Source organism: Dyella acidisoli (assembly GCF_030160295.1).
GTDB lineage: Bacteria > Pseudomonadota > Gammaproteobacteria > Xanthomonadales > Rhodanobacteraceae > Dyella_B > Dyella_B acidisoli.
This window is the reverse complement of the sequence record NZ_BSOB01000017.1, coordinates 115,344-173,014: the sequence shown is the minus strand read 5'-3', so window position 1 is coordinate 173,014 and position 57,671 is coordinate 115,344. Positions and strand designations below refer to the sequence as shown.

Below are 57,671 nucleotides of genomic sequence, written 5' to 3'. Positions count from 1 at the left end.
GCTGCGGTGCATTTCCCGGGGTTGCCGTGGCGATGGCCAGCTTTCCTTCGATCAGCGTTACGTTTGTCGCATCCGCGTCGATGCGCACCTGAAACCACGTGCCCACGGCAGTGACTGTTCCGTTCTGGACGTGCACGACAAATGGCCACGCATGGTTGCCATGTACCTTGAATTGGGCTTGGCCGCGCAGCAGATCCACGCGACGCGCTTGTTCGTCATAGCGCACCACTACGGCGGAGTTCGTATCCAGAACGATCGATGATCCATCGCTTAGAGATAAGGTTTGTAACTGGCCGGCGTGCGTGGCATAGGTCGTGCCAGCCGGCTCTGTCGAGCGAGTCAGCCACCTTGGCGTCCAGACCAGCACAACCAGCAAGGCACATGCGCATGCGGCTGCCCCTGCCCAGAACCCACCTCGCTGAAACCAGGGCCTGGGCTTTGGGCGAAGCAATGCCCGATTGGCGGCTTCCACCCATTTGGGCTCCCGTAGGGCCTCCGAGCTGACGCGCCACGCCTGCTCCAGCCTGCGGTACTCAGCCAGATGCGAAGGATCGGCGGCGAGCCAACGCTCGAACGCGGCACGCTCATCATTCGTGCAGTCCGCTTCGAGCAGTAGCACAAACCAGCGCTCCGCCTCTCCAGGAGATGCAGTGCTAGCGTTATCGGTTGATGAAGTATTCGTCCCCATGTTCATTACAACGTATCCGTCGAAGAATTGCCTACCATGCTTTTCAGCCGGGCAAGCGCGGTAGCCAGGTGCTTTTCGACCATTTTCACCGAAATGCCGCAACGTTCGGCGATCTCCACGCGGCTCAAGCCATAGACGCGTTTGAGTATGTACACACGCTGGCACTTGGGGGGTAGCGATTCAATGGCAATACTGATGCGCATCACCTCTTGATCGAATATTGCACCCTGTTCCGGTGAATGCTCGGGCGCGACGATATCTAGCTCCTCGATCGCCACATGATCAAAGCTGTGACGTATGACTGCGTTGCGGTATTGATCGTGGGCGGTGTTCAGCGCTATTCGGTAAAGCAGTTGCTTCCATGCCGAAGCAGGCTCCGTATCGCGATAGCGAAGCAGCTTGGTCAGGCTTTCCTGAGCCGCGTCTTCGGCGTCTTGTTCGGAAGCCGTACGGGAACGCAGAAACTGAACAAGATGGTGAAACTGGCTGCGAATAAAGGTATCGAAGCTATGTTTATCTGCACGCGGCTCACTTTCCGGCGCTTCCGGAGCAGGAGCGATCGTGGCGTTATCCCGATTTCTGATCATCGCGGCGCGTGCTTCCAACCCCAGACGAAGGCGATCTTAGGCAAAACATAACAGGATGCAAGCAAACGGTGACGGTTTTTGGACGGAATCGTCAGTACATGAGTGCGCAATCTGTTCATCCGCGCACAGACTAAAAAAAGCAAAATGTTTCGAAGTGAACATCCCAGGGAAGGCCATGAAATAGGCTCGTGCAGCTATTGATAGAAGCCACCGCGTGTCACTTCAGCACGCTACACGTCGTAGCGATGCGAAACATGGTGCGATGGTCGTTGATGAAATAGCACTTCACTCGGATTCTTTTGCGAAGCAGCACACCACGATTTTGAGCAGTACGGCAAATGTGATTTCACACAGTCGAACCAGATGCGCCGCATAAACATTGCGAACTATTGCTGCTTACGTGGAAGAACGTGGCTCTGAGCCGGCCAGCCTTTCGTACCCGCTTTCGTTTCATAAGCGACAGTGAGCATCCATGAAACGCTGACCGGCCCATTCCCCCGCAACACATAGCAGACCCCTATTTTTGGGACCTCGCAAGGTTGGTTTTCCCGACAAAAGTTTCTGCATTCAGCAGCGACTACCACCGCCGCCAATGGCCAGGATGCCAACCACCATAGGGCCCGCGGTACCCGGGTACCCAAGCAGCGTGATACCAACCCCAGCGAGGGTGCCACCAACCCCAGCCATATCCGGCGTTATAACGCCACACATAAGCCGGTGCCGGAGCAATACCGACAGGAGCAACATAAACAAGACTTGGCGGGGCGGCAACATAGACCTGTGCTTCGCTTCGTCCGGAATAGATAGCAGAGGCAGCCACCAATGCAAATACAGCAGTCAACCACATTTTGTTACGCATGTTCCATCTCTCCTTGTAGCAGCGAATTTCGGCAACTCATTGCGAGCGCCGTGAGTGGAAACGCGTATGGATAAATGGTGATGACAATATTGCGTTGTCTATTGAGCGGAGTTGAAGTTCATTTTGACTACCGTTCATAAACGTGCCGAAGGTAGGCTTTTTTTGTTCTAAAACGTTTAGCCCTCGCAAGCATTGAGGATGCGATCGAAAATAAGCTTGGCGTGAAATAGATACCCTCAAGAACACGCTAGGTAACATCAATTTCCATGAACTGGGCGCCGCAGATAAAAACGCTATCGAGCGCACCACCCAGGCTTCATTGCTCAATTAAGATCAACTCCCGCTGTTGCATCTAAAGGAATTAGATCACCTTCACAGGCATCACTGTGGAGAAGCGAGGATTGGCGAACCGTTGAGATCGGCGATGCAAGTGCTTTTCGAAGATGTTTTTCAAGCGAAACATGCTTTATAAAAAAGTCGCAAGGCTACCGACCAAGGAAAAATCATGAAAAGCCGCGTTTCTTTCACGTCTCTTCTGGCACTTGGCACCCTTGCTGGACTCATGGGGATGGCACATTGTGCTCAGATGGAACGGTTGCCTTCAGAGGCATCGTCGCCGACTTTCGTGATCGGGCCTGAGGCCGGCGATCCTCACTCCCATGCCGCGTTTCCGCACCTACCGCACGACATCATCAAGGTATCTTCACGTGTGCGCGTGACCAGTGCCGCCGACCATGGCCTCAATTTTTTCGCCATCCAGGTCAATTTTCCAAACAAGACATGGGCACACGGAGGCCCTCAGCGTGTGGGTGGAAAATATCAAATGAACTGGGGCGGCCTGGTGAGTCGCGGAGGCGGAAGTACCGATTATCGCGAGGAAAATCCCACTGCGGATCTTCAGTTGCTGCAGAACGCGGAGAATTCGGAGCGTAGCGCACCCTATGCTTGGGAGATCGGAAAAGACTATATCCTCACCATCGAGCGGGGAAACGTCGTTACCTTGCCTCCCGGGCCTTATGTATTTATCGGATCCGGTCCAGTCGTTTCCGTATCCAATGCGCGCACCATGTGGGAATGGAAGTTCACACTCAGGCCTGTAGACGGTCGCGGGCCGGTTCAAGTATCCACTTTGTATGACACTGCGGACCGGATCTCCAGCTTCTATATCTGGAACGAGTGCGGCACATGCGGCAAGGCACAAAGCGCCACATGGACGATGCCGATCTATAACACGCTTAGTGCCTCGAACAAGGAGCTGCAGGCTCAGGTGCTAAAGCGCTTCTGATCATGCGCACGCCGTAGTGCTTGTTACGTCTCGTCAATCAAACACCAAAAAAAGTAACAAAGCGATAGATGCCTTCATGTCGACACTGAATTCTCACGTTGCAACGGCAACCACAGCGTAAATCGCGTACCGCTTTCTCCCGACACCCACGCAACTCGCCCATCAATGGCTTGCGCACGACGCTGCTGATTCTGCAGACCACGTCCGCTGCTTCGCCAAAGGGCAGCTGCCACATCGAAGCCCTGGCCGTTGTCTTCGATGATGACTCGCACGCCAGCACCCTCAACAGCGGTGGCCACTCGAATAACGGTGGCACGCGTGTGACGCAATATGTTGGCCACGCTTTCCTGGACAATGCGCAAGATGTTCAGAGCGCTCGACGGGTCCAGCCAGTTCAATGCCGGCAACTCCTTGACGTCCCATATCAATGCAACATTGGCGCCCTCCATGCGCGGCTCCAGGCGGAAGCGCAGCGTGGCCAGCAACAGCAGGAGATCCGCTTCGACGGGCTCCATGGAGTCGATCGCCAACTTCAGATCATCCATGCAGTCTTTGAGTAGTTGCGATACCTCGGTATCGCGCATGCGCCCCTGCTCTACCGAGCGGATGGCGCTGATCAGCGTAGAACCCAGTCCATCATGCATGTCCTGCATCAGGCGCTGGCGTTCGTCACTCAGCAACTGGCGTTGCTCGATCTCGCGCAGTCGTTGATGGCTTTCTTCCAGCTCCGCTTCACGCAAACGCAAGCGTTCCGCCAGACTGGCGTTGAGCTGCTCCACCTCATCGATGGCATTGACGTAGCGCCGGTACATCAGGGTGCCGAAGATGCCGAACGTGATGGCATTGGTGTAAGCGCCGAAATACCAGCCTTCCGGGCTGACGAAATTGTTCTGCAGCAACCAATCCGACACGCCCAGCAAGGTACATATGCTGACACCGATCGCCACCAGCACTCCTTCATTGGAGCGGCGCCAGGCGTTGACGCCTCCCACCCATCCGACAGCTGCACCCATGAGCGCCGCAATCGGATAAATCAGCGGAGTGACCTTGGGCGTGTTCGGCAGCACGGCCAGCACCGGCAAGGTCAGCACGCCAACCATGCCGGCAACCCCGACCAGCGCACGCGTGAACCACGTGACCTGGCGGCCGTGCAACTGACAGAGGAAGAAGTGCACAACCACGACCAGCCACAACAGCGAATTGACGGTCAGCCAGGCGAACCAGTCGTTGGCAATCGGCACGCCCATATAGAAGTGCAGGCTGCGCAGGAACGAAGTGACAGCCAGATTGAAAAAGAGCAGATAGCCTGTTTCGTGGCGACGCCTGAGCCACACGAATAGCGCAAAAATACCGACGGTGAGGAATGCCATGCTCAAGATCGCAGGCAACTCCTGCTGCAGCCATTGGCGCAGGTGGTAGCGCACCTTCAGCGTCTCGACAGGGCCCAACCATAGCGAAGAGACGGCCACCCGCGTGCCTTGCGTGTGCTCCAGGCGGATAAGGATCTCGCTCACCGGCGCGTTGTCGGCATGCGTGTCCAGCACAACCCACAATGGGGTGCGCGTACCGTTCCACAGCGGTCCTTGTTCCTGCGCTCGATGTACCAGACGGCCGTTGACATACACCGCGATGGTGCCATCCGTTTTGATACGTGCGCCGTATAGCGCCAAGGGGCCGGAATAGCTGGGTAAACCAGGAACGGAGAGCCTCAGCCAGGTGGTGTGGACGAGCGTGGCGTTTGTTTTTGTGCTGGCCTGGCGCAACAAAGCGATGGGCGGGGCTAAGGGCAGCGCGGCATGCTGCCAAGTGTTCGGTAAGGATGCGCTGTCCAGCGCGGGCGGCGGCGCATTGAAACCCTGCGCATCGTGAACCTGCCAATCCGCTTGCGTTAAATGCAGGCTTGTTGTCGATGACCGCTTGCTGACGGCCCCCGAATAGAAAATGCCCACGATAACCAGCAGCAGCAGGGAAAAAACCAACACCGCGTTGGCAAGAAAGGACGTAGGACGGTATTTCATGCAGTGCTTGGATAGCGCTCGCTATTCGTTCAACAGCCCCAGGCTTCTTGCTTCATAGATAGCTTCCGCCTTGGAGGTGACTTTGAGTTTGGTATAGATGCGCCGCACGAAGCTGCGCACCGTAAAGGTCGACAGCTCCATCAGCTTGGCAATTTCATTGGCCGTAAAACCCTTGGTGATGAGTTCCAACACTTCTTTCTCGCGCGCGGACAAAAGTTGCGGCGTTTCGTCCGGCGTGATCGGTGGACTTGCGCCCCCTACCCCGATCTGCCGAAACCGTGCAAGCACTTGTCGCGCAATGATAGGGCTGATCGGGCTGCCGCCGCTGGCCAGGCTGCGAATTTCATCGACGATTTTTGCGGGGGAACTGTCCTTCAACAGATAACCCGATGCGCCAGCCTCGATCGAACGGATGACGTGGGTCTCGTCGCCGAAGTTAGTGGCAACCATGACGCTGCAGCTGGTCCATTGCTGCACGGCGGCTTTGATGACATCAATGCCGGAGCCATCTGGCAATCCCAGATCCACCAGCAGCACATCGGTCGGCGCACTCTGCAGCAATTTCAGCCCTTCGGCGCGCGTGCCGGCGATGCCGGCAAGCCGGATGTCCTGCGCACTCTCGATCGCCTCCGTGAGGGCTCGTCGGAAACCCAGATCGTCCTCCACGATGGCCACGTGGATCAGGGGCGGAGTCTGGCCGGTGGCCGGTAATTCCATGAGGAGTCCAGGGTTCTAAAGAACGTTATTTTGCAACGCGATGGGTAACGACGCGCGTAGCGTCTTTGTTCTACAGACGGCCTTGTGCGCGGTTCCCGCGATACCGAACGGCTGGTGCAGCCATAACTTGAGCACTCCCCTCGGCGCGCGTTGTAGGTTGGGTTAGCGCAGCGTAACCCAACAAACGTTTTCGACATGGCGCAGATTCATCACGCGAACGAGCGATTTTGTTGGGTTACGCTGCGCTAACCCAACGGGACTACGCGACTAGGCCGACGTAGCGAGGCCCCGATCGTCCAGCCACTCCAGGCCCAGCGCGCGAAATTCTCCCGGCGCAACACCGTACGCCCGGCGGAATGCACGCGTGAAATCCGATGCACAGCTGAAACCAAGGCGACTGCCGATCTGCGCCACGGCGATCGACCGCGAACGCACCAGTTCGTCGGCAGCGGCGCGCAGGCGGCAATTGCGAATGTAGTGGTTGAGGCCGCCCTCATCCTCGAACAGGCGATACAGCGTGGCGCGCGCCAAGGGAAAGTTGCTGAGGATTTTTTCCGGCGCCAGTTCGCTGGAATGAAGATGGCGATCGATGTAGTGCTTGATTCGGCCGAGCATCGCTGTGCGTGCGGCAACGCGGACCCCATGACTGGTGCGCACGTCTTTGCTGAAAGCCGCCAGGATCAGGTCGGCAGCGATATGCAGGGCACTTTCGGCTTGCTCGTCGCTCATGGCGGGAAGGTCATGGCCCAGCGCAAAAAGGTGTTCGCGCAACAGGTACGCCAGTGGTGAGGTATAGGTAACCACTCTGCCGTGCAGCGATTCAGCGTTGGGAATTACCGCCTCCACCGTGGCGCGCGGCAGGAAGAACGCCAGCACCTGCGCCTGTGTAGGACGTTTCATCCGCATCGTCTGATTCATGTCCAGCGCCAGGATGCCCGGCGTGAACTGGGTCGATTTGCGGCGCGGCGCGTGTCCTGTCTCAGTCTCGGCGATGCCCTTGATCACAATATGAAAGCAGTAGTCGCGCATGGTGTCGCACGATATGCGTGCAGCCGTGCGAGCTTGCAACATCGGATCAGTGCGACTGTCCAGATAGACCAGCTTGCGGGTGACATAGGTGTCGATCTCTCCGCGAAATCCCCTCACGACCTGTGCCCGCGTCACCGGCACATCGAGGATACGACTGAGCCGATCGCTCCACGCCAGCATTTGCAGATGCTTGGTTTCTTCCGCCGTGCTGAAGTTCTGGCGAAGCACCAACGGTATGGGCGACGCCACGCCGCGGGTCGGTGGATAGACAAGCCGCCTGTCTTCGGAAGCCATGGCCTGCCTCACGGCTTCGCCATAAGCGCGATTTACGTTGATGGTCTGCACAAGGTATCCCTGTCTATCCAGTCCAGTGTTCTAACGTTGCAGATCCGGCCGAGGCCCAATCTGCCAGCAGACTGTCACTCTGCGAACAGGCCGCACTGACGCAAAACGGCAGCTTTTGCCACCGTCAATATTCCGCTTAACCCTCTGTCTCAATTTCCGGGCAACGACCTCTCGAACCGACCGGTCGCCCCGTAAGCTTGCCCCCATCGCCGTCAAGCGTGACGGTCATCACAGAATACTCGACGCCATTGGGTAGAGGGGCCATGGCCAGACGCTTTTCTTTCGTCCACAGCCTGCCGCTTCCGATGACCGCACGCGATCTCAAAGGGACGTCATTTTGCGACCCGGCGGGTAGCCGCGCCTGTAGCGTCTTTGTTCTACAGACAGCCCTGCGCGCTGTCCTCACGATACCCAGCCATGGCCGAGCGCTCCCACCTTGCGCTCCTATTTTGCAGAGGCAACTCGTGAACCGCGTCAATCGCCCGGTCCGGATTGCCACGCTGCAAGGGTGGGTAGCCGTCACCGAATAACGCTCTACTGCTATCCACAGGGGAAACCATGCATCGCCGCATCCACTTCATCTCGGGCCTACCAAGGTCCGGGTCTACGCTGCTATCTGCCTTGTTGCAGCAGAACCCGCGCTTTCATGCAGGCATGAGCGGTCCGGTGGGCGGCATGTTCACCACGCTGCTCCACGAGTTGAGCGGGCAAAACGAGTTCTCGATGTTCATCAATGATGCGCAACGCCAGCGCATCCTGCGGGGGCTGTTTGCCAACTACTACGACGGCGAAGTGGACGCCGAAGTGGTGTTCGACACCAGCCGCGTGTGGTGCATCCGATTGCACGCATTGAAAACGCTGTTTCCCGAAGCACGCGTCATCGCCTGTGTGCGGGACACCGGGTGGATCGTCGACAGCATCGAGCGGTTGATCCGCAACAACGCGTTCCAGCCTTCTTCGATTTTCAACTATCAATCCGGCGGCACGGTGTATTCGCGCACCGAAGGCTTGGTCAATGGCGATGGCATGGTGGGCTATGCCTACAACGCGCTGAAAGAAGCGTACTTCGGCGAAGACACCGACAACCTGATGCTGTTGCAGTACGACACGCTGGTGAACGATCCCGCGCGTGCACTGGCCGCGGTGTACGACTTCATCGGCGAGCCTCTCTACGCGCACGATTTCGAACGCGTCAGCTTCGACGACAAGGGCTTCGACAAGCGTGCCGGCACGCCGGGCTTGCATCAGGTCCGTTCACGTGTCGGCGCGACCGCGCGGCAAACCATCTTGCCGCCAGATCTGTTTCGCCGCTTCGAAAACGATTCGTTCTGGCGCGATCCGCAGCTCAATCCGCGCGGCGTGCGCATCGTCTAGGGCACGCCGTCCTCGCGCCACTCTTTTGTCCCCGCCACCTCGCCAGATCCCAGGGATCGCGTCATGAACCGCATCTATCGCCTCGTTTGGAACCGCGCCCTACGCGTCCTGCAAGTGGCTTCTGAACTCGTTCACTTACCACAAGGCGGCATGGTGCGACGGGAAAGCCTGCCATCCTTAGGCGCAAAACGCCCGCTCGCCTTGGCTTGCAGCATCGCCTTGCTCGGCATGATCAGTGTGGCCACTCCGATGCAAGTGAAGGCCCAAAGCACAGGCGGCAACGGAGGCGGTCAGCGTGGTGGGAATGGTGGCGCTGGAGGCACACCGACTAGTGCCCCAGGCAGCGGCGGTAACAACAGCTTCTTGCCTTACGGCGGCGGCGGCGGCGCGGCGGGCCAAGCCGGCGCCCGTGGCAGCTACTTTTCCAGTCAAACGAGCCCCAGCGTCGCCGGTGTAGGGGGCGGGGCTGGTACGACCACGGCCACCGTTGGCGCCGGTGGCAGCCTTCCCACCACTTCGCTCACCGGTGGTGCTGGCGGCAACGGGGCCACCGGTTCCAGCTTTATTGCCACCGTACGCGGGGGGTACACAGTCCCTGGGGCTGGTGGCGGCGGCGGTGGTGGCGGCGGCGGAACCGCATTGGCCATCACAGGCACCAATGCGAGCTATCAGACTGGCGCTGGCCAGGTCATCCAAGGTGGTACCGGTGGCAATGGTGGTCGTCTATGGGGCGCACGCTACTTAAGCGGCGGCGGCGGCGGCGGCGCTGGCGGTACGGGCGTTTCACTCTCGTCCGGCGTCGTATTTGGCAATGCCGGTACGGTTATGGGTGGGAATGCCGGCACCGGCGGCGCCGCCGCGAACGGTGGTGCCGGCGGAGTGGGCGTTATCGCCGCCTCGTATTCCACAGTCTCGAATACAGGCACCATCCAAGGTGGTATCGGTGGCGGTGGTGGTGCTGGCCACTTAACCAGCGGCACCGGCGGCAATGGTGGCACGGGCGCGAGCTTGGCCTCGGGTATCACGCTTACCAACAGCGGCTCGATCAGTGGTGGGAGCAGCACCGCCACCAGTGCCGGCTGCCCATACGGCGGATGCCTCGCTGGCGCAGGCGGCGCCGGGGTGATGGCGGACAGCAATAACACCATCATCGACAGCGGCAGCATCTCGGGTGCGGCGGGTGCTTACGCTATCGACCTCACGGGCAGTAGCAACACGGTCAAGCTGCTGAGCGGCTACAGCCTCATCGGAAATATTTTTTCGACTCGAGGCAACGGCAACATTCTCGATCTGGATGGCAGTGCCAATGCGAGCTTCAACGTCGCCCTCGTTTCGGGCGGTTTTGATAGTTACCAAAAAAATGGTGCGAGCACCTGGACATTGACAGGTACTAGTAGCCTACCCATGTCGTGGGTGATCAATGCAGGGATGTTGTCCATTTCGGCCACCGGCTCACTGGGCTCAAGTGCCGGTACGGTCACCCTCGATGGCGGGACGCTACAAACGACTGATGCCAACCACACGCTTTCGCAGGCGCTTCTGGTCAGCCCTTCAGGGGGCACTCTTTTAGCAAGCAACGGCTTGATCCTCGCCGGTCAGTCCACCGGTTCGGCGGTGGGTTCGTTGACGCTGAATGTCACGGGGAATGTGAACCAAACCGCTGGCGCCATCCAACTTGCCGGTTTGACGGGCAATGTCAGCGGCAGCGTGACGCTGGACGAAGTCGCCAACCAGATAAGCACACTGGGTACGTTCAACTCAGGCGACTTCACGTTGGCGGACGGCAGCTCACTGACGATTACCGGAACGGTTACCAATGGGAGCACAGCCAACTCGATCTCAACCCTCGGCACACTTTCGGAAACAGGTACCGGCTCCCTCAACGGGGGAAGCTACAGCTTCTCTGCAACCGGGGACATATCGCTAACCGGAAGAAACAATAATTTTTCCACGCTCGCCAGCGCTTCTTCGAGCAGCGGCAATTTCACTTTGTACGACACATGGGCACTTGCCATCACCGGTTCGGTTGCCGCTCAAACGGCCAACTTTACGGACGGCCAAGGCATCACCGTGACCGGCTCCATTGCCACTACAGGCAGCACGGGCACGACGATCACCGCCGGTACCGTCCTGCAGATCGGCGCCGGTGGCAGCAGCGGAACCATCAGCGGCAATGTCATCGCCAACGGGGTGCTGGATTTTGACCGAACCGATACGGTGAATTTCGCTGGCGCCATTTCGGGGTCGGGTGCGCTGACCCAACAAGCCGGCACGCTCATCCTGACCGGCACCAACAGCTACACCGGCAGCACCACGATCAGCAACGGCACGCTGCAAATCGGAGATGGCGGTACCAGCGGCTGGATTGCGGGCAACGTGACCGACAATGGCACGCTGGTCTTCAATCGTAGTGATGCGGTCAGCTTCACCGGCACGATCCTCGGCGGAGGTGCACTGGTCCAAGCCGGCAGCGGCACGTTGATACTCGACAACACCTATTACACCGGCGGCACCACGATCAGCGCCGGCACGCTGCAGATCGGTGACGGCGGTACCACAGGCTCGCTCACCGGCGACGTGATCGACAACGGCACGCTGGCCTTCAATCGTAACGATGCGATCAGCTTCAGCGGCACGATCACAGGCAGCGGCGGATTGGTCCAGGCCGGCAGCGGCACGTTGACGCTCAACAGCGCCGACACCTACACCGGTGGCACCACGATCAACGCTGGCACACTGGCACTGACAGGCTCCGGTAGCGTGAGCGGCTCGTCGGACATCAACGTTGCCAATGGTGCGACCTTCGATATTTCCGGCAGCACCAACCCCGTCTCCGTTGTTTCGCTCGATGGCGACGGCAGCGTCAATCTCGGCAGCCAGACGCTTACCCTCTCCCGTGCCAGCGGCACCTTCGCAGGCGTGATCGGTGGCAGCGCTGGGCTGATTTTGCAAGGTGGCAACGAAACGCTCGCCGGCAACAATACCTACACCGGCGGCACCACGATCAGCAGCGGCACGCTGCAACTCGGCAATGGTGGTACCACTGGCTGGATCACCGGCGACGTGATCAACAACGGCACGCTGGTCTTCAATCGTAGCGACGCGGTCAGCTTCACCAGCGCAATCACGGGCAACGGCGCACTGGTTCAGGCCGGCAGCGGCACGTTGACGCTCAACGGTACGTACGGAGGCTCGACCAAAGTACGGCAAGGCACGTTGATCCTGGGCGACGCCTCACATGCCACGGCTTCGATCGCAGGCGACGCACAAGTGGACACAGGCGGCACGCTGCGCGGTTTCGGCACGATCGGCGGCAACCTCAGCATGCTGACTGGCGCCACCCTATCGCCGGGCGATACCACGACAGCCATCGGCACGCTTACGGTTTCCGGTAATTTCACCGCGGCCCAGGGCAGCGTGCTCAATCTCAGTTTTGGTGCACCGGGCGCAAACTTCCAAACCTCCGGACAAGGCAGCCGCATCGTCGTGGGCGGCAACCTGATATTGAATGGCGTCACGCTCAATGTCAGCGATGCGGGCGGCATGGGGCCGGGCATGTACAACGTGTTCACCTATACGGGCACGTTGAGCGAGAGCCATGGCGGTATCACGTTGGGCAGCACGCCCGCGGGTCAAAACCTCGCGATTCAACAACTCGCCGCCAGCAAGCAGATCAATCTGATCGACGCCACCGGCTTCACGCTCGATTTCTGGAATGCCAATGGCCAAGCCAGTTCAACGACCATGGGCGGCGGCAGCGGCACGTGGTCGGCCACGGCGTCGGTGTGGACAGATACCAATGGTGATGTCACTGCGTCGATGGCGCCACAGCCGGGCTTTGCGATCTTCGGCGGTGCATCCGGTGCGGTAACAGTGGATAACAGCGCGGGCAGTGTCAGCGTTACCGGCCTGCAGTTCGCCAGCGATAGTTACAGCTTGAGCGGCGACACGTTGACGCTAATCGGCAGTGGCGGCACGGCACCGGTGATCCGCGTCGGCGATGGCAGCAGCGCGGCGAGCGGCATGACGGCGACGATAAGCAACGTTATCGCCGGCAGCAGCGGCATCAACAAAACCGATCTCGGCACGTTGATTCTTACTGGCACAAATACCTATACCGGCGGCACCACGATCAGCGGCGGTACGTTGCAATTGGGTAATGGCAGTACTACGGGTTCCATCATCGGCAATGTGGTGGACAACGGCACGCTGATCTTCAACCGCAGCGATGCGGTGACGTTCGGTGGCGCGATTTCCGGCAACGGTGCCTTGGTACAGCAAGGCGGCGGCACGTTGATTCTCGCCGGCACCGATACATACACCGGAGGCACCACGATCAACGCAGGCAGTTTGCAGATCGGCAACGGCGGCACGGCCGGTTCGATTACCGGCAACGTGGTCGACAACGGCACGCTGGTCTTCAATCGCAGCGATGCCGTCACGTTCAGCGGCACACTTAGCGGCAGCGGCGCGCTGGTACAGCAAGGCAACGGCATGCTGATCCTCACTGGTACGGATACCCATACGGGTGGCACCACCATCAGTGGTGGCACGCTGCAGATCGGCAACGGTGGTTCGACCGGTTCGATCTTCGGTAACGTGATTGATAACGGCGCGCTGATATTCAACCGCAGCGGTGTTGTGCTTTTCGATGGCGCGATCAGCGGCACGGGTTCGTTGACGCAATCCGGCAGCGGCACCTTGATATTGACCGCTGCAAACAACTACAGCGGCACCACCACGATCAGCGGTGGCATATTGCAAATCGGCAACGGCGGAACCGTAGGCGGTATCGGCAACATTCTCGACAACGCCACACTGCAGTTCGACAGCAGCAACAACATCACGCTTAGCGGAGTGGTTTCCGGGAGCGGTTCGGTGGTGCAAGCTGGCACCAGCATCCTCACGCTTACCGGTGCCAATACCTTCACCGGCGGCGTAGCAGTCAAAAGCGGCACCCTGCAGTTGGGCGATGGCATAACCAGCATCAGCCTGATCGGTCACTCCGGTAGCTATGCCGCCAGGGCATACGGCACCGGGACGCTGAATATCGCCACGCGCGTGAGTGTGACCGGCTATAGCGGACGCAACGGTGCCACCGGTTATCAAGGGACGAACTACGCGTTCGCTAACGGTTACAAGTACGGAGGCAGCAGCGGCGGTGCCGGTGCAAATGGCGGAGCCGGCATGGCCGGCGTGTTCGCCGGCGGTAACGCCCACATCACGCATGCCGGCACTATCAACGGCGGCAACGGCGGAAATGCCGGCTTCGGTGGCAACGGCGGCAACAACAGCCAAGGTAATGGCTACAGCGGAGGCACGGGTGGCGTCGGCGGCACCGGTGGTGCCGGCATTCTGGTCAACGGCGCCATGACCCTTGGCAACACCAGCAGCATCAGCGGCGCTGCTGGCGGCATAGGTGGTGATGGTGGCAGAGGTGGCTACGGATTTGGTTACGCGGGTCGTACCGGCAACGGTGGTAACGGTGGCGACGGCGGCACGGGTGGAGCTGGCGGTGCAGGTATTTTTGCCACCGGCAGCGTCGCGTTCTCCAACACCGGCACCATCAGCGGCGCAGCCGGCGCACATGGCGGTAGCGGCGGCTTCGGTGGTATCAGCTACTCGCACGTCAATGACACAGGTGGCACCGGTGGCACGGGCGCAACTGGCGGTGCGGGTGGCGCCGGTATTTTCGCTACCGGAAACGCCAGTTATGCCAATAGCGGCACCGTAAGCGGCGCTGCTGGCGGCAATGGCGGTATCGGCGGCAACGGCGGCAACGGCCCCATCGGTGGCGCCGGTGGCAGCGGCGGGAACGGTGCAAGCGGCGGCACAGGTATTTATGCGAGTGGCAACGCCACGTTTTCCAATCTCGCCACCATCACCGCTGGTACCGGCGGCAGTGGTGGTACGGGCGGCATGGGCGCGCTCAGCTATGGGAATGGGGGCAGTATCGGCCCGAGCGGGAATGGCGGTGTCGGTGGTCTCGGTGGCGCCGGCGGTACAGGCATTTTTGCTGGCGCTGGTGCAGCCATTACCAATGCCGGCAACATCAGCGGCGGTGCTGGTGGCCGCGGCGGTGAAGGCGGCGGCGGTGGCAACAGCTATGGCGGCGTGTCCGGAATCGGCGGCAATGGCAGCACGGGCGGCGCAGGCGGTGCGGGCATCGTTGGTGGCCTAGGCGCCACCATCGTCAATAGCGGCACGATCAGCGGCGGTGCGGGCGGCAGTGGCGGCAACGCCGGCAGCGGCGGGACGAATCTCAACCACTCCAGTGCACCTAACGGTAGTAGCGGTGTAGCAGGAAGTGTTGGCAGCGGCGGCGCGGGCGTGATTGGCCAAGGCAACGTCACACTCACCAACAGCGGCATCATCAGCGGCGGTTTGTACGGCGATGGCATAACACGCGCCGATGCCGTGGATTTCTCCGGTGGTGGCAACACGCTGCAGTTGCAGGCCGGTTTCACCTTTGTCGGCAACGTGGTTAGCAGCGGCGGTGACACACTGGCGCTCGGCGGCGACACCAATGCCAGTGGCGGTAACCGCTTCGACGTGTCGCAAATCGGTGCTGTCGGCAGCGGCCTGGAATATCAGGGTTTCAGCAGCTTCAAGAAAACCGGCGCCAGCACCTGGCTGTTGACCGGCACAGATACGAATAGCCTGAACTGGACCATCGATGCCGGCGTGCTCGCTGGCGATACCAACAGCGTGCAAGGCAACATCGTCGACGATGCGACGCTGAGTTTTGCGCAAACCTTCGATGGCGTTTATGCCGGCAGCATCTCCGGCAATGGCGCGGTGCTCAAGCAAGGGAGCGGCACGCTAACGCTCAACGGCAGCAACACCTACACCGGCTTGACCGACGTGCAACAAGGCACGCTGGTTGTGGGCGATGCCACGCATGCCACTGCTGCGATTACGGGCAATGCGCAAGTGGATACGGGCAGCACGCTGCGCGGCTTCGGCACCATCGGCGGCAACCTCCTCGTGCAAAGCGGCGGCATGCTGTCGCCGGGCAATGCCACAACGGCGATCGGCACGCTCACGGTGTCAGGCAGTCTTACGGCGGCGCAAGGCAGCGTGGTCAACATTGCGCTTGGTGCACCCGGCACGAACTTCAAGACACCTGGACAGAGCAGCAGCATCAAGGTCGGCGGCGATCTGGTGTTGAACGGCGTCACGCTCAACGTTAGCAATGCCGGCGGCATGGGGCCGGGGTTGTACAACGTGTTCACTTACGGCGGCACGCTGAGTGAGAGCAATGGCGGTATCACGCTCGGCACAACACCTGCCGGCGAAAGCTTGTCGATACAAACGCTCGCTGCCAGCAAACAGATCAATCTGATCGACGCAACCGGCCTGCAGCTCAACTTCTGGAACGCCAACGGTCAGGCCAGCGCGACGGCGTTGGGTGGCGGCAGCGGTATCTGGTCGGCGACCTCTGCGATGTGGACCGATGCCAATGCCGACGTCACCGCCGCGATGACGCCGCAGCCGGGTTTTGCGATTTTTGGCGGCGCATCCGGTGCGGTGACGGTGGATGGCAGCGCCGGCAATGTCAGCGCTTCCGGCATGCAGTTCGTCAGTGACGGTTACACATTGACCGGCGATACGCTGACGCTGATCAGCAGTGGCAGCACAGCACCGGTGATCCGTGTAGGCGACGGCAGCGGCGCGGCCAGCGGGATGACGGCAACGATCAACGATGTCATCGCCGGCACTAACGGTCTCAACAAAACTGACCTGGGCACACTGATACTTACCGGCACGAATACCTATACCGGCGATACCACGATCAGCGCCGGCACGTTGGCATTGGGCAATGGCGGCACCACGGGTTCCATCGTCGGCAATGTGCTCAACAATGGCACGCTGGTGTTCAATCGCAGCGATGCCGCGCGCTTCAACGGCACGATCAGCGGCAGCGGTTCGGTGGTGCAAAACAGCAGCGGCAGTTTGCTGTTCACCAGCGACAACAGTTACAGCGGCGGCACCACGATCAACGGTGGCATCCTGCAACTTGGCAATGGCGGCACCGCGGGTTTGATCACCGGTGACGTGATCAACAATGGCCGGCTGATTTTTAACCGTATCGATGCGATCGGCTTCAATGGAAACATGACCGGCAACGGCACCTTGGTGCAGCAAGGTACGGGCACGCTGATTCTCACCACCAGCAACAGCTTCAGCGGTGGCACGCAGATCAACAACGGCACCATCGCAGTAGGCAACAGCGGCGCACTGGGCAGCGGCAGTGTGAGCATGGCGACGGGCACGCAGCTAACCTTTATCGCGAATGGATTGACGCTGGCCAATAACGTCAATGTGACCGGTACGGCACGCTTCGATGTACTCAATGGCCAGAGCGCTACGCTCAGCGGTGTGATCGGCGACGGCATCAGCACCGGCAGCCTGCAGAAGATCGACAGCGGCACGCTGGTGCTTACCGGTGCCAACACCTATACCAGCGGCACGCTCATCAGCGGCGGCATCTTGTCGGTATCCAGCGACAGCAATCTCGGCGCCAGCACGGGTGCGTTGGTGCTGGGTGGCGGCACGTTGCAAATCACCGGTCATGCATTCACCAGCACCAGCCGCACGATCAGCCTTACCGCCCTTGGCAGCGGCCTTGACATCGCCGATGCCGCCAACACGTTCACGCTGAGCCAATCGATCTTCGGTAGCGGCGGTCTGGTCGTATCCGGTGCCGGCACGCTGCTGCTTACCGGCGCCAACACGTACGGTGGCGGCACCACGATCCAAGCTGGCAGCACGCTGCAACTTGGTGATGGCGGCTCGATCATCAATGGCATCACCGACAACGGCACGCTGGTGTTCAACCACAGCGATGCGTTGAACGCCGGCAATGCGATTTCCGGCAACGGTACGCTGATACAACAAGGCACCGGCAGCGTGACCTTGAGTGGCAACGACAGCGCCTTCACCGGCACCACTACCGTGGCGAATGGCACTCTGCTTGTCGGCGGCGTTACCAGCAGCAGTACTACGCTGGGCGGCAACGTGACCGTCAATAGCGGCGCCACGCTGGGCGGCTTCGGCACGATTGGCGGCAACGTCAACGTGCAAAGTGGCGCCGTCGTCGCACCGGGCGGTTCAAGCGGCACGTTGATGGTGAATGGCAATTTCACTGCCGCGCAAGGCAGCGTGTTGAACGAAACCTATGGCGCACCGGGCGTGAACTTCCAGACTTTCGGCAGCGGTGGCAGCCTGCGTGTGGGCGGCGATGTTGCACTCAACGGCGTCACGCTCAACGTCAACAATCTGGGCATGGGCGTGGGCATCTATAACGTGCTCAGCTATGGCGGCGCGTTGAGCAATGGCGACATCGTCCTGGGCAGCACGCCGGCTGGGCGCACGGTGTCTTTGCAGAATCTCACAGCAAGCAAGCAGATCAACCTGATCGATAGCACCGGCTACACCCTCAACATCTGGAATGCGAACGGGCAGACCTCTGCCACGCAATTGGGTGGCGGCGACGGTACCTGGTCCGCCATCTCGCCAACGTGGACCAATAGCAATGGCAGCGTGCCGAACTCGGCCATGCAACCACAGCCGGGCTTTGCCATCTTCGGTGGCGTACCGGGCACGGTGACGATCGACGCCAGCGCCGGCGCGGTCAGCGCTACCGGCATGCAGTTTTTTACCAACGGCTATGTGTTGAAGGGCGATGCGCTGAATCTGATCGCGCAGAGTAGCAGCAACTCGGCCACCATCAACGTGGGCGATGGCACGACCGCCAGTGCAAGCACTACAGCGACCATCAACAACGTAATGACGGGTAATTCCGGCCTGGTCAAGACGGATTACGGCACGCTGATCCTGGGTGGCATCAACACTTACTACGGCAACACCACCATCCAGCAAGGCACGCTGGCACTCGCCAACAACGGCAGCATCGCCAACACGTCGTACGTAGAAGTGGATAGCGGCGCCATCTTCGATATCAGCAATACCGCCCATGGCGCGTCGATTCCCTGGCTGCAAGGCAGCGGTACGGTAAGCCTGGGCACACAGACCCTCACCTTGACCAACGCCGGCCGGTTCGACGGCTTCATCCAGGGAAGTGGAGGATTGACCCTCACGAACGGCATCACGCAGCTCACCGGCTCCAACGCGTACACCGGCACCACCACCATCGGCGCGGGGGCTGAGCTGGACCTGCTTAATAACGGCAGCATCGTCGACTCCTCCGTCAATGTGCTTAGCGGCGGCACCTTCAGCCTGATCCTGACCAACACCGGCTCATCGATCGTTTCGCTGCAAGGCAACGGCTACGTGGACACTGGCTTGCCCTCGCAGACGCTGACGCTGAGCAACGCGGCCGACACGTTCAACGGCGTCATCGGCGGCTACGGCGCACTCGCTGTGTCGAGCGGTACGGAAACACTCACCGGCGCCAATACCTACACAGGTCTCACGACCATCAACGGCGGCACGCTTGCGCTGTCGGGCAACGGCAGCATCGCCGATTCCTACAGCGTGACGGTTAACAGCGGCGGCACCTTCGATATCAGCGCGACCAACAGTGGTGCCTCGGTCACTACGCTTGCGGGCAGCGGCAACGTCAACCTCGGCGCGCAGACGCTTACTGTCACCAACGCAAGCGGCCAGTTCTACGGCAGCATCAACGGCAGCGGCAACCTGACCGTGGATACCGGCACCCTGCTCCTTTACGGCGCCAACAGCTACACCGGCACCACCACCATCAACGCCGGCGCTGATGTGATTTCCGAGAACGCGCAGGCGCTGACCAGCACCACGGCATTCCACCTCAACGACGGCGAGCTGGACGTGATGAGCAGCAGCCTCACCACCTCCGCAGCGATGACGCTGGGCGCCGGCACCAACACCATCGGCGTCGCCGCACCCTACACGGTGCAACTGGATGGCCAGATCAGCGGCAGCGGCAACCTCGCCTTCACCGGCCTCGGCGGCGGCACTCTGATACTGACCAACGGCAACAACAGCTATCAGGGCGGCACCACGATAAGCAACCAGATGGGCGGTATCACCGTCGCCGAGGTGAAAGCGACAGGCGCGCTGGGCAGCGGAGACGTTACGGTAGGTTCGTCCAGCGCTCTCGACTTCATCGGCCCGAATGGCAGCATCGTCAGTGCGGGTTCGCGCACGATCAATGTCAGCGGTAATGCCTCAATAAGCTTCGGCAACAACACGTCGCTGGGATCGTCCATCATCAACATGGCAGCCGGCTCGTCGGGCACCATCGGTGGTGCCGATATCGGCACCGCTCAGCTCAACAACGCCGGCATGGTGATCGTGTCGGATGCCACAGCAGGCAACGCGGTGCTGACCAATGCCGCCAGCGGTACCACGCCGAGCGGGAGCCAGATCGGCAACCCATTCGCCTATACAGGCGGCGTGCTTGGATTCTTTGGCAACAGCGATATGGCGAATGCCACGGTGGTGAACAACACCGGCGGCGCCGTATTTCTCACTGGCGTCCTTGGCGATTCCGCCACCATCTCCATCGGCTCGCTCTCCGGCGGCGGCAACATACTGCTGGGCAGCAACGACGACGCCAACAACAATCCCCTGCCGCTAACGCTCACGCTTGGCGGACTGAACCATAACGACACGATCAGCGGCATCATCGACGATAGCTCGTTCAGCGGGCAAAGCATGGGCGATGGCCTGACCAAGATCGGCACCGGCACGTTGACGCTGACGGGCAACAACACCTACACCGGCGTCACGACGATCAGCAACGGCACGTTGCAGATCGGTAACGGTGGTACCAATGGTGCGGTGATCGGAAACATCACCGATAACGCAACGCTGGTGTTCAATCGCAGCGATGCCATGAGCTATGGCGGCACGATCACGGGCAACGGCTCGATCGTGCAGCAAGGCACCGGTACGTTGACGCTGGACGGCAACAACAGCGCTTTCACCGGCACCACGACAGTAGCTAACGGCAGCCTGATCGTGGGCAGCACGGTGGGTAACTCCGCGGTGCTGGGTGGCAACGTCATCGTCAACAGCGGCGCCACACTGCTCGGTCTTGGCACGATAGGTGGTGATGTCAATGTGCAAACCGGCGGCAGTGTTACGCCCGGCACTGCATTCGGCGTGCTGACCGTAAATGGCAACTTCAGCGCCGCGCAAAACAGCGTGCTGAACCTATCGTTCGGCGCGCCCGCGCTGAACTACCAGAGCTTCGGTAGCGGCACCAGCGTGATGGTGGGCGGCAATCTTACGCTCGATGGCATGACGCTCAATGTCACCGATGCCGGCGGCATGGGACCGGGCATCTACAACGTGTTCACCTATGCCGGCACGCTGAGCGAAACCAACGGCGGCATCACACTCGGCAGCACGCCAGCTGGTCAGACGCTGCAACTGCAGAACCTCACGGCGAGCAAGCAGATCAACCTGATCGATACCAGCGGCCTCACCTTGAATGTGTGGAACGCGAACGGCCAAGCCTCCGCAATGCGGATGGGTGGCGGCAGCGGTACCTGGTCCACCACGTCGCAAATGTGGACAGATACCAGCGGCGCGACACCGAACGTGGCGATGCAGCCGCAGCCCGGCTTCGCCGTGTTTGGCGGCACGGCAGGCACGGTGACGGTGGATGGCAGCAGCGGCCAGGTCAGCGCCGCCGGCATGCAGTTCGACGTTGATGGTTACGTGCTCACCGGTGACTCGCTGGCGCTGACGGGTAGCAGCGGCAGCGTACCGGTGATTCGCGTGGGTGATGGCAGCAGTGCCGGCGCTAGCATGACGGCCACCATCAACAACGTGCTCACCGGCAGCGATGGCTTGGTAAAAAGCGATCTCGGCACGCTGGTGCTTGCGGGTAATAACACTTACACCGGTGGCACCACGATCAGCGCTGGTCGCTTGCAAATCGGCAACGGTGGCAACACAGGCGCGATAGTCGGCAACGTCATCAACAACGGTGCACTGCTGTTCGACCGCAGCGATGCTGTCAGCTTTGGCGGTGTGGTATCGGGCAGCGGTTCGCTCAGCCAGATCGGTGCGGGCAGCGTGACGCTCACCGGCGCCAACACCTATACCGGCAGCACGTCGATCAGCGCGGGCACGTTGGCCTTGTCGGGTAGTGGCAGCATCGCCAGTTCCAGCAATGTCAGCATCGCCAGTGGCGCAAATTTCGATATCAGCGGCAGCAGCGGCGCTGTATCGATAGTGTCGCTAAGCGGCAATGGCGATGTGAATCTTGGCAACCACACGCTTGCCCTCATCCAGGCCAGCGGACATTTCGGAGGTGCGATCAGCGGCAGCGGCGGCCTGATGCTGGCCGGCGGCAGCGAAACACTGGCCGGCACCAACACGTATACCGGCGCGACCATCATTGCCAGCAACGCCACCCTGACACTGACCGGCACGCTGGCGACATCCAGCAACGTAATCAACCACGGCACGCTCGATCTATCCGCCAGCACGGCAAGCGTGGCGATGAACAATCTCAGTGGCGATGGCGTGGTGGCGCTTGGCAACAACTCACTGAACTTGGACAACATGAGCGGTCTTTTCAGCGGCGTGATCACCGGCAACGGTGGCCTGATGCTGACCGGCGGCAGCGAAACGCTTAGCGGCAACAACACGTATCGCGGCGGCACGACGATCGACCACAGCGTGTTGTCGGTCTCCAGCGATGCCAATCTTGGTGCGGCCAGCGGTGGCTTGAGCCTCAATGGCGGCACACTGGCCATCAGCGGCCATGCATTTACCAGCACCGCGCGTGCCATCACGCTGGGCAGCGGTGGTGGCAATCTGGATATCGCCGATACCGCGAACAGTTTCACACTCAGCACGGCACTGAGCGGCAGTGGTGCGTTGACCAAGTCCGGCGCAGGCAGCCTCGTGCTCACGGGTAACAACAGTTATGGCGGCGGCACCACCATCAACGCAGGCAGCTTGCAGATCGGGAATGGCGGCACCACGGGTTCGATAACAGGCAATGTCGTCAACAACAGCGTGCTGATCTTCGACGGCAGCTATGCAGCGAGTTTCAGCGGCGCGATTTCCGGTAGCGGTTCCTTGACCAAAGAAGGCACCGGCACGCTGACATTAACGGGTGCAAATAGTTATACCGGCGCTACCACCATCAACGCCGGCAGCTTGGTGGCTGACAGCAGCAGTCTGGCCAGTGCGGTCACCGACAACGCGGCCCTGGTTTTCAACCAGACCAATAACGGCACTTTCAGTGGCGCGATTGACGGCAACGGCACGATCACCAAGACGGGTGCAGGCCTGCTGATTCTGGATAGCCACAGCAGCAGCTTTACCGGCACCACCACCGTGCAGAACGGCACGCTGGAAGTCGGCGATGCAGCTACACCTTCGGCCTACCTTGGCGGTAACGTCACGGTGAACAGCGGTGGCGTACTGCGCGGCCATGGCACGATCGGCGGCAACGTGAGCAATAGCGGCACGGTATGGGCGGGCGGCTCGATCGGCACGCTCACCGTGAATGGCAACTACGTGCAAAGCGCCAACGGCGTATTGGAAGTGGAAGCCACGCCGGATGGACAGGCCAGCCTGGTGAACGTGAGCGGCACCGCCAACTTGGCCGGCAGTGCACTGGTGGTGGCCGATAGCGGCAACTGGCTGCCGCGCACTCAATACACCATTCTTACCGCAGCAGGTGGCGTGAGCGGACAGTTCGCCTCCGCCAGCAGCAACTTCGTATTCCTGACACCGACATTGAGTTACGGCAGCAACGATGTGAGCTTGACGCTGCAGAGGAACAACATCGATTTCAACGCGGTGGCGAAAACACCCAACGAATTCGCGGTGGCGACCAGCCTCAACAAACTGAGCTATGGCAACGTCATCTACAACGCGCTGTTGCTGTCGAACGCCGATACGGCGCGCAAGGCCTTCGATCAGATGAGCGGCGAAATCCATGCCTCCATTCGCACCGCCATCATGGACGACGAACGCAATCTGCGCGATGCCGTGACGAATCATCTCTTGAATGGAGCGCAAGATAGCGGCAGCCAGACCGGCGTGATGGACAACGGCGTCACCGTATGGACAACAGCGACGGCCCGCGGCGGCAACCATCAAGGCGACGGCAATGCATCCACACTCGATGCCAATGGCAGCAGCACGCTGCTGGGCATGGACGCACCCATCGGCGACGTCACGCATATCGGTGGCGTATTCGGCACAGGCAATCTTTCCGACAGCGTCGGTGCACTGGCTTCTTCCGCACACGTGCATGCCCGCCACGCCGGTCTATACGCCAGCGTGCAAACAGGCCATTTCCAGCTAATGAGCGGTGCGTTCTACGGCTGGCAGAACATAAACACCGATCGCCACTTCAGCTTCCCTGCCGCAGCCGGCATCGCCAACAGCCAATCCCACGGCAACACCGTGCAAGCCTATGTGGATGGCAGCTATGTGTTCACGCTGAGCCACGGCACGCTGGCGCCGTTCGTTGATCTGGCGGCGCAGCGCCTGCACACCGACACCTTCGCCGAAACCGGTACCGCCGCAGCGCTCACCGGCCATGCGCAAAGCAACACGCAAACCTACGGCACGCTTGGCTTGCGCGGCGCGCTGCAGCTCAATCCACAGGACACCGTGCAAGCGCATGCAAGCCTGGGTTGGCAGCGTGCTTGGGGCGACACGCGTTCTGCCGCCACTATGCAGCTGCTCAGTGGTAGCGATGCCTTCACGGTGCAAGGCGTGCCGGTAGCGCGTAATGCCATGGCCATTACGGCGGGGTTGCGCATCCTCGCCACGCCGAAGCTCTCACTGGATGCAACCTACAACGGACAGTTTGCTCAACGTGTCAACGATCAGGCTGCGCATCTCAGCCTTACTTACTCGTTCTAAACCGATGTGCGCGCTGGTGGGACAGGTGTAGAAGCTGATGAGCCGGCTATAGATGGCTTAGCCGATTATTTAGAAAACTAGTTCAAATAAGTATCCCCCGACAAAGCCGGGGGATACCATCAGGTATTAACTGCGGTAACTTCGCTTTCCCCTCATGTTCTAGGACCAAGCGCCATCGCATATTCTTCGCCATGAATCCTTTGGCCCCGGCCGTCCGCGTCGTAGATGGCAGATTTCCCGATCGACCAATCCTTTCCATCCCACCAGAAAAACGCAGTAACGTTCAGACCTCTATCAGCGGGGTCATACGTTTTCTGAAATAGCGGCAGATCCCATCCCGTCAAGTTTTTTTCCTGCTTGTAGCTAGCATCGTGCGCAAACTTCGTGTCGGCCTTTTTGCCCTCTTTGATGCCAAGCGCACACCCGCCAAGCTTGCTCGTAAATACGAAAAACGGAATTGTGCGGGCCTTAACCTCGAAGGTTTTGAATGTGCCAGGACTGTAAGGAAGCCATACACCTTCGATACGCTTAGAAAAAAAGCCTCCGGCTCTACCTCGATTCGTCATATGGTTGAGGACCAAGACCGTACCCGAAAATCCGGACCCGTTCACTTCCCTCAAATCGAATGGGCCATCCTGGCGCACGCCCCAAAAGCCGACGCCATCTAGGTGATGCGGAACAAGAATGGTTTTGTTGTTCGAATAGCCCACCGGATCAGCAATAAACTCACGATTGCAACCCCCTGACATGTTTGCCTCCTGCTCTATCGCGATGAATGAATTAATCCTGCGTCATCTTGGAGATCGCCTTATATGCCGTCAAGGAACCTTATTCGCTGAGGACTTGATCCATTTCGACTCGCACTCACCTTGGCATCACCCAATGCGTCACCTCTGAACCTAGCGGCTGAGCGGTCGCTGTCCGACGTACATGCCCCGTAAGCGCACCGAATCACAGCAAGTGAGCATGACCCGGTTGACCAAGGTGATTCGCAGCGACAACGGCACGGAGTTCTGCGGTAAGACCATGGCCACCTGGGCACACGAACGCGGCGTGCTGCTTCGTTTGATTGAACCCGGCAAGCCAAACCAGAACGCCTGCATCGAATCGTTCAACGGTCGTTTCCGCGATGAATGCCTCAACGAACACTGGTTTCCCAGCTTGCTGCGTGCACGCGTTGCACGAGGCCACCCGCTACCCGAGGTGGCAATGGCGGTATATAGACGAGTTGATGGGGTGGCTACCTCATCGGAGTTATTGTGCCATCCCACCCCGTCTCGCACGCTGCCCTTGCCGTGCAATGTCTGCATCGCACGGATTTCCCGTTCATTTCGAGCGCCCGCTTTCAACCGCAGCACGCGGCGAATGCGGCGCATCTCTTGCATGAAAGAAGGGGGTTACGTGAAAAAGAACGCTTCGTCTTCAATCGAACAATCCTTCGTGGTCGTGCTGCCTGATGGCACTGCTGCGATCTATGACCGCCCATTGATCGCCACCATCCAGCACGGGCCCACCCACGAGAACATTTCGCTCACGACAGCTCACCTCGGCGCCAAGAAAATCAGCCACATCGGTGAAATCGGCATGGCAACGCCCAAGGCTGTACTGCTACCGACGTCGTCAAGCATGGATGCTTTGGATAAAGATAGCCGTGTGCAACTGCGAGCTATGTATGACGCCGGCGTCGCCATCGCGACTCCCTCGGCCCATGCGGAGTACCTGCTGGACACCCTGGGTGAAAGCGGAGCAAGGGGGAGCGCTCCTACAAGCCAGCATGCCTTGTTCGCTACGCGGGGCGGATCTTCGGCTCAACAAGCTTTCCTCGCACTCGATGATTCAGCTGCCGAATCCTTTCCTTTTAGTTCTCACGTCGAGTCGTTCATAGATTTTCTCTATGCGGAAACCAGAAACAACGTGCCATACCCACAGGTCCTGGTAGCCGACGACGCCAGTGCACCGCAGGGGCCGTGGACGAGCCGCGCCGCTGATCTAAAGTGGCAATACGCTGGCAAGGGTGGCACCGGACAGTTATGGGTCAACGGCTATCAGCTCAATCCGCTTGAGAAACATCCGGCGCACAAAGACTTCAACTATTTCTTGATAGTCATGCAGGTGGCGCAGGGAAATATCAGCTATGTGCAGAAATGCGACGAGGTTGGCTACTACTGCCAGAAGGAGAATGTCGTCGTAACTGCCGCAGCTGGGCAGGACATCTATGAGTATGGCCCGAACTCCACGATTGGCACATCGACCGTGAGTTTCTCGATTGGCGCGAGCCTGCAGGGTGCTGTTTCCGAAAAGGATGGCGCTTCGGGCGGCGCTGGCGTGAGCGCCGAGTGGGGCGTGAGCTACTCCGCGCCCGATACCACTTTTACGGTCACCCCCTACTATCCCAACGACCCGAAGGCCTGTGCCAAGGTGGAGTACGTCGTAGACCTTCCGGGCGTTGGGTTCCAGTCGCCAGGCATACCGGCCAACCCAAAATTTGCCTCCAAGGGGTACTCATGGACTGCGGCCCTGGTGATCCGCGCCAAGAAGGGCGAGAACGCCAAAGGCGTGATCGACATAAAGATCAATTGGGACAAAGACAAGCCTCGAGGCATCGCATCTTCCAAGGATCAATGGGTGGGCACCTATGCCTTCAGCTTTCCGCCCGGCTCCTGATTACTTGTACGTGCCCGCGCAATACTTTGCGCGGGCAGCGCTATCGCATCGACCGATCGCGTAGCACAGGTGCATGCGTTGAGCCTGGAGGGGAATGAATCGCCCCTGCGTCGAGACCAAGCATGCAACGGATCACCCTCGCCATGCCCTGGGCACCGAGGCGATCGGACGAGTTGACCCGATGCTTGCGCACCGTGGACGGACTGATGCCGAGACGCCTCGCAATCTCCTTACTGGTCAGTCCGTCGGCGACGAATGCCATGACTTGCCGCTCACGTCGACTCAACGCGACAGGCGCCGCACGATCCAGCACATCATTTGACGCCAAAGACACCCTGATGGCATGCGCCACGAGCTGCACCGTGCTATGCAGCCCGAGCTTGCCGAGTATGTTTCCGCGATGCTTGCGCACCGTGAACGTCGCAATGTCCAACGCTACCGCAATTTCCCGGCATCGCATGCCCCGACCAATCAGAGTCAGCACCTCCCTCTCCCTGGGCGTCAGCGAAGTCACATGCAGTCCATGCGATTCGTATGGGCAAATGGGCGCGCATGGGTGTCATGTGCAACCTCAACACATCGCCAAATCGCGTCCGATACGGGAACCCAGCGTATGCTCGTTCAAATTATCGTTGGCACCGGTGACTTCCTTGATCAATCGCTTGAGGACCTGAACCCCTGGAGTCCAATAAGCCCTTAGGTACAACTGATCGAAATCGGATTCGACGACCGACGCTGGAGCAAAGAGATTCGAGTTCTGAATCGGTGAGATAAACCTTCGTGGAGAAACGTTGCTCCAGATCGATTGCGCTTGCACGCGACCAGATGTACAGGCGCTTGATCGTGCTCAGATAGGCGCCGATGATGTTTGCTGAACGTCCAGCATTCCGAACTTGCGTGGTGATGAAAAGCGCGAAAAAGAAAAGGGGCATACCTGTTTCGTCGACCAGCATCGACAAGCGTCCAGCACCATGAAACGAATTTCAAAAGAGTCTTTGTGTCTCATGGAGCAAATTACACGGAGTATCTGGTAGGAAAGATATCCCTCAATCCAATAGCCTCCCTTACCTTGAGGTAAAAAAAAGGCCATGAAAATCATGGCCTTTTGAACAAACGCAACAAGTTTATAGATGGTAGAAATTAGAACGGAATATCGTCATCATCAAACTGATTACCGCCCATATCCGGCGGCGGTGCAGACTGGCGCTGCGGGGCATTGCCGTAGTCACCACCGCCCTGCTGTTGACGCTGACCACCACCACCGCCTTGCGAGCGCTCGCGGTAACCACCGCCGCCACCGCCCATGCCGCCACCTTCACCACCGCCCATGCCACCAAGCATCTGCAGATCGCTGGCGATGATGTCAGTGGTGTAGCGTTCCACGCCTTGCTTGTCGGTGTATTTGTCGGTGCGCAGTGAACCTTCGACGTATACCTGGCGACCTTTCTTGAGGTATTCGCCGGCGATCTCGGCGAGGCGGCCGAACAGCTTCACGCGGTGCCACTCGGTGCGTTCCTGCTTCTGACCGCTCTGCTTGTCGGTCCATTGCTCGGAGGTGGCAATGCTGAGGCTGGCGATGGCCGTGCCGCCGGCGGTGTAGCGGACCTCGGGGTCCGCGCCGAGGTTGCCGACCAGGATGACTTTATTGATACCGCGTGCCATTGAATGACCTCGAAAAACTGAATCGGAATAAGGGTTTTCCGGATGAGCGCGCGGTTTGCAGCGCCGGCTCCGGTGAGCATCGGGACGGATGCTCGATGCGCATCCAGCGCCCCAAGAGCCCAAGCATAGGCTCATGGCCCGCCATGATACATGCCCCGCCCCGACCGATGTCCGCTGCTCAAAATTTGACCACTACTCACGCCCCTCCCCTGCCAAGCAGGGGAGCGAGCACTGACGTCAAATTCTGAAACCCATGGTTGCTTCCACAGCTTGTTTCGAGCCTGCGTAAAGCGCCTCGCGATGCGCCTCCGGCACCGTTGCGTGAGCTGCTCCGATAAAGCCTTTACGCGGATCCTGGAATCGAGCCCTCGCTGACTATCCGGTTCTTGTAAGCCTCACAGGACTCACCCCCGCCGTGTGAGGTGGCCGAGGGCGGTAAGGGCATGTACAACTCTTCCTGCCACCTCGCCCCCCTAAGACCCACAGCGGCCAGCGCTACTTCAAGTTCTTGCAATGGGGTTTCTTAAATTTACGCGCCGTTCCATTCATCATCATTGCAAGGGCGGTAACGCAACATCCGCGACGAAACTCCGGGCCTTACGAAGGACAGCTGCCGAAGCTTGTTCCAGCAGCACATCCTATTCAGTCCAGTCCCGCCAACGTTCGTGCCATTTTCAAACTTTGAATCGCGAATTCTCATTGCTCAGTAGATGTGCTGACACCTTTCGATGCGCAATCAATTTTGAGGCGGTGATCGCATCAGTTACGAGTTATGCCTGAATGTCGACGAGCATCTGTTGCCGCCCTCGCTCTTGATCGCCTCCCGATCATTTAGACAAAAGCAAACGTTGGCCAAAGTCGAGTCACTCGCAACGTGCATTTGCCAAACGCAGTTTCGACACTGGTTACGCCAAGCAGCCCTTACGATGGTTTAGCTATGACTCGATAGTTCACAGGTAGGCTTTTCGTATTCCATTTACGTCTATTAGTAAATGAATTGATTTCGGTGATTCGCATCTGTCGGTAGGAATCCATGGAGCACGCCGAGCTAATCCGGGGGGCAAGCCGCTAGGAGGGCACGTGAAAAATATTTCCATGAGCAAGCAAACCCATGGGACCGAGTTAGCATCTGCGGGCGTGTTTAGAAAACGCGATATACGAAGAAAGATCCTTTGGTCTGCATTGGTTTGCTTGTTGATGCCACACCCATCGGCTCGCGCAACTGATATTCCGCTCGATGTCTTTCAGATGCCTGGGAACTCTATACGGCTGGGTATCAAGGTGGGCGTCGACAGTGCGATGCCGGAGGAGTACCTATTCGACACAGGCTCCAATTCGTTCAATATAGACGTCGGAACGGGTAACTCCGTGGCGTGGTTTCCAAGCGCGTCGGCCTCAGTGACGAGTAAGCCGTACGCGTACCTTTATGGCAACGGGACCTATGGCCGCTGGCAGCAAAACGCCACCGTATCGAGCATACAGTTCTATAGCTCCACAACCGGTAGTTTGGTTAGCAACGACGACACCGCCCAAGGGCTTCCCGTTGGAGTCGCGTGGGATTACGTGACATCTACTTCTCGAGGAAAGCAGATCACCACCAGCCCCAAAGGTGTTCCGCTATACCAAGATTTGGATTGGCAGGCGGCCATCAATGAAGGTAACGCACCGGAAGAAGGGCATTTCTTTGGCACCTTCGGCGCAAGTAATTTCATCACCCAGGGCCAGGGCACGAATGGCGGCGTTCCGGGAATGTTGACCACCACGGGCTATATCGTGGAGGCGGATGGCAAGCCCGGGGCGCCTGGCGGCGCCTGCGGCCAGGCGTGTCTTATTCTGAACCTGACTCCTGCGTTGCGTGCGCAATTTCTCAGCGTCGTGCCATGGATCAGTGGTGCAACGACCACGTTCGCTTTATCTGGCGCGAACGCCTCCACGCGCGAATTCAGCACTCTCTTCAACTATACCTTCAACGGCAACGGAAACACGGTGAAGTTGCCAACGCTGTTTGACACGGGAACCCCGGTCATTCTTCTTCACAGTGCCGATTTATACGGCAGTGAGAATGCGGCGGGTCATGTGAAGAGCATAGGCAATTCGATGGGTACTGCTTACCAGGGTGATTACCAAGAAATCCCAGGTATGAACTTGACAGCTACGGGGGCTGCTGCAGGTGCGAGAACGGTCTCGATCGTTACGAGCGGTAGCAGCGGCGACCCGAGTAACGATGTAATGTACGTACCCAGCACGCTGAAGGCAGTCACCTATGGCATGTCCTTCTTCCTGCAAGACGCCGTTATGTTCGATTTGCAAAATCAGGCGACAGGGTACACACCGTTCTACGTCACTGATGCTCCGATTGCTACTGGCTTCACTGCAACAGCCACCATGGGGCCGCTTGGATTGGCGGGTTTCATTTCCGGTGGTGGTAATTTCATCGTGGCCAACGGTGGCGTGGCACAGCTCAGTGGTACCAATACCTATACAGGTGTCACCGATATCCAGCCCGGCGGATGGTTGGGTATCGCGGGTCCCGGCACGATAGCGACCTCGTCGAATGTGCAGGCTGACGGCACATTCGATATCTCGCGTGCTTCCAACAGTGAAGCCATCACCAGCCTGTCCGGTGCAGGGACGGTTTCGCTGGGCGCGAATACGTTGCAACTCACCAACGCCGACGGCACGTTCAGCGGCCAACTGAGCGATGGTGGATTGGGAAGTGGCATGGGTGGTGGTCTGCTTATTACTGCCGGCGTCGAAACACTGTCAGGTGCCAATACCTACACTGGCCTCACCAGTATTGCTCCGAATGGCAGATTGGTACTCAACGGATCGGTGGCAGGCGCCGTGGTGAACGCGGGCACGCTGACCGGCAATGGTCAAATCGGCGGCGATCTCACGGTGCAGGGAACCATTGCCCCAGGCAACGGCGCAAGCTCCTATCAGGCGTTGAACGTCGCCGGAAACTACCATCAAACCACGGGCTCGACGTATCTCGCCCAGATCAACCTCAATCAATCGGGCCAATCAAGCCAGATCGCGGTTCAAGGAACGGCCACCCTCGATCCGGGTGCTCGATTGAATGTGTTGGCGACCCCTTCTACTTCAGCCGTCTATGCGCCTGGCATGCGTTACACGCTGCTGACGGCTGATCAAGGACTGACAGGCGTCTATACATTCTCACCGCTATCGTTAAACGGCGTACTAGAGTTGGCACCAGGCTACGATCCATTGCAGGTGTATCTGGAAGTTATCCAGATCAATGCGTTGACTGCATTCGGTCAAACACCAAACCAAGTATCGACGTTGGCGGGCATACAAAGCCTGCCGAACTCCGATGCACTGTTTACAACGATCGCCAACTTACCTAGCCCGATCTTGATTCGGCAGGCCGCTGACCAGCTATCAGGCGAGATACATGCCAGCACCCAGAGCGCGTTTATGGATGACACTCGCTTCATGCGCGACGCGGTGCTGCAACGACTGCGCCAAGCGCAAAACCAAGCAGACGAGGGCATCACGACGAGCGAAGGCCCCGCGACTCAATCGCCATCTCGCGACCTCGCGTGGTGGGGACAGTTTGTGGGCTCGTGGGATCACTACGATGGCAACGGCAATGCCACGGGCTTATCTGACTCTATCGGTGGTTTCCTGCTTGGCGCCGATGTGCCTGTGGGCGACCGCGGCCGCGTGGGCATAGGCAGTGGCTACACCCAAACCGGGTTCCTCTCATCACGCAATACTAAAGGCAATAGCAATGACGCGTACCTGAGCGTGTATGGCGGACTTCCCTTCGGGAGCGGTCCAGGCGGCTGGAGTGTAAATGGCGGCCTGGCGTATACACGACACCTGTTGACGCTCGATCGCAGTCAAACCTTGATCGGCCTGAATGGAGCAACGTGGAGCCGCACGAAAGCTTCGACATCGCAGGCTTTTGTGGAAGTCGGTGACACATTCACATTCAATACTGCGACGCTGGAACCTTATGTACAGGCGGCGCATGTGCAACTACTTCAGGACGGCTTTAAGGAACAGGGTGATGCCGCAGCCTTGACGGGCCAAGGCGAAGCACACGCTATCACCTATGCCACGCTGGGCGCTCACGCGGCGACGCAATTGCACCTTGGTGGGAGCCTGTTCACTGCTTATGGAACCATGGGCTGGCGTCATGCATCGGGATATGTCGTACCCGTCGTCGTAGAGAGCTTCGCGCAAGGAAGCAATTTCGACGTCACGGGTGTTCCGAACGCTCGCAATGCGGTGGTGGTGAATCTGGGAGGCGACTTGCAGGTCACTCCAAGCGTCTCGCTTCGTATCGCCTACGATGGACAGCTCGCGCATCACGCTACCGACAGTGGTTTTCAAGCAGGCGTCACATGGCGGTACTGATTCCGGCGTAACCAAAGTGAGCTGATCTGAAATTTCTGGCTCACATCCACATGTTCGTGATGACAATCAACTATCGTGTTGCAAGAGAAGTGGCGTTTCTCAGCAGCACGCTAAAGCATGCAGTTGACCGCTAAAGATATGAACCTCCCCCATCGACTTGCGAAGGGGGAGGTTTTTTTCTCCATCCACTATCATTCGCAACTCAAGCGAATACCCGCTACGACATAGGTTTACGGTAGCGTTTCAGTGAAATTAATTGCTGGGCGAGCGCTTGCGCTGCCTGCGGTGGCAGTGCAATTACCCAATGTGAAATTATTGGTCTCGCCAGTCGTTCCGTAGGAGCCAAGACATGTCGGTGCAGCTGTACTGCCGTCGTCTACGCCTACTCGTACCTTGACCGTCGCACCACTGCTGCCGGCCGTAAATTGCGCCTCTCCGGCGCCACCATCGCCAAAAACATTGAACTCCGTTGTGTTCCACCATTTGGCGAGTTGGACCGTGCTGTCTGGTTGACTCACACTGTATGCCTTCCCGTCATACGTATAAGTGATGACGTCGTTGCCACCCGCCGTTGCGGTGGCGACAATGCCCATGTGGGCAAGATTGGTTGCAGGCTCCGCAGGAGTTATCGCGATGTTGCTATTGGTAACGCACCCAGTGGACAGCTCTGGAGATGCTCCGTAGGGTGTTGCCTGAAACCCTGCGGGGCAATTCTCGCCCCCAGGAATGAAAATCCAGGTTTGAATGAACGCCCCACTCTCGCCAGTGGATGTAACGCCGGTGCCATAAACAAACTGTTCCCACGCAGCGCAGCTCGTGTAGCCGTATTGGGTGCAGCCGACACTGTTTACTTGGAGCTGGGTGTTGCCTTGCAACGTATAGAGATTTGACCCGTTGCTACCTGCGCCAGACTGAGCGCCGCCACTCTGCTCAGACGTCAATCCCGTTGCCTCGGGAAACCACATGTTAGCAAGCGAGGTGAGCGATGCTGTTTTCACGGCATAGTCGTTACCACCGCCGACGGTATACAAGTCCATCCCATTGGCGCTAATTGCTTTCTTGAATTTTGGCGCTGGCCGTGCCTTGAGAGTCCCGGCACTGCAAGCGACGCTCTTCCAAACCGTGCTGGGGTAATTGGCTTCAAAACAGCCCGTTGTGGGCGGCGCCAGGTGCCGAACGGAGTCGTGCCAGCTTTCCAGCGCTTCCTTGGTAGCCTGGGTGGCCACATCGCTCGGTGTCTGTGCGACGGCGGAAGAGGAAACGCTTACCGAGCCCAAAAGACCCATGACAGTAGCAGCCAAAAGGCCACCGCGTAGACCGGACATCAATTTCGGTTGCATATACAAAACTCCCCATTTCGTTGAAAGGTGTTTGGATTCAATACCAACCAGAAATGTCGACGAAACAACGGGTCATGTCGACGTAAGGACATAAGACGCCAGGCCGAAAGCAACAACGCTTTAGCCAAGCCCCTTATGTAAAGAGCAACGATCGCGAAATCCCCCAAACTCACTACGTCGAACGTAACGTTTCAATGTTCAACAATGAGCACTTCCTTTAGCGACGTCACCCTATGAATAGAGAGACGTAACGCCAAAAAAAAAGCCTACTTGTCTAGAGTAAATTTGCCCAGGATCGAGCGCTCAAGTGCATCGGTCCGTCGTTTATTGAGACATTGATCGCATTTGATTCGAAGAAAAGCCGCATGTATGCACGAATTCTTGACACAAATGAAGATTGCGTGAGATGTGATTTTCTTCTTTGCAAATGCATCGAAAGACATTGCGAAGAATGCGCCATCGAATTGACGCTGCGCTGCAACTACCGACAGCTTCAGGCCCTGCGATGGAAGCGCATTGTTGGGATTGCCTTCAAAACTGCTGAGCTTGATCGACCACACCGGTCATGATTGACGGCGATCACTCCAGTTACAGGCGAGTGTGGTATTCGCGCAATCCTGATCGCAAGCAACGACGTTTGCGCTGGCAACTACACAGCTGGCCATTGCGACCAAGGCAATGATTTTCTGGCGCATGCTGGTTTTCTTGAGCGGCGGCACGAACGCGGACAACAGGCATGAGGCGGCCGTGCAGGCACGTGCGTGCTTTATTGTTGAATCAGCAGTTGATCTACTTCCCTTCCCTATGCGTAGCCGAGGGAGGTTAAAGGGCGGCGAAGAACATCACGGTTACGGCAAGCTCAAGCAACCCCATCTCAGCCCTCCCCTGCCAAGCAGGGGAGGGAGCATTTACGTCAAATTCTGAAACCCATGGTTGCTTCCACTGCTTGTTTCCAGCCTGCATAAAGTGCTTCGCGATGCGCTTCCGGCATCGACGGCTCGAAACGGCGATCGACGGCCCAATGGCGCGCGATATCTTCGCGACTCGACCAGAAACCGGTCGCGAGACCGGCCAGATAGGCAGCGCCTAACGCGGTTGTTTCCGCCACTTTCGGTCGCAGCACCGGCACATTGAGTATGTCGCTCTGGAACTGCCCAAGAAATCCATTCGCGATAGCGCCGCCGTCTGCACGCAGCTCTTTCAGCCTGATGCCGGCATCGCTTTCCATCGCGGCAAGCACGTCGCGCGTTTGATACGCCATCGACTCCACGGCTGCGCGGATGAAATGTTCTTTGGTCGTGCCGCGCGAAAGCCCAAAGATCGCGCCACGCACGTCACTGCGCCAATACGGCGCACCCAGGCCCACGAACGCCGGCACCATGTATACGCCTTCGTTGGACTTGGCGCGCTCGGCATATTCTTCCGAATCACCTGCCCGGCCGAGCATGCGCAAGCCGTCGCGTAACCACTGGATCACCGAACCGGCGACGAAGATCGCGCCCTCCAATGCGTACTCCACTTTACCGCCCACGCCCCACGCGATAGTGGTAAGCAGGCCATTGTTGGAGGCGACGGCTTTATCGCCGGTATTCATCAGCATGAAGCAGCCAGTGCCGTAGGTGTTCTTCGCCATGCCAGGCTCAAAACACGCTTGGCCGAACAAGGCCGCTTGCTGATCGCCTGCGACGCCGGCGATCGGCACTTCGTGACCGAAGAAATGTTGACCCAATGTATTGCCGTAGATTTCGCTGCACGGACGCACTTCGGGCAACATGGCGCGCGGCACGCCGAGCATCTGCAGAAGATCGTCATCCCAGCGAAGCTCATGAATGTTGTACATGAGCGTGCGCGAGGCATTGGTGTAGTCCGTGACGTGCACCTTGCCGCCAGTGAGATTCCAGATCAGCCAGGTATCGATGGTGCCGAACAGCAGTTCACCGCGCTTGGCGCGTTCGCGCGCGCCTTCGACGCGATCGAGTATCCATTTCACCTTGGTGCCGGAGAAATACGCGTCGATCAGCAGACCAGTCTTCGCACGCACCATCTTGTCGTGGCCGGCGGCGATGAGTTCGTCGCAGATCTGGCGTGTCTGGCGCGATTGCCAAACGATGGCGTTATAGATCGGCTGGCCGGTCACCTTGTCCCACACCACCGTCGTCTCGCGCTGATTAGTAATGCCGATGCCGGCGATCGCTTGCGCATCGACTTGCGCGTTGTTCATCACCTCGGTGATGGTGGTGAGCACGCTGGTCATGATCTCGCGCGGGTTGTGCTCCACCCAGCCTGGCTGCGGAAAAATCTGACCGAATTCGCGTTGCGCGATACCCACGATGCTGCCGGCGCGATCGAACAGGATTGCACGCGAACTGGTCGTGCCCTGGTCGATGGCCAGGATGTATGACTTATCCATGATATCGGCTCCTGTTCAACGAGTTGGATCTGTCACAACGCCGTTTGCACCGCTGGCGTCTTGCGGGGAACGCAACACGCGCAGGCGTGCAGGCAGGAACGGATACACCAGCCATTGATAGGCAGCAGCGCCGACCACACCACCAATCAGCGGGCCAACGATGGGAATCCACCAATAGTTGTCCGGTGCCGGCAGCGCGGACGAACTCCAGCCGGCGAAATAAGCGAACACACGCGGCCCAAAATCGCGAGCGGGATTGATTGCCCAAGCTTCCAGATATCCCATCGATGCGCCGATGGTGGCCACCAGCAAGCCGATGATCAATGCGCCTGAGTTCGCGCCAGGTGCCATTTCGTTGTACTGCTCGGTGATCGCAAAGATGCCAAACAACAAGAACGCGGTGAGGATGATCTGATCGAGCAATGCATGCATCGGGGTAATTGCCAGGCCCGGATGCGTAAAGAACACACCCGCGGCGCCGCCTGCTTCGCGAGTGAGCTGATGTACCTGGTTGTAGTGATCGATGACCGGCGAGAACAGTACGTACACGATCGCCGCGCCGAGGAATGCGCCGATCACTTGCGCTATGCAGTAGGGAATCACTTTCTTCCATGGGAATTTGCGGAACAACGCAAGCGCTAACGTCACGGCCGGATTCGCATGCGTGCCGGACACCGCGCCCGTAACGTAGATCGCAATCGTGACAGCCAGCCCCCAAGCAATGCATACACCCCAATACGCATTCGCGTAAGGACTTGGATCGTAGAGCACGTACATGCATGCAACTGAATCGCCCAAGCCGATGATGATGAACATGGCGATCGCTTCGGAAATCAACTCGCCGATGCTTTGCCGGCTCATGGTTGTGCCCCTGGCATCGGCATGCGCAATACGATCACTAGATGATTCAACATATTTTCCCTCCCACAGGTTGTTGTTCCCGGCAAGCGTTAGCCTCCCTTGCCGTCATTCCCGCGAAAGCGGGAATCCATTTACTCTGATGCAAAAGGCGAAGGTGGATTCCCGCTTTCGCGGGAATGACGGCAAGGGAAAATGGAGCTTTATGACAAAACATGTAAATTCGACAGAAAAGCTATTTCAAGCAAATGAAGCACGGCGTGGCGGCGCATCGGCGAGATAGGCCGTCAAGCGCGCCACTTGTTCCTGATTAAGCCGCAGGCCAAGCTTGCTGCGGCGCCAGAGCACGTCGGTGGCATCCACCGCCCATTCCAGCGCACGAAGATAATCCACTTCGGCCTGATACAGATCGGCGCCAAAATGCTCACCCAGATCCTGTAGCGATCGCGCTTGCCCGAGTATTCGCGTGGCGCGGCTGCCGTAGCTGTGCACCAGGCGCCAAGCCATGGACTCGGGCAACCATGGATGTGCCGATTGCAGTTCGCGCTGCAAGACATTTACATCTTGCCGTTCGCCGCCGGGAAGCGGATGACCTTTGGACGTCCACGCTTCTGACGCATCCGGAAACACCGGCGCAAGGCGATCCATCGCTTCCTCCGCCAATTTGCGATACGTGGTCAGCTTGCCACCGAAAACGTTGAGCAGCGGTGCGCCTTGCTGATCCAGTTCGAGCAGGTAATCGCGCGTGACTTCCGACGCATTGCCAGCTTCATCGTCCAGCAACGGGCGCACGCCGCTATAACTCCACACGACATCGGCTGGCGTAATGCTGCGCTTGAAGTAGCGATTCACCGCATCGCACAGATAGCGGGTTTCTTCATCAATGATATGCGGTGCCGACGGATCATCGTGGTAATCCATATCGGTCGTGCCGACCAAAGTGAAATCGTGTTCGTAGGGAATGGCAAACACGATGCGGCGATCGGGCTGTTGGAAGATGTATGCGTAAGGATGCTCGAACAGTCGTGGCACCACGATATGGCTGCCTTTGACCAGGCGCAGTGCGTGATCGTGCCCAACTTTGGCAACGTCATCGAGAAACTGCACGGCCCACGGACCGGTCGCGTTGATCAGCGCCTTGGCGCGGATGGTCGACCGCTCACCGTGCACCGATTCCAGTTGCGCATTCCAGCCATCTGCATCACGGGTCGCACTGATGCAGCGTGTGCGCGTAAAAATCGTCGCACCACGCTCCATCGCATCCATCGCATTGAGCACGACTAGGCGGGCATCCTGCACCCAGGCATCGGAATAGACGAAGCCGATATGGAATTCATCGCGCAGCGGCAATCCTGATTTATGGCGCTTTAAAGACACGCGCCGCGATTTCGGCAAGGTGCGCCGGCCGCGCCCCAGGTTGTCGTAGAGAAACAAGCCGAGCCGGATCATCCAGGCCGGCCGCAGATGCGATTGGTGCGGCAGCACGAAGCGCAGCGGCCAGATGATGTGGGGCGCCGCACGCAGCAGCACTTCGCGCTCGGCCAAGGCCTTGCCGACCAGGGCGAACTCGTACTGCTCCAGGTAACGCAAGCCGCCATGGATGAGCTTGGTGCTGGCGCTGGAGGTATGCGCAGCCAAGTCGTCGCGCTCGCACAGGCATACGGAGAGCCCCCGCCCGGCAGCATCCCGCGCGATGCCGACGCCGTTGATGCCGCCGCCAACCACCAGTAGGTCGTACTGCTCCGTCATCGTCTGTCCTATGGGCTCATCTTATCGAAAATGTTCGTTTTCGATCATATTGATATAAAAAAGCGCACTAACGAACATTTAAGGAGCAAAAATTTACAGGTTCGCTTGATGAATGAGCGTATTCGAACATTTTTGGCGTTTGCACGCTGCAATGCAGCGAGGATCATGGTTCCGCGGCCACATGCACCTGCGTGCCTGCTTCCGCCAGCACAGGGGCCAACTCAGGCGGCGGCGCACGATCGGTAAACCAGGCATGGACCAGGGAAATCGGCCCCAGGCGCACCAGGGCATCGCGCCCCACCTTGCTGTGGTCCGCCGCGAGGAACACCTGCCGGGAATGCTCAATGATGGCCTGCGCCACCCGCACTTCATGCAGATCGAAATCGAACAAGGTGCCGTCCGGATCGATACCGGAAATACCGATCACCCCGAAGTCGACCTTGAACTGGCGAATCAGCTCGATCGTCGGCTGACCCGTCACGCCATGATCGCGTCCACGTACCACACCACCCGCCACGATGACTTCAAAGCTGGGGTTTTCGCTGAGCATGATCGCCACGTTGAGATTGTTGGTGATCACGCGCAGGCCTCGGTGGTTCATCAGCGCACGCGCCACGTCCTCATTGGTGGTGCCCAGGTTGATGAACAGTGAGGCGTCGTCGGGGATGTGTTGCGCCAACAAAGCAGCGATGCGCAGCTTTTCCTCCTGCCACAGGTTCTGCCGCTTGGTGTAGGCGAGGTTTTCGACGCTCGAAGGCAGGCTGACACCACCGTGATAGCGGCGCAGCAGGCCGGCATCACACAGCGCGGCCAAATCGCGACGGATGGTCTGCTGGGTCACCTCGAAATGCCCGGCCAGATCCTCCACGGTGGCGAAGCCTTCCTCGCGCACGCGCGCTACGAGCTGCTCCTGTCTGCGGTTGAGTACCCGATCGCTCATCGTTGTTCCGTCCGGAAGCCGGCGCCATGGTATCCGAGAGGCTGTTCAACATCTCCCCACGGCCCGCATAGCCCCCAGTGCAAGCCGCCGACGGACGTAGAAAACCTGCCGGGCAACCTTCCGTTCGTCATTGAGAACGGCCAACCTTCATGCCGAATCACACGTAGCACGGCCGCCGCCTCTATAATCGAGGTTCTATGTCCAGCCCCAGCCGCATGAACACCTCCGTTCTCCAGACCATCGACCCGGCACGCGACTTTGCCGGGGTACGCGCCCTAGCTGAAAGCGACATGCAGCGCATCGATGCCCTGGTCCGTCAGCGGTTGGCTTCCGACGTGGTGCTGATCAATCAGATCGCCGATCACATCATCGCCGGCGGCGGCAAGCGCCTGCGCCCCATGCTGCATGCCCTCGCCGCGCGCACTGCCGGTTATAACGGCGACAAGCACATCAAACTAGCGGCGGTGATCGAGTTCATCCACACCTCCACCCTGCTGCACGATGACGTGGTGGACGAGTCGGATCTGCGCCGTGGCCGCAAGACCGCCAACGCGCTGTGGGGTAATGCGGCTAGCGTGCTGGTGGGCGACTTCCTCTATTCGCGCTCGTTCCAGCTGATGGTGGAACTGGACGACATGCGCATCATGCGCATCCTCGCCGACACCACCAACACCATTGCCGAAGGCGAGGTACTGCAGTTGCTCAACATCGGCAATGCCGATGTTGATGAAGCTGCCTACCTAGCGGTGATCGAGCGCAAGACAGCGGTGCTGTTTGCCGCAGCTACGCAACTCGGCGGCTTGCTGGGTGGGCTGCCAGAGGCACAGGTGGCGGCGCTGCGCCGCTATGGCATGCAGCTTGGTTATGCCTTCCAGATTGCCGACGACCTGCTCGACTACATCAGCGATGCCGACACACTGGGCAAGAACATCGGCGATGATCTCGCCGAGGGCAAGCCGACGCTGCCAATGATTTATGCGTTACAACGTGTCGGCGCCGAGCAGGCACGCGCGATGCGCCACGCCATTGAGCATGGCGGCCTGGATTCGCTCGACCATATCCTCACTGCCATCCGCGAATCGGGTGCGATCGAACGCACGCGCGAATGCGCGCTGCGGCATGCGCGTGCGGCGCGTGAGGCGCTGAGCTTGCTGCCGGCTTCGTCTTATCGGGATGCGCTGGCGACGCTGGCGGATTACTCGGTGCAGCGAACCTTCTGAATCATGACACGCCGGGAAAGCCACCCTCTCCCTTCCGCCTGATTAGCGTCTTGCCTCAGCTGGGCATGTCGTGATGTTGGACCATTGCCTGCGGCGCTTTCGGAGCTTTCGGACCCTAAAGGGCCCGAGTCACTTTTCTTTGCTGGCCCAAAGAAAAGTAACCCAAAGAAATGGCCTGAAGAGCTCATGGCCTGTGCAAGTTACAAGCCTGAAGGATGACGCCTTGCTTTGATCGTTGGCGGGCCAAGCTTCCATAACCCCGCTATACCGCGAGGCGGCAGAGCGCTGAGGACTTAAGGCAGATCGGGCAGACCTCGGCAAAGCTCAACCTGTGGGCAAGCAGGCTTTAAGCCCTCAGTGCTTCGACGCCTCGCGGTATAGCGGGGACGTTGAACCATGGGCGAGCAACCTTCGATCTAGCCATACACGTTCAGGCTTTTACCTTACCCATGCCGCGAGCTTCTCAGGCCATTTCTTTGGGTTACTTTTCTTTGGGCCAGCAAAGAAAAGTGACTCGGGCGCCCACGGCGTCCGAAAGCGCCGCAGGCAATGCCCCAACACCACCACATGCCCAGCTGAGGCGAGACGCTAATCAGGTCCCGAAGGGAGAGGGGAGTTCCTCATTAAGGCGTACCGCTGAATGCCGCGTGCAGCCAATCGTGCATCAAGCGGTAACTACGCGCGGCAGCGCGTGGATCATATTTGCAGCCCGGCGAGTTCTCTTCCGTTTCGGTAAAGCAATGCACGGAATTGCCGAGCACCAGGAACTCCCAATCGGCGGAGCTTGAGCGCATTTCGTCCAGGAACTTATCGGCGTCGGGCATGGTGCCCTTGTCGTCGGCACCATTCATTACCAGCACGCGCGCCTTGATGTTCTTCGCCAACGCCGGATCGTCGGTGGCCAAGCCGCCGTGGAATGACACGACCGCCGCGACATCTGCACCGCTGCGCGCCAGATCAAGCACGGCGGAACCGCCAAAGCAGAAACCAATCGCGGCGAGCTTGCCGGTATCGATCGGCGCATTCGCTGCCTGCGCCTTCAATTGCGAGAGCGCTTCATTGATGCGCTTGCGCATCAGCGCACGGTCGCTATAGAGCGGCGTAGCAGCGGCCTTCGCCTGATCGGCGTGCCCGACCTGCGGCCGGACGTTTTCGCCATACATGTCGGTGAGCAGGATCACGTAGTCCTTGCCCGCGATCATCTCGGCCTTCTTGATGGCCACATCGTTCACACCGTACCAGTTCGGCACCATCACCAGGCCAGGGCGCTTGGCGTGGTCGGTGTCGTCGTAGATCAGCACGCTCTTGAAATGCGTGCCGTCGAGAGTCCATTCCACCGGGCGATGCACCATCTTGGCTTGCGCGGCGAAACTGAGGCCGGCGAGTAATGCGAGACAGACTGCTCGAATGAAACGCATAGCTGATTCCTCTGTTTGATGGTGAGAGAAGCTAGATCAACACCTGGAGTTCCCCTTCCCTTGCTTGCAGGGGAGGGAGTTATATCTCGCTTGGATCAAAGCAAACGCTAAAGTCCCGCCGCATGCTCAGCCAAGCGCCGCTTCAACGGCAACAGGCGATCGACAACACGCACGCCAAGGCCACGCATAGCCACCCATGGCGCGCTTTGCCACGCATAAATACGTGCAAGCGCATCGAAGCCATAGGCATCCAGCGTATCCGCACTCCGGCGGCGGCGCGCATAGCGGCGCAGCACCTGCGATGAAGCAAAATCGCGTCCCGCATCGCGGGCAGCCGCCAAGGTATCGCGTAGTTCTGCCACGTCACGCAGCCCCAGATTCACACCTTGCCCGGCTAGCGGATGCACCATATGCGCCGCGTCACCCAGCAACACGAAGCGCTCGGCCTGGTAGTTCTCGGCGAGTTGCAGTTTCAAGGGAAAGGCCGCGCGCGGTGTCGTGGCAGTGATGCGCCCAAGACGAAAATCACTGGCGATGCCGAGCTTCTTGACGAACGTTTCGTCGTCAAGCGCCTGCACGCGTCGCGCTTCATCTTCGGGCAACGACCACACGATGGAACTGCGACCGTCCGCCAGCGGCAACAAGGCCAACGGCCCGGTAGGAAGAAAGCGCTGCCAGCAGGCATGCGCATGCGGGCGCTCGGTGGTGACATGCGCCACCACGGCGCGCTGCGTGTAGTCGCGACCATGCGTCTTGATGCCGGCGCGCTCACGCAAGGGTGAGCCACCGCCGTCGGCCGCGATCAGCAAACGCACTCCCACGCTTTCGCCATCGGCCAGTTCCAGCACGACGCGATCGGTGCGTGTTTCGAAATCCTTGACGGTGGCTGGACATAAGCGCTGCACACCCGCTGCATCCAGTGCCTGCCACAACGTCCACTGCACCAGATTGTTCTCGACGATGTAGCCGAGCTGGTCGCGACCTTCGTCAGCAGCATCGAAATCGATCGCGGCGCCGTTCTCCGCATCCCACACGTGCATGTGCGCATAGGGACAGGCTCGGGCATTGCGAATGGACGTCCAGACACCCAGCTCATCCAGCAGTTTGATCGACGAAGGCGCAAGGCCGACGACGCGCAAGTCCACGTCGTCCTGCTGCTGCCATGGCGATGGCGGACGCGCTTCCAGCAAGGCCGTGCTGAAGCCGGCACGGCTCAACGCGAGCGCCGCGGCAGCCCCCACCATGCCGCCGCCCACCACGGCGATATCCAACGCCGGTGCGCGACGCTGTGTTGCAGGAATCGTTCTCACGGCACACGCTCCAAAACGGCACGCGGCGGCTCGCCGCGGAAACCCATGCCGCGTCGAGCCAGAATCCGCTGCAACGGTGGCACGCGATCGTAAGCCAGCAAGGCGAGGGAACGAAACGGCGCCAATAACGGCTGCGGCATGCAGGCAAATCGCACCAGATCATGACTCATCGCCATGGTGCCTTCGCGGTCTGGTGCGCGGCGTGAGGCATAACGTTCGAGCAGATCCTGCGCACCAGGATCCACGCTTTCGGCAATCAGTTCGGCAAGCGTCAATGCATCGCGCAATCCGAGGTTGAAGCCTTGCGCGCCAATGGGGTGGACGGTCTGCGCAGCATTGCCCACCAGCACGGCACGCGGCGCGATCAAGCTGCGCGCAGCGACACGCTTGATCGCGTACGGATGACGCTTGCCGGGACGACTGAGCCGCCCCAGCCGCCAGCCAAAACGCTTCTGCGCAAGCGCGATGAAATCCGCATCGTTCAAGCCCGCGACGTCTGCCGCAACATCTGTATCAACCGTCAGCACGAGACCGCAGCGACGTTCGCCCAACGGCAGCATGGCGATGGGACCTTCGTCGGAAAAACGCTCCCATGCGCGATTCTCCGGATCACGCTCCGGTGTCACCGTGCATACGAATAGTGTCTGCTGGTAATCGTGCACATCCGCCTCGATACCGAGCTGCGCGCGCACGAACGACTCAGTGCCGTCCGCACCAACCAACAAGGCGGCATCGATGTGTTGCGTTCCTTCCGGCGTATTGATCTCCGCGCGCCAGCCGTCATCGAACTTCGTCAAACCGGTGAGGCTGGCCGGCGCAAGGCGCACCAGTTGCTTGCAGGTATCCAGTCGGCGCAGCAAGGCGGTGCCCAGTTCGCGGGCGGGCAAGGTCCAACCCAAGGCGTCGACGCCATGTTTTTTCGCATCCAGGCGTGCACTGCCAAATTCACCGGCGCGACTGACATGGATGTGTCGAATCGGCGTGGCCTGCCCGGCAGTAAGCGTCCATACGCCGATGGAGTCCAAGCCATTTACGGTGGTGCGGGCGAGCGCAAGGTTGCGTTCGTCATAACTGGGCTGCGCGTCGGTGCGTGGTGCGGCAGCTTCGACCAGCGTGACGCGACATCCGGCCGCATCCAGCGCGATCGCCAGGCTGGCGCCGACAAGGCCACCGCCGACCACCAGGACGTTGCCTTCAGGCGCAAAGGGGGGAGAGATAGTCATGCGCGGATGATACGCGGTGCGTGTGTCACTCCGCATTGGGCTAAACTGGGCGTCTTCTCAATGAGCCGTCTGCTTTCTCAGGGAGTTTCTTCATGGCTACGACACAAACCCAGCGTCTTGGCATTCTCGCTGCGCTCGCCTTGGTGATGGCGGCGACCCGCGTGCATTTGTCGCTGTTTCATCACGACATTTGGGACGCGTCGTGGGGCGTGTTCTTCCTGGCCGGTTTCTGGCTGCGTGGCACCGGTCGCTGGGCGTTTCCGCTGCTGATGGCCGAAGCGGTACTGGTCGATTACCTCGTCATCACGCGCATGGGCATCAGCTTCTGGGATCACTACTGCGTGTCGCTGGGCTACTGGTTCCTGATTCCTGCCTATGGCGCGCTGTGGATGGGCGGCAGCTGGCTGGCCAAGCATCAACGCGGCATCACGCTCTCCACGTTGGGCATGGCGATCGCCGTGCTGCTGGTGAGCGAGAACGCCTGCTACGTGATTTCCAACGGCAGCTATTACTGGTTGAGCGCCCATGTGCCGGCGCCGAAGAGCTTTGGTGCGTGGTTCGCAAACCTGGGCGACTGGTATCTGCCGTTCCTTGAAACCACCGCGGTCTATGTGGGCCTGGGTGCGGTGTTGCATGTGCTCGTCACGCAGCTCGGCCGCCTGGCGCATAGCGGTCAAGTGCAGCATTAATGGGTAACCGGCTTTCGAAGATTTACACCCGTACGGGTGACGACGGCACCACTGGCCTGGGCGACGGCTCGCGCGTCGCGAAGGATTCGTTGCGGGTCTCGGCTTACGGCACGGTGGACGAACTCAACAGCACCATCGGCATGGTGCTGGCTGCTGAAGGCGTGGACGATGCCGTGCGCGAAACGCTTACCCAGGTGCAGCACGAGTTGTTCGATCTCGGCGGAGAGCTGTGCATCCCCGGCATGGCGATGATCGAGGACGCCGATATCGATGGCCTGGAGCACGTGCTGGATCAATTCAACGAACCGCTGCCGCCGCTGAAGGATTTCATCCTGCCGGGCGGTGGCATGGCTGCTTCCTGCTGTCATCTGGCGCGCACCGTGTGCCGCCGCGCCGAGCGCGAAGTGATTGCGCTGGGACGCGTGGAAACGATCAGGCCGCAGGCACAGCGCTATCTCAACCGTTTGTCCGACTTGCTGTTCGTGCTATGCCGGGTGCTGGCTCGTAGCAGCGGCCACGGCGAAGTGCTGTGGCAGCACGAGCGCCGCCGCAAGCCAGCTTCCCACTGAGCTTCCGCATGCTGCAGCTTTTCACTCACAGCGTCTGCCTGCAGCACGATCCCGGTCCGGGGCACGCCGAATCACCGGCTCGCTTGCGTGCCGTGCTGGAAGCGCTGGATCAAGACCGCTTCGCCACCATCGACCGCGTCGAAGCTCCAAGGGTCACGCGGGAGCAACTGCTGCGGGTGCATACCCCGGCCCACGTCGATCGGATCCTGGCGATCACGCCCGAGTCGGACACGGTGCGCCTGGACGAGGACACTCTGATGTCGCCCGCCTCGGCCGAGGCGGGTCTGCGAGCGGCAGGCGCCGTAGTGGCCGCGGTGGATGCGGTGATGACAGGTCGCGCCACGCGCGCCTTCTGTGCGGTGCGGCCGCCTGGTCATCACGCCACGCCTGACACCGCGATGGGCTTCTGCTTGTTCAACAATATCGCCGTGGGTGCTGCGCACGCGCTGGCCGCGCATGGTCTGAAACGGGTAGCCATCGCCGATTTCGACGTGCACCACGGCAACGGTACGCAGGACATCTTTCAGCGGGAACCGCGCGTGCTGTTCATTTCCAGCCACCAGCAGCCGCTCTATCCCGGCACGGGCAATGCTAACGAACAAGGCGTGGGCAACGTCATCAACGCGCCGCTCTCGCCTGGCGAAGGCTCTTACGAATTCCGCACGCTGTGGAACGATGTACTGCTACCCAAACTGCATGCGTTCAAGCCGCAGCTGGTACTGGTATCGGCCGGCTTCGACGCTCATCAGCGCGATCCGCTAGCCAATCTCGAACTGCAGTCCGAGGACTATGCCTGGATCACCGAGCGCTTGGTCGATCTGGCCCACGCACACGCGGGTGGCAAGCTGGTTTCCACGCTGGAAGGCGGATATGACCTGCAGGCGCTGGCAGCTAGCGCCAGCGCCCACGTCAGCGCGTTGATGGATTAAAGAGCCCCCTCACTCCGAGGGAGAGAGGGAGTGAGCGTCAGGCTCAAAATCCAATGCCGCCGAATTGATGCAATAGCGCATTCCCGTCGGCTTGGGCCCATCCGGAAAGACATGCCCCAGGTGCGACTCGCACACTGCACAACGCACTTCCGTGCGGCGCATGCCGTGGCTGTCATCTGGCAGCAAATTCACCGACGTCCGCTTGATCGGCTGGAAGAAACTCGGCCAGCCGGAGCCGGAGTCGTATTTGGTCTCGGAGGCGAACAGGGGCGTTTGGCAGGCCGCACATACGTAGGTTCCCGCTTCCTTGTGCCGGTACCACTTGCCGCTGAAAGGCGGTTCGGTGGCCGAGCAGCGGCAGACTGCGTACTGCTCCGGACTCAGACTTGCGCGCCATTGCTCGTCGGTTTTGTAAGGCTTGTTCTGATTCATGCGCTTCCTCGCTACAGATGCGTGCCGTCCACAGGGCCTTTCTGATAGCTTAACGCCCCTTCGTCGCCGATTGATTGCCTCCGTGAAGCCCAAGAGCCTGTCGCCCTCGCGTTCTCTGCCTCCACGCCGCCTGCTAGCAATCGCTGCTGCCGCTGCTCTGTTCAGCAGTCAGGGCGTTCATGCCTCGTCCCAGACCAAACACCCCAAGGCCACGCTGAACGGCACGGAAGTGATCTGCCCGCTGGGCAGCTTCATTTGCCCGCCCCGCCCCGACAACTTCGCGCTGTGCAAGCCCAACGGCATGCTGGAGTTCTACGATCCGTTCCTGAGCAAGGATTCGGCTCTGCGTGCCTCGGCCAACACCCAGGTATGGTCCGACCACGTGGAAAGCCCGGATCAGATCACCTATCACCTGAGCGGCCACGTGAAGACCATCCGCGCCGATCAGGAACTGCAGGCGGATGTCGCCGACTACAACAGCGACACCACTGATTACGATGCCCGTGGCAATGTGCATTACCAGGAAGCCACGCACCTGATATCGGCCGACCACATCACCGGCAATACCGACAACAGCACAGGCCTGGCGACTGGCACAGTGCGTTACCAGATGCTGGATTCGCACGGCAACGGCACCGCGGTGCGCGCGGAAATGCTGGACGCGGACCGCAACCGCTACACGATGGCCACCTATTCCACTTGCGACATCGGGCGGCACATCTGGGAACTCCGCGCCAAGCAGATCGAGACCGACGACACCACCGGGCGCGGCTATGCACACAGCGCCACGATGAGCATGTACGGCGTGCCGTTCTTCTACTTCCCGTGGATGTCGTTCCCGCTCAACAACGATCGCCAGAGCGGCTTCCTGTATCCGTATTTTGAGCACACCGGCCGCTCGGGCTACCAGTTCCGCATTCCGTACTACTTCAACCTGGCCCCCAACTACGACGCCACGCTCACGCCGCGCTACTACAGCCTACGTGGCGCCATGTTGTCCGGCGAAGTGCGTTACATGTTTCCCAGAACCAGCGGCGAATTCCAGGTCGAATTCCTGCCGCACGACAACTACAACGATCAGAAGCTCACCTCGACGTCGATCGACACGCAGGGTCAGCAGCGCTACCTGTATCACATCCTCAACAACACCGCCGTGTGGCCGGGATGGTCGCTGAACACGAATATCACGCGAGCGTCAGACCAGAATTACTTGCGCGATTTCGGCAACGACCTGTTCTCCATTTCCACCGCGCTGCTCTATTCCAGCATTTATCTGAACGGGTCGGGCAACTGGTGGAGCGCATCAGTCGGCGGCGACATGTGGCAGAACGTGGATCCATCGCAGGCGAACAGCGTGGAGCCGTACAAGCGCTTGCCGCGTGCCACGTTCAATATGGATATCCCGTTTGCGCGCTGGTACGACGTCGGCATGACCAGCGAAGCGGTGGACTTCCACAAGTTCAATCAGGTGGAAGGCGCCCGCATCGATCTGTATCCGTATGTCGATGCGGACTTCCAGGGTCCCGCCTGGTTCATCCGACCCAAACTGGCTTACCGCTACACCGACTATTCGCTGGACGGCGGTTACCAGCGCTATAGCTATTACGGGCAGCTGGGCAGCGGCACCACGCCGTTCACGCAAAGCGATCCGAGCCGCTCGCTACCCATCATCAGCCTGGACCAGGGCTTGATCTTCGAGCGCAGCACCTCGCTGTTCGACACGCATTACACGCAAACGCTGGAGCCACGGCTGTATTACCTCTACGTGCCGTATCGCAACCAGAACAATTTGCCGCTGTTCGATACCGCACCCATGTCCTTCGACGACTGGATGCTGTTCGCGCCGAACCAGTTCTCCGGCGCGGACCGCCAGATGAACGCGAACAACCTCACGGCTGCGGTCACCACCCGCCTGCTCGACGACGGCGGTGTGGAGCGTTTGTCGGCAACGTTCGGCCAGATTCGCTACTTCACGCCGCAGAAGGTGCAGGTGCCGTGCACCACCGTTTCCAACAGCACCGTCGCTGGCTGCACCGCCACCACCGACTGGCGCGGTTCGGATTACGTGACTGAGCTGAACACCCAGCTCAACGACCAGTGGACGGCCAGCACCGAATACTTGTGGAACCCGAATTCCCGCCGCACCGATCTCGGCACCTTCACGATGCAGCGCCGGCTGGGCTTTGACGGCATCCTCAATTTCTCCTATCGGTTCCGCCGCGGACTGCTGGAACAATATCAAGCCTCGGCGGTCTATCCGCTCACGGAACGCTGGCGTCTGATCGGCGAGTGGACCTACTCGATGTTGGACAAGCGCACCGTGGAAGCTCTGGCCGGCGTGCAGTACGAGGGATGTTGCGTGAAAGTGAGTGTAGTAGCCCGCCACTACGTGACCGGCTACTACGGCGTGGTCACCAGCCTGCCACCGGGCCAGACCGCGCCGAACAGCGATACTGCCGTCATGTTCCAGTTGGAATTCAAGGGCATGGGTACTTTCAGCGGTCAGACGGAGAGCGTCATCCGGCGTGATATCCTTGGCTATCAATAAGCGCGTCCTGGCTGGTTTGGACGCCCTCGGAAAAGCGGCCGCCCCGGCTGGTTTTTGAGTACACCGTTACCACCCCCTTCGCCCTCGGGCGACAGAAGGCTGTTCACTGATGAAGCAGATTTTTGCGTTGTTCCTGCTGACGATCGTCACGGCGATCCCGTCGCTGGCCCAGGCCCAGTTCCTGGCGCCGCAGCCGCAGGATTCGAGCTCCGGGCCGGTCGACCGCATCGTCGCCGTCGTCGAAGACGAAGTGATCTTGCAGAGCGAGCTCAACGACGCCGTCGCCGCGATCCAGCAGCAGTACGCCAATCAGCCAGGCCAGCTGCCGCCCATCGACGTGCTGCGCCGGCAGGTGCTCGACCGCTTGGTGCTGATGAAGCTGCAGTTGCAGCGCGCTGATGACCAGGGCATCCGCGTCTCCGACGCCGATGTCGACCAGGCCGTACAGGCCGTGGCATCGCAGAACAAGATGAGCCCGGATCAGTTGCGCGCTGCGGTGGAGCAGACCGGCATGAGCTATGCCGCCTACCGCCAGCAATTGCACGATCAGCTGGTAGTGCAGAAGCTGCACGAGAACGTAGTGCGCAACTCGGTATCGGTGACCGAGAGCGAAATCAATAACCTGCTCAACAGTTCAAGCTACAAGGCGGGCGAGGTGCATCTGGCGCACATCCAGATCAGCATCCCCGGCGGCGCCACTGCAGCAGACATCCAGACTGCACAGAGCAAGGCTGAGCAAGCACTCGCCGCAGTTAAGGGTGGCATGCCGTTCAAGGCTGCGGCCATCCGTTTCTCCGATGCGCCGGACGCATTGGACGGCGGTGACCTGGGCTGGCGCCGCATGGACGAAGTGCCGGCTGCGTTCGTCGACACCATTGGCGGTCTCAAGCCCGGTGAAGTCAGTGGCATCCTGCACGGCCCCACCGGCTTCCACATCCTTCAATTGGTGGATCAGCGTGCGCAGTCCAAGCAGATGGTCACCGAGTATCACGCCCGCCAGATCCTGATTCGCCCGAGCGAACTGCTGTCAGCCACGCAGGCGCAGCAGAAGGCGCAGGATATGTACAACCGCATTGCCAACAAGCACGAAGACTTCTCCAAGCTGGCGAAGGACAACTCCAATGACGACACCACTGCGAATGCCGGTGGCGACATGGGTTGGTTCCAGCAAGGCGACTGGGGCACGCTCATCGGTCAGAAGCTGGCCGATATGAAGGACGGCGAACTCTCCCAACCGTTCCAGAGCGAAGCAGGCTGGCACGTGCTACAGCGCCTGGGCACGCGCAATAGCGACATGACCAACGAGATCGCCCGCAACCAGGCACGCCAGGCCATTGGCAACCGCAAGGCCGACCAGGCCTATGACGACTTCCTGCGCGACCTGCGCTCCGGCTCGTACGTGAAGATTCTTGTGCCAGAACTGGAAGAACCCGCCGCGGACAACAGTAAGGCATCGTCGTAATGGCGATGCCGCGCGAGTAAAAGTCATGACTACGCTCGCGCTGCCGCGGCTCGCCCTCACCGCCGGCGAGCCTGCAGGTGTCGGTCCGGAGTTGCTCGTTCGATTGGCCGCCACTTCGTTGGCGGCCAATTTCGTTGCGATCACTGATCGCGCCCTGCTTGAACGCGCTGCCACGCGTTGCGGCGCCTCGCTTCAATTAATCGACGACGACGGCGAAGCCATCACTCGTCGTCTACCGGGCACGCTGCGCGTTCGGCACGTGCCATTGGTGATGACCGAGGTGCCAGGCCAACCTGATCCACGCAACGCCCGTCACGTGTTGGACACGTTGAGCGAAGCTGCGAACGGCTGCATGGCTGGCCGCTACGCGGCCGTCGTCACGGCGCCACTGCAGAAGTCTTCAATCAATGACGCGGGTATACGCTTCAGCGGGCATACTGAGTTTTTCGCCGAGCAGAGCCGCGCCGACGTCGTGATGATGCTGGCCAGCCCGGAACTGCGCGTGGCACTGGCCACTACACACCTACCGCTGCATGCCGTATCGGCCGCCATTGACGCTGTGTCGCTGGAGCGCACCTTGCGTATCGTGCATCAAGAGCTGTGTGCGAAATTCGGCTTCGATGCACCGCGCATCGCGGTGCTCGGGCTCAATCCGCATGCTGGCGAAAGCGGCCATATCGGGCGCGAAGAGATCGATACAATCATCCCTGTGATGAACAAGCTGCGCCAGGAAGGCATGCAGTTGCTCGGCCCCCTCCCCGCCGATACGGCTTTCGTGCCCGCACAGCGCGAACGCTACGATGCAGTGCTGGCGATGTATCACGACCAGGCGCTGCCAGTGTTGAAGAGCGAAGCCTTCGATCGCACGGTCAACATCACGCTTGGCCTTCCCTTCATTCGTACTTCGGTGGACCACGGCACGGCACTGGATCTTGCCAGCACAGGCAAGGCCGATCCTTCCAGCTTGATCGCTGCGGCGCGCATGGCGCTGGATCTGGTCACGCGCAGCACCACCCATAAAAACCCATGAATGCTCCTGCCCGCCCCAAGAAAAGTTTCGGCCAGCACTTCCTGCACGAACGCCGTTACATCGAACGCATCGTCGCCGCCATCTCGCCCCGTCCGGATGATTTCCTGGTGGAGATCGGTCCCGGAGAAGGTGCACTGACCTTTCCGTTGCTGACGGTCGCCGGAAAGCTCACCGCCATCGAATTGGATACGGACTTGATTCCGGATCTGCAAGCCAAGGCGGTAGGCATCGGCGAATTATCGATCGTGCACGCCGACGTGCTGAAAGTGGATTTCACCGCCATGGCACATCGCGCAGGTGTAACGCGATTGCGCATCGCGGGCAATCTGCCGTACTACATCTCCAGTCCGATCCTGTTCCATTGCGTCGAGCATTCGGCGGCGATTACCGACATGCACTTCATGTTGCAGAAGGAAGTGGTCGATCGCATGGCGGCGGAGCCCGGCAGCAAGGTATATGGACGTCTATCTGTCATGTTGCAGCTCGCATGTCGCGTGGAGCCGTTGTTCGATGTGCCGCCCGGCGCATTCCGGCCACCACCGAAAGTGGATTCATCCGTAGTGCGACTCGTACCGCTACCTGCTGGTGCGCGCCATGACGCCGATCCGGCACGTTTGTACGCAATCGTGAAGGCGGCCTTCGCACAACGTCGCAAGACGCTTGGCAATGCGTTGCGCCAGCTGATGGACGCCGATGCCATCCGAGCTGCGGATGTCGATCCCAAAGCGCGTGCCGAAACCCTGGCGCCAGGAGATTTCGTCAGGCTCGCCAAGGCTCCCTGCTAGGGCGAACCGGGACAACGTCACCCGCACATCATATTGGGGTTCGGCTGGGCCGTACCCCAACCTACGCGGTGTTCCGACTCCGCTACAATGCGCCCATGATCAAGAAATCTCCCTACACGATCGACGTGCAGGTGCAAACCCGCTTCGTCCCCGATCAGTCCGCCCCTAACGAGAACCGCTACGTTTTTGCCTACACGATCAAGTTGCACAACGCGGGGGGCGTACCTGCACGCCTGCTCACCCGCCATTGGGTGATCACGGATGCCAACGGCAAGGTGGAGGAAGTGTTCGGCGAAGGTGTGGTGGGCGAACAACCGTGGATGCGTCCGGGTGATGATTATGAATACACATCCGGCGCAGTCCTGGAAACGGCCGTCGGCACCATGCACGGCAGCTATCAGATGATGGCTGACGACGGTACGCGCTTCGAAACGCCCATCCCGGCTTTCACGCTTTCCATCCCTCGAACGCTGCATTGATCGAGGATTCGTTTATGACGGGCGCGCGGCAGATCTTCGAGGTGATGCGCTGATGGCCATCTACGCGATCGGCGATATCCAGGGTTGCTATCCGGAATTGCAACGCTTGCTGGAGAAACTGCGCTTTGATCCGGCCGCAGATCGTCTGTGGTTCTGCGGTGATCTCGTCAATCGCGGCGGACAGTCGCTGGAAACGCTGCGCCTGGTTTATTCATTGCGCGACAACTCGGTGGTCACACTAGGCAACCACGATCTCAGCCTGCTCGCCATCGGGCAGCGCAAGCAGGATGCGCAGGCGCGCGTGAATCCGGAATTGCGTGAAGTGCTATTTGCAGAAGATGCGCCTACCTTGCTCGACTGGTTGCGCACGCAGAAGCTGCTCCATCACGACGAGACGATCGGCTGGACCATGGTGCATGCGGGTCTGGCGCCGAGCTGGACGCTGAAACAAGCGCAGCGCTGCGCCATGGAAATCGAGCGCGAGCTGTCCAGTCCACGCCATCCGCGTTTGTTGAAGAATCTTTTCGGCAACCGGCCTGCGGCGTGGGCCAGCCGGCTGCAAGGCATCGAGCGCATGCGCGCGTCAATCAATACGCTGACTCGTATGCGCTACTGCGACGTCAACGGCCGCATCGATTTCGAAAGTAAGGATGCACCCGGCACGCAAAAGCCCGGCATGTATCCATGGTTCGAAGTACCCGGTATGCGCAAGCGCGACGCGCGCATCGTGTGCGGTCACTGGTCAGCACTTGGGCGCTTTGCTGGCCTAGGCGTATACGGCATCGATACCGGTTGCGTATGGGGCGGCAAGCTCACCGCGATGCGCCTGGATTGCGAGGAGCCGCAGTACATCACAGTGGATGCGGAGCCGCACCGCAAGCGGACACCAGGCGAAGATTAAGTGCTAGCTGCTCCCCCTCCCCGTCCTTAATCAAAGATGGGGAGAGGGGATCAGGCGATCAGCTCAACTGCCCGTGGCAGTGCTTGTACTTCTTGCCCGAACCGCACGGGCACGGATCATTACGACCGACTTTCGGACCCGTCACGACCGGCTCAGCCGTCGCGGCCTCTTGCGACAGTGATGCAGGCGCATCCATGCCCAGCGCGCCACCGGCCGGCGCACCGCCGCCAGTCGCTTGCATCTGGCGCGCCATGCGCTCAGCCAGACGCTGCTGTTCGGCTTCCATCGCAGCGACTTCCTCTTCGCTGCGGATGCGAATGCGCGCCAGCATCTGAGTCACCTCAGTCTTGATGCGCGCCAGCATCTGCGAGAACAGTTGGAAGGATTCGCGCTTGAAGGCTTGCTTGGGATCCTGCTGGGCATAGCCGCGCAGATAAATGCCCTGGCGCATGTAGTCCATGCTGGAAAGATGCTCCTTCCACGCATTGTCCAGCACGCTCAGCATGATGTGCTTTTCAAGCTGGCGCATGGTTTCTGTGCCGATCTGCGTTTCCTTCGCCTGGAACATATCTCCGACCAGCGTGCGCACATGCTCCAGCATGGTGTTCGAATCGGCTTCGGATTGCTGTTCCAGCCACGGCTTGAGCTGGGCCGAAATGCCGAAGTCGCTTTCCAGTTCGCGCTCGAGGCCAGCGATGTCCCACTGTTCGTCGATGCTGTCGGCCGGCACATAGCGGCGCACCAGATCGTTGACCACGTCTTCGCGGATGTCGGCGATGGTGGCGGAGACCTCTTCTTCTTCCAGCAACTCGTCACGCTGGCGATAGATCACCTTGCGCTGGTCGTTGGCAACGTCATCGTATTCGAGGAGGTTCTTGCGGATGTCGAAGTTGTGCTGCTCGACTTTGCGCTGCGCCTTTTCGATCTGGCGGCTGATCATGCGATCTTCCAGCGCCTCGTCTTCCTTCATACCGAAGCGCTTCATCCAGCGCACCAGGCCTTCGCCGCCGAAGATGCGTAGCAGGTTGTCTTGCAGCGACAGATAAAAGCGCGAGGAGCCCGGGTCACCCTGACGACCGGAACGGCCGCGCAGCTGATTGTCGATACGGCGGGATTCGTGACGCTCAGTGCCGACGATGTGCAAACCGCCGGCGTCGATGACTTGTTCGTGGCGTTTCTGCCACTCCGACTTTACGCGTGCGCGGTCCAGGTCGCTGGCATCGTCACCCAGCGTGTGCAATGCCGCCTCCAGACTTCCGCCGAGCACAATGTCGGTACCACGGCCGGCCATGTTGGTAGCGATGGTGACGGAGCCAGGCATGCCGGCCTGCGCCACGATGTGCGCTTCACGCTCGTGCTGCTTGGCGTTGAGCACTTCGTGCGGAATCTTTTCCTTGTTCAGCAGATTGGACAGAAGTTCGGACACGTCGATCGACGCAGTACCGACCAACACCGGCTGACCGCGGCGGTGGCAATCGCGGATGTCCTCGATCACTGCCTTGTATTTCACGTCCTGGCTGAGGAACACCATGTCCGCATTGTCTTTGCGGATCATCGGCTTGTGGGTGGGAATCACCACCACTTCCAGACCGTAGATCTGCTGGAATTCGTACGCTTCGGTATCGGCCGTACCGGTCATGCCGGCCAGCTTTTTGTACATGCGGAAGAGGTTCTGGAAGGTGACCGTGGCCAGCGTCTGGTTCTCACGCTGGATCGGCACACCTTCCTTCGCTTCAACCGCCTGGTGCAAGCCATCGGACCAGCGGCGGCCCGGCAGCGTACGGCCGGTGAATTCGTCGACGATGATCACTTCGCCATCGCGCACGATGTACTCGACGTCGCGCTGATAAATCGCGTTCGCGCGCAAGGCTGCATTGAGGTGATGCACGATGGCGAGGTTGCGCGCGTCGTAC

Annotated in this window: 33 protein-coding genes and 1 pseudogene (2 of these 34 cut by a window edge); 15 read left to right on the top strand and 19 right to left on the bottom strand. The window is 59.8% G+C overall.

What is annotated here, in order from left to right:
- On the bottom strand, positions 1-694 hold the 5' portion of the coding sequence (locus QQJ86_RS10135) for a FecR family protein (protein ID WP_284320819.1). It extends 329 nt beyond the left edge of the window; only the first 694 of its 1,023 coding nucleotides appear in the window; the start codon lies at positions 692-694; its stop codon lies beyond the left edge, outside the window.
- A complete protein-coding gene (locus QQJ86_RS10130) occupies positions 694-1,293 on the bottom strand; it encodes an RNA polymerase sigma factor (RefSeq protein WP_284320818.1) in 600 nt (199 codons plus the stop codon). The genes QQJ86_RS10135 and QQJ86_RS10130 overlap by 1 nt, the downstream gene beginning before the upstream one ends.
- 1,346 nt (positions 1,294-2,639) lie before the next feature.
- Between QQJ86_RS10130 and QQJ86_RS10125 the strand changes: the two genes are divergently transcribed.
- Positions 2,640-3,419 (top strand): hypothetical protein, encoded by a 780-nt coding sequence (locus tag QQJ86_RS10125; RefSeq protein WP_284320817.1) that lies wholly within the window; start codon positions 2,640-2,642, stop codon positions 3,417-3,419.
- Positions 3,420-3,493: 74 nt separating this feature from the next.
- Here QQJ86_RS10125 and QQJ86_RS10120 read toward each other — a convergent pair whose 3' ends face one another.
- The 3 genes from QQJ86_RS10120 to QQJ86_RS10110 form a co-directional block, all read right to left on the bottom strand.
- The gene (locus QQJ86_RS10120) at positions 3,494-5,437 is read right to left on the bottom strand and encodes a sensor histidine kinase (protein WP_284320816.1); all 1,944 of its coding nucleotides are present in this window, start codon (positions 5,435-5,437) and stop codon (positions 3,494-3,496) included.
- A gap of 21 nt (positions 5,438-5,458) precedes the next feature.
- Entirely contained in the window at positions 5,459-6,154 is a 696-nt protein-coding gene (locus QQJ86_RS10115) for a response regulator (RefSeq protein WP_284320815.1), read from the bottom strand.
- 267 nt (positions 6,155-6,421) lie between these two features.
- The gene (locus QQJ86_RS10110; protein WP_284320814.1) at positions 6,422-7,528 is read right to left on the bottom strand and encodes a helix-turn-helix domain-containing protein; all 1,107 of its coding nucleotides are present in this window, start codon (positions 7,526-7,528) and stop codon (positions 6,422-6,424) included.
- Positions 7,529-8,086: 558 nt separating this feature from the next.
- On the opposite strand from QQJ86_RS10110, the gene QQJ86_RS10105 reads away from it, so the two are divergent.
- Together QQJ86_RS10105 and QQJ86_RS10100 are read left to right on the top strand one after the other, a co-directional pair.
- Positions 8,087-8,902: a sulfotransferase family protein gene (locus QQJ86_RS10105; protein WP_284320813.1), complete on the top strand. Its 816-nt coding sequence runs from the start codon at positions 8,087-8,089 to the stop codon at positions 8,900-8,902.
- 63 nt (positions 8,903-8,965) lie between these two features.
- Positions 8,966-24,754: an autotransporter-associated beta strand repeat-containing protein gene (locus QQJ86_RS10100; RefSeq protein ID WP_284320812.1), complete on the top strand. Its 15,789-nt coding sequence runs from the start codon at positions 8,966-8,968 to the stop codon at positions 24,752-24,754.
- Between the two features lie 152 nt (positions 24,755-24,906).
- On the opposite strand, the gene QQJ86_RS10095 is transcribed toward QQJ86_RS10100, so the two are convergent.
- Entirely contained in the window at positions 24,907-25,503 is a 597-nt protein-coding gene (locus QQJ86_RS10095) for a hypothetical protein (protein WP_284320811.1), read from the bottom strand.
- Positions 25,504-25,729: 226 nt separating this feature from the next.
- Between QQJ86_RS10095 and QQJ86_RS10090 the strand changes: the two are divergent.
- Positions 25,730-25,930, top strand: a pseudogene (locus QQJ86_RS10090) (integrase core domain-containing protein); the annotation flags it as partial.
- Positions 25,931-27,458: 1,528 nt separating this feature from the next.
- On the opposite strand, the gene QQJ86_RS10085 reads toward QQJ86_RS10090, so the two are convergent.
- The 3 genes from QQJ86_RS10085 to ssb all read right to left on the bottom strand — a co-directional run bounded on the left by QQJ86_RS10085 (position 27,459) and on the right by ssb (position 29,080).
- On the bottom strand, positions 27,459-27,932 hold the full coding sequence (locus QQJ86_RS10085; protein ID WP_284320810.1) for a helix-turn-helix domain-containing protein: 474 nt from the start codon (positions 27,930-27,932) through the stop codon (positions 27,459-27,461).
- Positions 27,933-28,044: 112 nt separating this feature from the next.
- Positions 28,045-28,371, bottom strand: a complete 327-nt coding sequence (locus tag QQJ86_RS10080; protein WP_284320809.1) for a hypothetical protein — start codon at positions 28,369-28,371, stop codon at positions 28,045-28,047.
- Between the two features lie 187 nt (positions 28,372-28,558).
- Entirely contained in the window at positions 28,559-29,080 is a 522-nt protein-coding gene (gene ssb, locus QQJ86_RS10075; RefSeq protein WP_284320808.1) for a single-stranded DNA-binding protein, read from the bottom strand.
- A gap of 1,248 nt (positions 29,081-30,328) precedes the next feature.
- On the opposite strand from ssb, the gene QQJ86_RS10070 reads away from it, so the two are divergent.
- Positions 30,329-33,466: an autotransporter family protein gene (locus QQJ86_RS10070; protein ID WP_284320807.1), complete on the top strand. Its 3,138-nt coding sequence runs from the start codon at positions 30,329-30,331 to the stop codon at positions 33,464-33,466.
- 230 nt (positions 33,467-33,696) lie between these two features.
- Here QQJ86_RS10070 and QQJ86_RS10065 read toward each other — a convergent pair whose 3' ends face one another.
- The 5 genes from QQJ86_RS10065 to QQJ86_RS10045 all read right to left on the bottom strand — a co-directional run bounded on the left by QQJ86_RS10065 (position 33,697) and on the right by QQJ86_RS10045 (position 40,763).
- Positions 33,697-34,812, bottom strand: a complete 1,116-nt coding sequence (locus tag QQJ86_RS10065) for a hypothetical protein (RefSeq protein WP_284320806.1) — start codon at positions 34,810-34,812, stop codon at positions 33,697-33,699.
- Between the two features lie 907 nt (positions 34,813-35,719).
- Positions 35,720-37,216, bottom strand: coding sequence for a glycerol kinase GlpK (glpK, locus tag QQJ86_RS10060; protein ID WP_284320805.1), 1,497 nt, complete (start codon positions 37,214-37,216; stop codon positions 35,720-35,722).
- 15 nt (positions 37,217-37,231) lie between these two features.
- On the bottom strand, positions 37,232-38,077 hold the full coding sequence (locus QQJ86_RS10055) for an MIP/aquaporin family protein (protein WP_284320804.1): 846 nt from the start codon (positions 38,075-38,077) through the stop codon (positions 37,232-37,234).
- A gap of 237 nt (positions 38,078-38,314) precedes the next feature.
- Positions 38,315-39,823: a glycerol-3-phosphate dehydrogenase gene (gene glpD / locus QQJ86_RS10050; protein ID WP_284320803.1), complete on the bottom strand. Its 1,509-nt coding sequence runs from the start codon at positions 39,821-39,823 to the stop codon at positions 38,315-38,317.
- Between the two features lie 163 nt (positions 39,824-39,986).
- Positions 39,987-40,763, bottom strand: a complete 777-nt coding sequence (locus QQJ86_RS10045; RefSeq protein ID WP_284320802.1) for a DeoR/GlpR family DNA-binding transcription regulator — start codon at positions 40,761-40,763, stop codon at positions 39,987-39,989.
- A 197-nt stretch (positions 40,764-40,960) separates the two neighbouring features.
- On the opposite strand from QQJ86_RS10045, the gene QQJ86_RS10040 reads away from it, so the two are divergent.
- The gene (locus QQJ86_RS10040) at positions 40,961-41,983 is read left to right on the top strand and encodes a polyprenyl synthetase family protein (RefSeq protein WP_423372834.1); all 1,023 of its coding nucleotides are present in this window, start codon (positions 40,961-40,963) and stop codon (positions 41,981-41,983) included.
- A 623-nt stretch (positions 41,984-42,606) separates the two neighbouring features.
- Here the strand turns inward: QQJ86_RS10040 and QQJ86_RS10035 are convergent.
- The 3 genes from QQJ86_RS10035 to ubiH form a co-directional block, all read right to left on the bottom strand.
- The gene (locus QQJ86_RS10035; RefSeq protein ID WP_284320801.1) at positions 42,607-43,401 is read right to left on the bottom strand and encodes a dienelactone hydrolase family protein; all 795 of its coding nucleotides are present in this window, start codon (positions 43,399-43,401) and stop codon (positions 42,607-42,609) included.
- 107 nt (positions 43,402-43,508) lie between these two features.
- Positions 43,509-44,711, bottom strand: coding sequence for a UbiH/UbiF/VisC/COQ6 family ubiquinone biosynthesis hydroxylase (locus tag QQJ86_RS10030; RefSeq protein WP_284320800.1), 1,203 nt, complete (start codon positions 44,709-44,711; stop codon positions 43,509-43,511).
- The gene (gene ubiH, locus QQJ86_RS10025; RefSeq protein ID WP_284320799.1) at positions 44,708-45,934 is read right to left on the bottom strand and encodes a 2-octaprenyl-6-methoxyphenyl hydroxylase; all 1,227 of its coding nucleotides are present in this window, start codon (positions 45,932-45,934) and stop codon (positions 44,708-44,710) included. The genes QQJ86_RS10030 and ubiH overlap by 4 nt, the downstream gene beginning before the upstream one ends.
- 92 nt (positions 45,935-46,026) lie before the next feature.
- Here ubiH and QQJ86_RS10020 point away from each other — a divergent pair, with 92 nt between their 5' ends.
- The 3 genes from QQJ86_RS10020 to QQJ86_RS10010 are packed head-to-tail and all read left to right on the top strand — an operon-like array spanning position 46,027 to position 48,121.
- The gene (locus QQJ86_RS10020; RefSeq protein ID WP_284320798.1) at positions 46,027-46,623 is read left to right on the top strand and encodes a hypothetical protein; all 597 of its coding nucleotides are present in this window, start codon (positions 46,027-46,029) and stop codon (positions 46,621-46,623) included.
- Positions 46,623-47,192: a cob(I)yrinic acid a,c-diamide adenosyltransferase gene (locus QQJ86_RS10015; protein WP_284320797.1), complete on the top strand. Its 570-nt coding sequence runs from the start codon at positions 46,623-46,625 to the stop codon at positions 47,190-47,192. Before QQJ86_RS10020 ends, QQJ86_RS10015 begins: the two co-directional genes overlap by 1 nt.
- An 8-nt stretch (positions 47,193-47,200) precedes the next feature.
- Positions 47,201-48,121, top strand: coding sequence for a histone deacetylase family protein (locus tag QQJ86_RS10010; protein ID WP_284320796.1), 921 nt, complete (start codon positions 47,201-47,203; stop codon positions 48,119-48,121).
- A 9-nt stretch (positions 48,122-48,130) separates the two neighbouring features.
- On the opposite strand, the gene msrB is transcribed toward QQJ86_RS10010, so the two are convergent.
- A complete protein-coding gene (msrB, locus tag QQJ86_RS10005) occupies positions 48,131-48,553 on the bottom strand; it encodes a peptide-methionine (R)-S-oxide reductase MsrB (RefSeq protein ID WP_284320795.1) in 423 nt (140 codons plus the stop codon).
- 82 nt (positions 48,554-48,635) lie between these two features.
- Here msrB and QQJ86_RS10000 point away from each other — a divergent pair, with 82 nt between their 5' ends.
- The 6 genes from QQJ86_RS10000 to QQJ86_RS09975 all read left to right on the top strand — a co-directional run bounded on the left by QQJ86_RS10000 (position 48,636) and on the right by QQJ86_RS09975 (position 55,758).
- Complete coding sequence (locus QQJ86_RS10000) at positions 48,636-51,101, top strand: LPS-assembly protein LptD (RefSeq protein WP_284320794.1); 2,466 nt, start codon at positions 48,636-48,638, stop codon at positions 51,099-51,101.
- Positions 51,102-51,210: 109 nt separating this feature from the next.
- A complete protein-coding gene (locus QQJ86_RS09995) occupies positions 51,211-52,563 on the top strand; it encodes a peptidylprolyl isomerase (RefSeq protein WP_284320793.1) in 1,353 nt (450 codons plus the stop codon).
- Between the two features lie 25 nt (positions 52,564-52,588).
- Positions 52,589-53,593: a 4-hydroxythreonine-4-phosphate dehydrogenase PdxA gene (gene pdxA, locus QQJ86_RS09990; RefSeq protein ID WP_284320792.1), complete on the top strand. Its 1,005-nt coding sequence runs from the start codon at positions 52,589-52,591 to the stop codon at positions 53,591-53,593.
- A complete protein-coding gene (gene rsmA, locus QQJ86_RS09985; protein ID WP_284320791.1) occupies positions 53,590-54,378 on the top strand; it encodes a 16S rRNA (adenine(1518)-N(6)/adenine(1519)-N(6))-dimethyltransferase RsmA in 789 nt (262 codons plus the stop codon). The genes pdxA and rsmA overlap by 4 nt, the downstream gene beginning before the upstream one ends.
- A 95-nt stretch (positions 54,379-54,473) precedes the next feature.
- Complete coding sequence (gene apaG, locus QQJ86_RS09980; RefSeq protein ID WP_284320790.1) at positions 54,474-54,857, top strand: Co2+/Mg2+ efflux protein ApaG; 384 nt, start codon at positions 54,474-54,476, stop codon at positions 54,855-54,857.
- 52 nt (positions 54,858-54,909) lie between these two features.
- Entirely contained in the window at positions 54,910-55,758 is an 849-nt protein-coding gene (locus tag QQJ86_RS09975; protein ID WP_284320789.1) for a symmetrical bis(5'-nucleosyl)-tetraphosphatase, read from the top strand.
- Positions 55,759-55,816: 58 nt separating this feature from the next.
- Here the strand turns inward: QQJ86_RS09975 and secA are convergent, their stop codons facing one another.
- Positions 55,817-57,671 carry the 3' portion of a preprotein translocase subunit SecA gene (gene secA, locus QQJ86_RS09970; RefSeq protein WP_284320788.1) on the bottom strand. The gene runs 878 nt beyond the window's last position, so 1,855 of the gene's 2,733 nt are visible here — the last part of the coding sequence; its start codon lies beyond the right edge, outside the window — the gene reads right to left on this strand; the stop codon is at positions 55,817-55,819.

Excerpts from the sequence above, each read along its gene's own strand:
- QQJ86_RS10125 (WP_284320817.1), top strand. The coding sequence starts at position 2,640 with ATGAAAAGCCGCGTTTCTTTCACGTCTCTTCTGGCACTTGGCACCCTT.
- QQJ86_RS10120 (WP_284320816.1), bottom strand. The coding sequence starts at position 5,437 with ATGAAATACCGTCCTACGTCCTTTCTTGCCAACGCGGTGTTGGTTTTT.
- QQJ86_RS10115 (WP_284320815.1), bottom strand. The coding sequence starts at position 6,154 with ATGGAATTACCGGCCACCGGCCAGACTCCGCCCCTGATCCACGTGGCC.
- QQJ86_RS10105 (WP_284320813.1), top strand. The coding sequence starts at position 8,087 with ATGCATCGCCGCATCCACTTCATCTCGGGCCTACCAAGGTCCGGGTCT.
- QQJ86_RS10100 (WP_284320812.1), top strand. The coding sequence starts at position 8,966 with ATGAACCGCATCTATCGCCTCGTTTGGAACCGCGCCCTACGCGTCCTG.
- QQJ86_RS10095 (WP_284320811.1), bottom strand. The coding sequence starts at position 25,503 with ATGTCAGGGGGTTGCAATCGTGAGTTTATTGCTGATCCGGTGGGCTAT.
- QQJ86_RS10080 (WP_284320809.1), bottom strand. The coding sequence starts at position 28,371 with ATGCTGGTCGACGAAACAGGTATGCCCCTTTTCTTTTTCGCGCTTTTC.
- ssb (WP_284320808.1), bottom strand. The coding sequence starts at position 29,080 with ATGGCACGCGGTATCAATAAAGTCATCCTGGTCGGCAACCTCGGCGCG.
- QQJ86_RS10070 (WP_284320807.1), top strand. The coding sequence starts at position 30,329 with ATGCCTGGGAACTCTATACGGCTGGGTATCAAGGTGGGCGTCGACAGT.
- glpK (WP_284320805.1), bottom strand. The coding sequence starts at position 37,216 with ATGGATAAGTCATACATCCTGGCCATCGACCAGGGCACGACCAGTTCG.
- QQJ86_RS10055 (WP_284320804.1), bottom strand. The coding sequence starts at position 38,077 with ATGAGCCGGCAAAGCATCGGCGAGTTGATTTCCGAAGCGATCGCCATG.
- glpD (WP_284320803.1), bottom strand. The coding sequence starts at position 39,823 with ATGACGGAGCAGTACGACCTACTGGTGGTTGGCGGCGGCATCAACGGC.
- QQJ86_RS10045 (WP_284320802.1), bottom strand. The coding sequence starts at position 40,763 with ATGAGCGATCGGGTACTCAACCGCAGACAGGAGCAGCTCGTAGCGCGC.
- QQJ86_RS10040 (WP_423372834.1), top strand. The coding sequence starts at position 40,961 with ATGTCCAGCCCCAGCCGCATGAACACCTCCGTTCTCCAGACCATCGAC.
- QQJ86_RS10035 (WP_284320801.1), bottom strand. The coding sequence starts at position 43,401 with ATGCGTTTCATTCGAGCAGTCTGTCTCGCATTACTCGCCGGCCTCAGT.
- ubiH (WP_284320799.1), bottom strand. The coding sequence starts at position 45,934 with ATGACTATCTCTCCCCCCTTTGCGCCTGAAGGCAACGTCCTGGTGGTC.
- QQJ86_RS10020 (WP_284320798.1), top strand. The coding sequence starts at position 46,027 with ATGGCTACGACACAAACCCAGCGTCTTGGCATTCTCGCTGCGCTCGCC.
- QQJ86_RS10015 (WP_284320797.1), top strand. The coding sequence starts at position 46,623 with ATGGGTAACCGGCTTTCGAAGATTTACACCCGTACGGGTGACGACGGC.
- QQJ86_RS10010 (WP_284320796.1), top strand. The coding sequence starts at position 47,201 with ATGCTGCAGCTTTTCACTCACAGCGTCTGCCTGCAGCACGATCCCGGT.
- msrB (WP_284320795.1), bottom strand. The coding sequence starts at position 48,553 with ATGAATCAGAACAAGCCTTACAAAACCGACGAGCAATGGCGCGCAAGT.
- QQJ86_RS09995 (WP_284320793.1), top strand. The coding sequence starts at position 51,211 with ATGAAGCAGATTTTTGCGTTGTTCCTGCTGACGATCGTCACGGCGATC.
- pdxA (WP_284320792.1), top strand. The coding sequence starts at position 52,589 with ATGACTACGCTCGCGCTGCCGCGGCTCGCCCTCACCGCCGGCGAGCCT.
- rsmA (WP_284320791.1), top strand. The coding sequence starts at position 53,590 with ATGAATGCTCCTGCCCGCCCCAAGAAAAGTTTCGGCCAGCACTTCCTG.
- apaG (WP_284320790.1), top strand. The coding sequence starts at position 54,474 with ATGATCAAGAAATCTCCCTACACGATCGACGTGCAGGTGCAAACCCGC.
- QQJ86_RS09975 (WP_284320789.1), top strand. The coding sequence starts at position 54,910 with ATGGCCATCTACGCGATCGGCGATATCCAGGGTTGCTATCCGGAATTG.